The sequence below is a fragment of the Nonomuraea basaltis genome (assembly GCF_005893125.1).
In the GTDB taxonomy this organism is placed as follows: domain Bacteria; phylum Actinomycetota; class Actinomycetes; order Streptosporangiales; family Streptosporangiaceae; genus Nonomuraea; species Nonomuraea basaltis.
In genome coordinates, this window is the sequence record NZ_VCJS01000080.1 from 1 (window position 1) to 51861 (window position 51861).

The window sequence follows — 51861 nt, forward strand, 5'->3', positions numbered from 1 at the left end:
CTCCCCCACCGAAGCGCCCGCCGCCGTCTGAGTGGATATGCCAGGGTGTGTGGTGGAAAGTCCGCCACTCCCCCGGCCTAGAAGGGGTGTGTTTTGTTAAGAAAAGTCCGCCCCTCTCGGAAGGCGCTGCGCCGGACGTACCAAGGGCTGGTGCTGGTCAGCGTGCTCGCCCTCGCGCCCATGACGTGGGCCTGGCTCAGCAGCTCCGCGCACCGGGTGACGGCCGACGGCGACGGCTGGCCGGCACACGTGCCGGAGACGCAGGCCGCGCTGGTGCTCGGCGCGGGCCTGTACGGCAGCCAGCCCACGCAGATGCTGGCCCGCCGGCTCGACATCGCCGCCGAGCTCTACCGCGCCGGCAAGGTGCGGGCCCTGCTGCTGTCGGGTGACAACAGCCGCAAGGACTACGACGAGCCCACCGCCATGCGCGACTACCTGCGGGCCAGGGGCGTGCCGGACGCGGTGATGGTGCTGGACTACGCCGGGTTCGACACGTGGGACTCGTGCGTGCGGGCGCGCAAGGTGTTCGGCGCACGGCAGGTGACGGTGGTCACGCAGGAGTTCCACATGCCGAGGGCCGTCACGCTGTGCCGGACGGCGGGGCTGGAGGCGTTCGGGGTGGGTGACGACTCGGCCCGGCAATGGGCCTCCATCACGTACGTGTACGCCGCCCGCGAGCTGTTCGCCACCGCCAAGGCGTTCGCCGACGCCAAGATCCTGCACTCCGACCCGGTCTACCCGGGGCCGCGCGAGGTGTCGCTCACCCGCATCCTGGGTCAGCCGGGCGCGCCGGGGGCATAGCCGGGCGGCGGCGTGCCCCTGGCGACCGACTCGGCGTGCACCGAGGGCATCGGGAAGTCGGCGCGGGCGGTGCTCATGCACTCCAGCAGGGCCCGCTGCTCCTCGTGGAAGGTCTGCTCGTCGACCATGTGGCGGGCGGCCCGCTCGTGCAGCAGCCCCAGCTCGGTGGCGGCGAGCTGGTAGTCGCGCATCGCGCGCAGCCCGCGCTTGCCGCCGTGGGCCTTGGCCCACTGCCTGGCCTGGCGGCGCCTGGCGAACGCCGTCAGCATGTAGACGTCCGCCTCGTTGACGAGCTTGGTCGGCGCGTACGGCGGCAGGTAACGCTGGATGAGCGCGACGATGCGCCTCCGGTCCCTGAACACCACGCCGATCAGCACGACCAGCACGACCAGCAGCGTCAGGTAGGCCACCACGAGCCCGGCGAAGCCGCCGTAGGAGGCCAGGCCGTTCCACAGGCCGTGCAGGATCATCGCGCCCGACCAGCCGGCCAGGATGTAGAACACCCGCTCCGTGCCCTGGCGCTGGGCGGCATAGGCCACGCCGACGCCGATCATCGAGCTGAACAGCGGATGCGCCAGCGGCGACAGGATGCCGCGCAGCACCACCGTGACCGCCAGCCCCTTGAGGCCCGAGTTGGAGAGCGCGGAGAGGTAGTAGCTGACGTTCTCGCTCATGGCGAAGCCGAGGCCGACCATGCTGGCGTAGATGATGCCGTCGGTCGGCCCGTCGAGCTCGGCCCTGCGGAACCTGAGCAGGCCCAGCAGCACCAGGCCCTTCATCGTCTCCTCGACCACGGGGGCGCCGAACGTGGCCGCGATGTTGCGGGCGCTGTCCTCCGACAGCTTGACCGCGTCCATGATGTAGTGCAGGTTGAGCGAGTTGACCACGCCCGCGACCAGCACCGCGATGCCCGCGCCCCACGCGAAGGCGAAGATCAGGTTGCTGCGCGGCTCCGGCTCCATCCGGTCCAGCGCCAGCACCGCGGCCAGCAGCAGCGGCACCGGTGCCAGGGCCATCGTGAGCGCGATGAAGAACTGCACCGGCGCGCCGTTGAACACGTCGAAGGAGAAGGAGACCAGGGCGCAGATGCCGGTGACGACCAGCCCGATGATCAACGCGAACGATGGGCGGTCCTTCAGCACCCAGCGTGGATCACGGGTCGCCATAGGGTGACTTTAACGGATCAGAGTGCCGGGGACCGTGGGGGTCGGCGCAGTGCCGCTCGAGGCCAGGGATGCCGTGATCGACCTGGAGCGTGGTGTGGCCGATCGCGAAGCGGTCGTGCAGCAGGTCGGCGAGGCGAGTGCGCACGGCGTGGCAGTCGGAGCCCTTCGCCACGATCACGTGGGCCGACGGTGTGGGATAGCCACTCGTCACCGTCCGGACATGGAGATCGTGCGCTTCCTCCATGTCCGATTCCGCGGCCAGGACCCGTCCGATCAAGGCGCTCGCGCTGATCAGCATGTGGGCGGCGACGGAGATCAGGCCAGCAGCGGGTCGATGGCGACGGCCAGGAAGAGCAGCGCCAGATAGGCGTTGGACCAGTGGAAGAAGCGCATGGGCCGCAGGTCGACGCCGGTCTTGCCGGCGTTGAGCCGGGCCAGCAGGCGGTGCACCTCCCACAGGCACATCACGCCGAGCACCGCGGCCACGACCGGGTAGAACAGCGTGGTGCCGGCCACCGGCCACAGCGCCAGCGAGCACAGCACGGTCGCCCACGTGTAGGCGATGGACTCCAGGATGACCCGCCGCTCGGTGGCCACGACCGGCAGCATCGGCACCTTGGCCGCCGCGTAGTCCTCCTTGTAGCGCATGGCCAGCGTCCAGGTGTGCGGCGGCGTCCAGAAGAACACCACCCCGAACAGCACCAGCGGCGCCCAGTCGAGCCGCTCGGTGATGCCCGCCCAGCCGATCATCACCGGCATGCAGCCCGCGATGCCGCCCCACACGATGTTCTGGGCGGTGCGCCGCTTGAGGATCATCGAGTAGACCAGCACGTAGAACAGGATCGCCGCGGTGGACAGCACCGCCGCCAGCCAGCTGGTGGTGGCCCACAGGCCGATCGTGGACAGGACGCCGAGCACGATGCCGAAGACGAGCGCGCCCCGCGGCGACACCTGGTGCCTGGCCAGCGGCCGGCGGCGGGTGCGGCGCATCATCTGGTCGATGTCGCGATCCACGTAGCAGTTGAGCGCGTTGGCGCTGCCCGCCGATAGGGTGCCGAACACCATGACCGAGATGGACGTCCACAGCGGCGGCAGGCCACCCGCCGCGAGGAACATCACCGGCAGCGTCGTGATCAGCAGCAGCTCGATGATCCGTGGCTTGGTGAGCGCGATGTAGGCCTTCACGATCATGCCGATCGAGCGCGGCGCCTCCACCTGCGGTGATGGGGCCGTCGCGTGCCTGTTGGTCAGCACCGTCAAGGCGCTTCCAGCCTGTGCGGAGTCAACGCGTAACCTCTGTTAAGAGCGGATCCATGGGTGGGCGCCGTGCACGCCCCTGCGAACAAACAAACTGTAGTCGCAGGGTCGGACGGTCCGGCCAATGGGGGGCTTGCGCCATACATGGACACGCGAGGGTGGAATGGGAATCGATCGCCAGCTCCACTCGGTTAGGGTCCCGTGTGGGCGGGATAGCCAACCGGTATGACCAATGACAACTAGATTCCGGAGATCGAGCACTTGAGCACCGAACTCGTGCCAGCCCTCGAATGGACCGACCTGGACAAGCAGGCGGTCGATGTCGTTCGAGCACTGGCGATGGACGCAGTGGAGAAGGCGGGCTCGGGTCACCCCGGCACCGCCATGAGCCTGGCCCCCGCCGCATACCTGCTGTTCCAGCGCGTGATGCGTCATGATCCCACCGACCCGAACTGGCTCGGGCGGGACCGCTTCGTGCTGTCGTGCGGCCACACCAGCCTGACGCTCTACATCCAGCTCTACCTGTCCGGCTACGGCCTGACGCTCGACGACCTCAGGCGGCTGCGCCAGTGGGACAGCCTCACCCCCGGCCACCCCGAGCACGGCCACACGGCGGGCGTCGAGACCACGACCGGCCCGCTCGGCCAGGGCCTGGGCAACGCGGTCGGCATGGCGATGGCCGCCCGCCGCGAGCGCGGCCTGTTCGACCCCGACGCCGAGCCCGGCTCCTCGCCGTTCGACCACAACGTCTGGTGCTTCGTCAGCGACGGCGACATCGAGGAGGGCATCAGCCACGAGGCCAGCGCCCTCGCCGGCCACCAGAAGCTGGGCAACCTCATCGTCCTGTGGGACGACAACCACATCTCCATCGAGGACGACACGCTGATCGCCAAGTCCGAGGACGTGGTCAAGCGCTACGAGGCCTACGGCTGGCACACCGAGAGCGTCGACTGGACCGCCGGCGACAACTACACCGAGGACGTCCAGGCCCTCTACGACGCGCTGCAGGCGGCCAAGGCCGAGACCGACCGGCCGACGTTCATCCGGCTGCGCACGATCATCGGCTGGCCGGCACCCAACAAGCGGAACACCGGCAAGATCCATGGCGCGGCCCTGGGCGAGGCGGAGATCGCCGCCACCAAGGAGCTGCTGGGCATGGACCCGGCCACGAGCTTCCACGTGACCGACGAGGTGCTCGCCCACGCCCGTGATGTGGCCCAGCGCGGCCGGGCCACGCACGCCGAGTGGGAGAAGGGCTACGCCGAATGGCGCCTGGCCAACCCCGAGCGCGCCGGCGAACTGGACCGCATCTCCCACCGGGTGCTGCCCAACGGCTGGTACAAGGCGCTGCCGTCGTTCGAGCTGGGCGCGTCGATCGCCACCCGTAAGGCCTCGGGCGAGGTGCTCAACGCGCTGGCGCCGGTGCTGCCGGAGCTGTGGGGCGGCTCGGCCGACCTGGCCGAGTCCAACAACACCACGATGAAGGGCGAGCCGTCCTTCATCCCGGAGGAATACCAGACCAAGGAGTTCCCCGGTAACCGGTACGGCCGCACGCTGCACTTCGGCATCCGCGAGCACGCCATGGGCGCCATTCTCAACGGCATCGCGCTGCACGGCGGCACCCGCCCCTACGGCGGCACGTTCCTGGTCTTCTCCGACTACATGCGCCCGTCGGTGCGCCTGGCCGCGCTGATGAAGCTGCCGGTCACGTACGTGTGGACGCACGACTCCATCGGCCTCGGCGAGGACGGCCCGACCCACCAGCCGATCGAGCACCTGTGGGCGCTGCGCGCGATCCCCGGCCTCGACGTGGTCCGCCCGGCCGACGCCAACGAGACGGCCTACGCGTGGAAGACCGTCATGGAGCACAAGGACCGGCCCGCCGCGCTCTGCCTGACCAGGCAGAACCTGCCGGTCTACGAGGGCACCAGCGCCGACGGCGTGGAGCGCGGCGGTTACGTGCTGCGCGAGGCGTCGAACGGCCAGCCCAGGGTCATCCTCATCGCCACCGGCAGCGAGGTGCAGGTCGCGGTGGAAGGCCGGGAGTTGCTGGAGGCGCAGGGCATCCCCACGCGAGTGGTGTCGATGCCGTGTGTCGAGTGGTTCAACGGGCAGGAAATCGCATATAGGCAGACCGTTCTGCCCTCGGCGATCAGGGCTCGGGTCGCGGTCGAGGCGGGCATCGCGCTCGGCTGGCACCAGTTCGTCGGCGAATGCGGCGAAGTGGTGAGCCTCGAACACTTCGGTGCGTCGGCTCCGTACAGAACTTTGTACGAGCAGTTCGGGCTGACGGCGGAGCGGGTGGCGGCGGCAGCCAAGGCGAGCCTGGCCAAGCTGGGTCAGGACAAGGGCGAGACGACGGGAAACTGAAGACAAGATGAGCGAGATCCTCAACAAACTGTCGGGCCAGGGCGTGGCCATCTGGCTCGACGACATCAGCCGTGAGCGCCTGCGCAGCGGCAACCTGGAGCAGCTGATCCGCGAGAAGAACGTCGTCGGGGTGACTTCCAACCCGACGATCTTCGCCGGCGCGCTCAGCAAGGGCGACGCCTACGACGTGCAGCTGCACGACCTGGCCGTACGCGGCGTCACCGTCGACGAGGCGGTACGCGCCATCACCACCTACGACATCCGCTGGGCCGCCGACGTGCTGCGCCCGGTCTACGACGCCACCGGCGGCGTGGACGGCCGCGTGTCGCTGGAGGTGGACCCGCGCCTGGCCCACGAGAGCGACAAGACCGTGGCCGAGGCCCGCGCCCTGTGGTGGATGGTGGACCGGCCCAACCTGTTCATCAAGATCCCGGCGACCCTGGCCGGCCTGCCGGCGATCACGCAGGCCATCTCCGAGGGGATCAGCGTCAACGTCACGCTGATCTTCTCGCTGGAGCGCTATCGCGCGGTCATGGACGCCTGGCTGGCCGGCCTGGAGGCCGCGCAGGCCAAGGGGCTCAACCTGGCCACGATCGAGTCGGTGGCCTCGTTCTTCGTCAGCCGGGTCGACAGCGAGATCGACAAGCAGCTGGACAAGCTGGGCAAGCCGGAGCTGAAGGGCAAGGCGGGCGTGGCCAACGCGCGCCTGGCGTACGCGGCGTTCGAGGAGGTCATGAGCTCCGAGCGGTGGCAGAGCCTGCGGGCCGCCGGTGCCCGCCCGCAGCGCCCGCTGTGGGCCTCGACCGGCGTGAAGAACCCTGAATACGCCGACACCCTCTACGTCGACCAGCTCGTCGCCCCCGGCACGGTCAACACGATGCCGGAGAAGACGCTCGACGCGACCGCCGACCACGCCAACATCACCGGCGACACCGTACGGCCGTTCTACGAGGACGCCTGGAACGTCATGGCGGCGCTCAAGGAAGCCGGCGTCGACTACGACGACGTGGTGAAGCTGCTGGAGGACGAGGGCGTGCAGAAGTTCGAGGCGTCCTGGAACGAGCTGCTCGAGAGCGTCACCAAGAACCTGGTTCCGTGATGGAGGTGTCCTACCGCGACGGGGGGGTGGCGTCGGCCGCCTCCTCCGTCGCGGGGCGCCTCGTCGCCGACGGCGTGCCCGCGCGGCTCGCCGCCGGCGACCCCACGCTGTGGGGTGGCGAAGGGAGCGGAGCTCCCGAGCTAACAGGAGGCGTCGCCGAGGCGCAGGCGGCCGGGCGGCCGTTCCGCGTCTCTCGCGAGCTGCTGCCCGAGCTGGGCGAGCTCGCCGAGCATGCCCGCAGGGCGGGCTTGACGAACGTGGTGCTGGCCGGCATCGGCGGCTCGGCGCTGGCCGCGGAGGCGATCTGCGACACCGCCGACGTGCCGCTCACCGTGCTCGACACGACGGACCCCGGGCAGGTGCGCCGCGCGCTGGCTGACCCGCTCGAAGCCACGATCGTGGTCGTGGCCGGCAGGGGTGGCGCGGCCGACGAGTCCGACTGCCACCTGCGGATCTACGAGGAGCTGTTCGCGCAGGCGGGCATCGCGCCCGCGGACCGCATCGTGGTCGTGACCGACGGCGGCTCGCCGCTGGAGCGGCGGGCCGTCGACGGCGGCTACCGCCTGGTGCCGGCGGCGCCCGGCCCGGGCGGCCACTCGGCGCTGTCGGCGTTCGGGCTGGTGCCCAGCGCGCTGGCGGGCGCCGACGTGGAGCGCCTGCTCGACGAGGCCGAAGAGGTGCTGCCTCTGCTGTCCGGAGACCAGGGCAACCCCGGGCTCGAGCTCGGAGCGGCGCTCGGCGGCGCGGCGCTGAGCGGGCGCGACAAGCTGCTGCTCGAGGACCAGCTCTCGGCCATCGCGGGGCTGCCCGACTGGATCGAGCAGCTCCTCGCGGAGTCCACCGGCAAGCAGGGCAGGGGGATCCTGCCTGTCGTGGGCGCCGATCCCCACCACTCCGCGGACGAGCTGATCGTCGCGATCGAGTCCGACGACGGGGACGTGCGCGTGGACGGGCCGCTGGGCGCGCAGTTCCTGGTCTGGGAGTACGCCGCCGCCGTCGCCGGGCTGCTCCTGGAGATCGACCCGTTCGACCGGCCCGACGTGGCCGAGTCGAAGGACAACGCGGTCGCCCTGCTGGCCCTTCCCGACCTGCCGGCCGGTGCGCCCGCGCTGGTGGACGGCCCGGTCGAGGTGTACGGCTCGGCGCGGGCCAAGGACCTGCCCGGGGTGTTCGCCGAGCTGCTGCACGCGATACCGGGCGACGGATACCTGTCGGTGATGGCCTACCTGGACCGGCTGGCGGCGTTCGACGCGCCGGTGCCCGACGGGGCGGACTTCGAGCAGATGACCGACGCCTGGATGATGGCCGACCCGGCCACGCTGCGGGCGCTGCTGGCGCTGCGTACCGACCGGCCGGTGACGTTCGGGTGGGGACCGCGGTTGCTGCACTCGACCGGCCAATACCACAAGGGCGGGCCGCAGAACGGGGTGTTCCTGCAGATCACCGGCGCGGTGACCGAGGACCTCGCGGTTCCCGGCCGGCCCTACTCGCTGGGCAGGCTCCAGCTCGCTCAGGCCCTCGGCGACCTTGAGTCGCTGGAAACCCGCGGACGGCCCGCCGTACGCCTGCATTTGACCGACCGCGCGGCAGGGGTCGCGCACCTGCTCGCAGCCGCACAGGAGGTTTGAGATGACAGACTCGGCAGCACCCGCGGAGGCCGCCACTGTGGCGGCGGCCGTCGCGGGCACCGCAACCACGATGGAAGTGGCCGCCGCCAACCCGCTGCGCGATCCGCGCGACAAGCGGCTGCCCCGGGTGGCAGGTCCCTGCGTGATGGTGTTGTTCGGCGTGACCGGAGACCTGGCCAAGCGCAAGCTGCTGCCGGCGATCTACGACTTGGGGAACCGGGGGCTGCTGCCGCCGGGCTTCTCGCTGGTCGGCTTCGCCCGGCGGGATTGGAAGGACCAGGATTTCGCCCAATTGACGCACGACGCCGTCAAGGCGCACGCCAGGACGCCGTTCCGCGAGGAGGTCTGGAAGCAGCTCCTCGAGGGCATCCATTTCGTGCCCGGCGAGTTCTCCGATGACGGGGCGTTCGACGCGCTCGCCATGGCCCTGGCCGAGATCGACCAGACCCGCGGCACGGGCGGAAACTACGCGTTCTACCTGTCGGTGCCGCCGAAGTTCTTCCCCCTGGTGGTGGAGCAGCTCAAGCGGACCGGGCTGGCCGACGCGCCGGGGGGGTCGTGGCGGCGGGTGGTCATCGAGAAGCCGTTCGGGCACAACCTGCAGTCGGCGCACGAGCTCAACGAGATCACCACCTCGGCCTTCCCGGAGAGCTCGATCTTCCGGATCGACCACTACCTGGGCAAGGAGACCGTCCAGAACATCATGGCGCTGAGGTTCGCCAACAACCTCTACGAGCCGATCTGGAACCGCAGCTTCGTCGACCACGTGCAGATCACGATGGCCGAGGACATCGGCATCGGCGGGCGCGCGGGCTACTACGACGGCATCGGCGCGGCTCGCGACGTGATCCAGAACCACCTGCTCCAGCTCCTCGCGCTGGTCGCGATGGAGGACCCGACCTCCTTCGAGGCCCAGGCGCTGCGGCGGGAGAAGGAGAAGGTGCTCAAGGCCGTGCAGCTGCCGGCCAACCTGGGGCTCAACACGGCCCGCGGGCAATACTCGGCGGGCTGGCAGGGCGGCGAGAAGGTCGTCGGCTACCTGCAGGAGGAGGGCATCTCGCAGGCGTCCACCACCGAGACGTACGCCGCCATCAAGCTGGAGATCGCCAACCGGCGGTGGGCGGGCGTGCCGTTCTACCTGCGCACCGGCAAGCGCCTGGGCCGGCGGGTGACGGAGGTCGCGGTGGTCTTCCAGCGGGCGCCGCACCTGCCGTTCAGCAAGGACGACACCGAGATCCTCGGCCAGAACGCGCTGGTCATCAGGGTGCAGCCGGACGAGGGCATCACGGTGCGGTTCGGCTCGAAGGTGCCGGGGACGGCGATGGAGGTGCGCGACGTCTCCATGGACTTCGCGTACGGCGAGTCGTTCCTGGAGTCGTCGCCCGAGGCGTACGAGCGGCTGCTGCTCGACGTGATGATCGGCGACCCGCCGCTCTTCCCGCACCAGCGGGAGGTGGAGCTGTCGTGGAAGATCCTCGACCCGATCGAGGAGTTCTGGGCCACGCAGGGCCAGCCCGAGGCGTATGAGTCCGGCTCGTGGGGGCCGGAGTCGGCGGACGCGATGATGGCCCGCGACGGGCGCGTGTGGAGGAGACTCTAGTGACCGAGCGCAGCGAGGGAACAATCCAGCGCGCGACCACTGTGGTCGCGAGACCGGCGAAGGAGGGCTCGTGACTACCTTCATGCTGTCGGACACGACGGCGGGCAAGATCTCGGCGCAGTTCACGCACCTGCGCCACCAGATGGGCGCGCCCGCCATCGGCATGGTGCTGACGCTCGTGGTCGTCTGCGAGGAGCGTCACCAGTACGACGCGCTCCGCGCGGCCACCGAGGCGGCCCGCGAGCACCCGTCGCGCATCATCGTGGTGATCAACCGTGAGGTCGAGGAGCCCATCAGGCTCGACGCCGAGCTGCGCATCGGCGAGTCCACGCCGGGCGAGGTGGTGGTGCTGCGCCTGTACGGCGAGCTGACCGAGCACGCCGACTCGGTGGTCAGCCCGCTGCTGCTGCCCGACACGCCGGTCGTGGCGTGGTGGCCGGGGTCGGCCCCCGATGTGCCGTCCAAGGACGCGATCGGGGCGCTGGCGCAGCGGCGCATCACCGACGCCAGGGGCTTCGACGACGGCGGCGTCACGTCGCTGCTGACCAGGGCCAGGGGGTACGCCACCGGCGACACCGACCTGTCATGGGCCAGGCTGACGCCGTGGCGCAGCCTGCTGGCCGCCGCGTTCGACCAGCCGGTGGGCGAGGTGCTCGAGGGGACCGTGGAGGCCACGCACGGCAATCCCAGCGCGCCGCTGCTGGCCGCCTGGATGTCGGAGCGGCTCGGGGCGCACATCAAGATCGTCGACTCGGCCGGTCCGGGAATCACCGCCGTGCGCCTGCTGCTGAGCGCGGGCGAGCTCTCCGTGACCAGGACCGACGCCCGGCTGGCCACGCTGTCGCGGCCCGGCCAGCCGGACAGGAACGTGGCCCTGGCCCGGCGGCACACCTCGGAGCTGATGTCCGAGGAGCTGCGCAGGCTCGACAGCGACGAGATCTACGAGGCCGCTGTCAAGCGGTTCGCCCGCACGCACAAGGGATGACCCGAGATAGCCGTGGCTGAGAAAGTAGTAGCTGTGAGCGTCCCCAGCATCGTCGTCCACCGCAACGCCGACGTCCTGGCCAAGGCGGTGGCGGCGCGGATCATCACGCGGCTGGTCGACCTTCAGTCGGCCAAGGGGTCGGCGTCGATCGTGCTGACCGGCGGCTCGGTCGGCGTCGCCACGCTGGCGGCCATCGCCGCGACGCCCGCCCGCGACGCCGTCGACTGGCGGCGCCTGGACGTCTGGTGGGGCGACGAGCGCTTCCTGCCCGCCGGCGACAAGGAACGCAACGAGACCGGGGCCCGCGACGCCCTGCTCGACCACGTGGACGTGGCCCCGGAGCGGGTGCACGTCATGCGCGGCCCCGACTCGGGCATGACGGCCGAGGAGTCGGCCGAGTCCTACGCCGCCGAGCTGCGCGCCGCCGCCCGGCCCGAGGACCACGGCCCGGTGCCGAGCTTCGACGTCATGCTGCTCGGCATGGGCCCGGACGCCCACGTGGCGTCGCTGTTCCCGGGCATGCCGGCGCTGTACGACACACGTCCGGTGGTGGCGGTGCACGGCTCCCCGAAGCCGCCGCCGACCCGGATCTCGCTCACGCTGCCGGCCATCCAGGCGGCGCGCGAGGTGTGGGTGGTGGCGGCCGGCGAGGAGAAGTCAGGCGCCGTCCGCCTCTCCCTGTCGGGCTCGGGTCCCGTGCAGGTCCCCGCAGCGGGCGCCCGGGGCCGCGGGCGGACGCTGTTCCTGCTGGACCGGGCCGCGGCCGGCAAAATCCCGCCGGAGCTGGGGCGGCTGTCGTCACCGTGACGTCGTGCCGGGCGGCGGGCCGCCGGGCTCGCATGCGCGTTCCGGTTCACGGTGCCACGCCGCCATTTCGGCGTCATGCCGTCGGACGAAGACGGGATTCCTGTCAGCCGCCCATGACGAGGGCGTCGATCTCCTCGGCCAGGGTCCGCTTGCGGTCCCTGGCCATGTAGGACGCCTGGACGCCGTTCCTGGCGAGCTGGGCCAGCTCTTTCCTCCCGAACCCGAACACGGTCGCGGCCACCCGGTACTCGTCCGCCAGCGTGGTGGCGAACATGGGCGGGTCGTCGCTGTTGAGCGTCACGTACAGGCCCTCCTCCAGCATCCGGGGCAGCGGGTGGTCCTCGATGCGGGAGATCTGACCCGTGCACACGTTGGAGGTGGGGCAGACGTCCAGGGGGAGCTGCGTCTCGCGGAGGTGGGCGACCAGGCGGGGGTCGGCGAGGCAGTTGATGCCGTGGCCGATGCGCTCGGCCCCGTAGCCCTCGATGACCTCCCAGATCGTCTCCGGGCCGCTCATCTCGCCGCCGTGCGGGACGCTGTGCAGGCCGGCGGCGCGGGCGGCGGAGAACGCCGAGCGGTAGGCGTCGCGGAATTTCACGCGTTCCTGCTCGATCCCGCCGATGCCGAAACCTACCAGCGCGGCGGGAGGTTCCTGGAGGGCGTGCTCGACGGTCACCCTGGCGGCCTCCTCGCCGAACTCGCCGGGGATGTCGAAGATGTAGGCCATCTCCACCCCGTGGTCGGTCAGCGAGCGGCGGGCGGCCAGGTCGAGGGCCTCGGTGACCGCGCGCATGGGCAGGCCGACGATGTGGTGCGCGTACGGTGTGACCTGCAGCTCCACGTAGCGGGCGCCCTGGGGGGCGAGGTCGCGGGCCAGGCCGAGGACGAGGGTCGCCACGTCCTCCGGCTCGCGTACCAGCTGGTTGACGGCCCGGTAGACCTGGGCGAAGTGCGGGAAGTCGCGGAAGGTGTAGAACCGGCGCAGCTCCTCCTCGGTCGAGGGGACGTCGCTGCCGGGGTGGCGGCGCGCCAGTTCCAGCACGGTGGGGACCGAGGCCGAGCCGATCAGGTGGACGTGGAGCTCGACCTTGGGCAGCGCGTCGATGAAGGTGTCGATGGTCATGGCGACGACCCTAAGCGCGACATTTACGCATTTAACAGCCTTTCGGCCTAAACCTCACATAAGAATGTGAGGTTATGCGATTGGGTTACCCTAGATCGCGTGACCAACGCCGAAGCGTACGACCGTGGCTTCGCCCAGCTGAGCTCCCACACCGTCGGCCCCCTGCTCGAGCGGGCACACGCCGCCCGCCTGCTCGACGTCGGCTGCGGCACCGGTGTGGTGACGGCGGCGGCGCTCGCCCTGGGCGCCGAGGTCACCGCCGTGGACGCCGATCCCGGCATGCTGGAGCTGGCCGCGCGCCGCCACCCGTACGCGACGATCAGGCAGGCCGCGCTCCCCGACCTCCCGTTCGAGGACGAGGAGTTCGACGCCGTGGCGGGGAACTTCGTCATCAACCACGTGCCCGACACCGGCGAGTCGCTCAAGGAGCTGCACCGCGTGCTGCGCCCGGGCGGGATGATCGCCCTGACGTGGTGGAAGGCCGACGAGATGACCGCCACGAACGTCTTCGCCGACGCCATCCAGGCGGCCGGGATCTCGTACGAGCCGCCGCCCCGCCCGTTCACCGCCAACGACACGCCGCCCAGGTTCACCGCGTTGCTGCGGAAGGCGGGCTTCACCAGAGCCGCCGTGGACACCGTACGGTGGCGGCACCAGGTGGATCTGGACGCGTGGTGGACGGACATCGTGCAGGCGGGCGGTCCGCGGTTCGCGGTGATCGCCACTCAGGCGCCGGTGACCGTCGAGCGGATCAGGGCCAACTACAAGCGGCTGGCGGAGCCGTACGCGCGGGAGGGCTTTCCCGTGTGCGCCTACCTGGCCCACGCCACCCGCTGAGCCCTCTCAGGCCGCCGACCAGGCGTTCACCAGCGGCGTCAGGACCCCGTCGACGGACTCCGTGATGAACGCCTCGTCGAACGGCGGCCCGGTGAAGATCATGCGGTGCCACACCAGCGCCTCCGCCACCGCGAACAGCCGCGCAGGATCGACGGCCGCGCCCAGCTCGCCCCGCCGCACCGCCCGGTCGAGCAGCGCCTTCACCTCGCCCAGGTTCCGCGCCGGCATGTGCGCCCGCAGCGTGCGCGCCAGCTCCTGGTTGGACACCAGCGTCGAGGACAGCCCGATGACCAGCGTGTGCTTGCGCTCCACCGCCTCGCACAGGCTGCGGAAGATGGCGGCCAGATCGCCTCGCAGCGAGCCGGTGTCCTTCCCCGCCGGCGCCTCCATGTCGAACCGCCGGCAGATGACGTCCACCACCAGCTCGGGCTTGCCCGCCCAGCGCCGGTAGATGGTGGCCTTGCTGGCCCTGGCCCGCTTGGCGATCCGGTCGACCGACATGCGGTCGTAGCCGAGCTCCGACAGCAGCTCCATCGTGGCGTCGAGGATGGCCCTTTCACGCTCGGGGTCGAGTGGAGCCACGTACACGTCCTTCTAGCTGTAGGCGATCTCTTGGAATCGTACGCCCGTCAGCTCGGTGGACACGTCCCACAGCCGCCTGGCCACCTCTTCCGACCTGGCCGTTTCCGACGGCGTGAGGATCTTGAGCTTGGGGCCGACGAACTCGCCGCCGTGGATGCCGGGCGAGGTGGCGGCGTACAGCGAGGGCATCGCGCCGGTCGCGGCGGACTTCATGAACACGCCCATGAGGAACTGGAACGGCCCCAGCTTGACGATGTTCGTGGCGGTGGTCCCCGGGTGGGAGGCGACCGAGATCAGGCTCGCGCCGGCCTTCTGGGCGCGCCGCTGGAGCTCCAGCGTGAACAGCAGGTTGGCCAGCTTGGACCGTCCGTACGCGCTGAACCGGCCGTATCCGCGTTCCAGGTCCAGGTTCTCGAAATCGATCTTGCCCATGGCGTGCGCGTCGCTGGAGACGGTCACCACGCGCGCGCCGGGGGCGGCGAGCAGGCGCGGCAGCAGCAGGCCCGTGAGCGCGAAGTGCCCCAGATGGTTGGTGCCGAACTGCATCTCGAAGCCGTCCTTGGTCTCCTGCCTGGGGATCAGGCCGATGCCCGCGTTGTTGACCAGCAGGTCGACCTTGTCCACCCCCGAGGCGAACTCCCTGACGGAGGCCAGGTCGGCCAGGTCGAGATGACCGTACTCGACCTGCGCGCCGGGCACCTCACCCAGAATCCGCTGGACCGCGGCACCGCCCTTCTCGGCCGACCGGGCGGCCACGACGACGCGGGCGCCGTGCCTGGCCAGCTCGAGCGCGGTGGGCAGGCCGATGCCGCTGTTGGCGCCGGTCACGATGGCGGTCTTGCCGGACAGGTCGGGCATGGAGGCAGGGGTCCACGAAGTCATCGCCACTCCAGGTGTACGGAACCGTTTCGTACACTCTAGCCACAGGTAAGCGGATTCCGCACTCACCGGTCCAGCCGCTGCCGTGCGCGCCGCTCCTCCCGCCGCGCGACCTCCAGCCGGTTCCGGGCGTCGTCGAGCTTCCCGCGCGCCTTGGCCAGCTTCTTCTCCAGCGCCGCGACCCTCTCCGCGCGCTCGTCGTACGCCGTCTCGGCCGCGTCCAGCGCCTCGCGCCACTCCCGGTGCGCGGCCTCGGCCTCCTGGCGCTCCTTGGCCCGCCGGGCCTCGGCCTCCTCGCGTTCCCTGACCTTGGCGGCCTCGTCCTCGGGCGTGGGTTTCTTCCGCCTGGCGGCGGGCCGGTCGCGCAGGGTGGGGGCGGGTGCGAAGCCGCTGTAGCTGAGGGGCTTGACCAGGTGACCGCGGCGCACCTGCGCAGCCGCCTCCGCGTCGACGACGGCCGCGTCCAGGGTCTGGTCGACCTCGGTGCCCGCCGCCGGCGACAGGTCGCCCGCCTGCCTGATGAGCCTGCCCACCCTGCCGGTGACCTCACCTCGGCGCTGGGTCAGCTCGGCCAGCGCGTCGGCGTCCTGCTCCTGCCAGGCCGCCCGCAGCCGCTCCCCCACGTCGAGCAGCTCGGCCAGCTCCTCCGGGTGCTCACGGGCGACCTTGTTCACGGCCCAGGCCGACACCGTGGGCTTGCGGAGCTTCGCGATGTCGCGCGAGAGCCGGACGTCGCCCGCGTCCTTGGCCGCCCGCGCCTCGGCCTCGCGGGCGGGGGTGAACTCCGGCGGCGGGAGCGCGTAGAGACGGTCTGCCACCTCGTCAAGATCCACACAGGACAAATACCCCACATGGCCGGGTTTCTAGCGCATAGTGGAGGCAGCCCCAGCCGAACGGAGGCCCCCGGTGTTCGAACGCTTCACCGACCGCGCGCGCAGGGTCGTCGTCCTCGCCCAGGAGGAGGCGCGGATGATGAACCACAGCCACATCGGCACGGAGCACATCCTGCTCGGGCTCATCCACGAGGGCGAGGGGCTGGCCGCCCTGGTGCTGGACAGCTGCGGTGTGGAGCTCGGCCACGTACGCGCCTTCGTCGAGCGCGAGGCGCACAACGACACCAAACCCCCGAGCGGGCACATCCCGTTCACCCAGCGGGCCAAGAAGGTCCTGGAGCTGTCACTGCGCGAGGCGCTCCAGATGCGCCACAACTACATCGGCACCGAGCACATCCTGCTGGGGCTGATCAGGGAGGGCGAGGGGCTCGCCGCACAGGCGCTCGCGGACGCGGGCGCGGACCTGTCCGACGTACGCCAGCGCCTGCTCGACCGCGTGGGCCGCGGCTCCAAGGAGCGCCCGGCGGAGATGTTCTTCCCCGGCACGCACTCGCTGAGCGAGCGGCTGGCGCAGATCCAGGAGAGCCTGGAGCGCATCGAACGCCACCTGGGCATCCAGCCGCCCGAGGAGGAGAAGCCGGAGTCCGGCGAGCGGCGCGACGAGGAAGGCTGAGTGCCCAGCTAGGCCGAGGCCATGGCGCCGACGGGCAGCCGGGCCTCCACCACGCCGGGGTCCTCGGTGTAGCCGAGCGTGGCGCCCAGGGAGACCAGCAGCCGGCGCATCCTGGCGTTGTCGGACAACATGGTGGCTCTGACCTCGGCGTACCCGAGATCGCGCGCCGACCGCACGAGCATCCTGGCCATCGCCGTGCCGAGGCCGCGCCCCTGCCAGCGGTCCTCGACCAGGAAGGACATCTCGGCGATGCCGGGGTCGGGGGTGAACATCAGGTTGGCCATCGCCACGACCTGCCCGTCATGCCCCGCGACCAGCGAGTATCCCCTGCTCTTGTCGATCAGCCGGTCGAACATGCGCGCCGGCAGCGCGGGCATCGAGGTGAAGTAGCGGAACCTGCGCGACTCGGGCGAGCACCTGTCGTGCAGGTCGCGTACGGCCTCGCGGTAGATCGAGGTGAGCGGGCGGACCGTGACGTCCGCCCCGTCGGCGAGCTTGACCGCGCGCTCGGCGGCGCTCTGCTCGCCCGCCGGCTGGGCGAGCCGGGCGAAGGAGGCCGCCCTGGCCGCCTCGGTCAGCGTGAAGGGCAGGTCGGCGCGGCGCAGGCGGACCGCGCGCCGGGCGGCCACGGGCACGACGAGCAGGGTCGGGTCGGGTAGATCACTCACCGCTTCACCATAGATCCACCGCGCGTCGTCCGCGCGCAGCAGCTCGGCGAGCAGCTCGGGCAACCGCCACGGCATCGAGCGCAGCCTGGAGGCCAGCAGCAGCGCTCTGGTGGGCTCGTCGGTCAGCTCGTGGGCGGTGGCGGGCACGACCTGGACCCGGCGGCCGCCGGCCGCCTCCAGAGCCTCGCGCACGGTCTCGGGGCTGGCGGGGATGTCGGCGACGAACTCGTCGACGGTTCCGTCGGTGTCGGACTGAACGCTCAGCCCGAGGATGTTGCCGCCCCTGTCTGCCAGGGCCGAGGCGAGGGAGGCCAGCCGCCCGGGCCGCTCGTCCACCGTGGTGCGGATGCGCAAGAATCCCATGCATCCGAGCATGCCCGACGGCTGTTACGCCGCCGCTAACGACGTGTTTCGGAGCTTGCATTGCGGAATGAACCTATATATCCGGATAGTGCCACGTCGGAGGTTGATGTTCGGGTTCCTCCCGCAACGCTTGCGGCCGTTGAGGATCGATCACGAATTTCGTCGTGAGATGCGACATGGTGTCCGGATATAGCAGGATACGGGGGCATGAGCGTGCGTGTTCCCTTGTCGTCCGAGTTCGTGAACGGCGACGTGTCCTTCTGGTACCGGTCCACCGGTGTGCCCGCCCCCGGCCCCAGGCTCGACGGCGACGTGGATGCGGATGTGGCGGTGGTCGGCGCGGGCTACACGGGCCTGTGGACCGCGTACTACCTCAAGCGCGCCCGCCCGTCCCTGCGCGTCGTCCTGCTGGAGCAGGAGTTCGCCGGATTCGGCGCCTCCGGCCGCAACGGCGGCTGGCTGACCGGCGACCTGGCCGGCTCGCACGAGCGGTACGGCGAGGGCGCGCGGCGGCTGCAGCGGGAGATGTACGCCTCCATCGACGAGGTCATCGCGGTCTGCGAGAAGGAGGCCATCGACTGCGACCTCGTCAAGGGCGGCGTCGTGAACGTGGCCCGCACCCCGGCCCAGGCCGACCGGCTGCGCGAGGCGGTGTCGTCGGCCCGCGCGTGGGGCATCGGCGAGGCCGACCTGCGCCTGACGGACCCGGCGGAGCACGTACGGGTGGCCGGGACGCTGGCCGCCTCCTGGAGCCCGCACTGCGCCCGCATCCAGCCCGCCAAGCTGGCGCAGGGCCTGGCCAGGGCCGTACGCGACCTCGGCGTGCCCATCTACGAGCGCACCCCGGTCACGGAGATCGCCCCGCACCGCGCGGTCACCCCCTACGGCACCGTGACGGCCGGCCACGTGATCCGCGCGACGGAGGGCTTCACCGCCCGCCTGCCCGGCCTGCGCCGCCAGTGGCTCCCCATGAACAGCTCCATGATCGTCACCGAGCCCCTCCCGCCGTCGTTCTGGGACGAGGTCGGCTGGCGCGGCGCCGAGTTGCTCGGCGACATGGCGCACTACTACATGTACGCCCAGCGCACCGCCGACGACCGCATCGCCTTCGGCGGCCGCGGCCGGCCCTACCTGTACGGCTCCCGCGTCGACGCCCGCGGCCACACCCATGAGTGGACGGTCGAGGCCCTGTGGCGCCTGCTGACCGGCTTCTTCCCCGCCGCCCGCTCCTCCTCGATCGCCCACGCCTGGTCGGGCGTGCTCGGGGTGCCGCGCGACTGGTGCTCGACGGTCCATGTGGACCCCGCCACCGGCCTGGGCTGGGCGGGCGGCTACACGGGCCACGGCGTCACCACGACGAACCTGGCGGGCCGCACGCTGCGCGACCTGGTCCTCGGTGAGCAGACGGAGCTGACATCCCTGCCCTGGGTGGGGCGCGAGGTCCGCCCCTGGGAACCGGAGCCGCTGCGCTGGCTCGGCGTGCACGCGATGTACCGGTTGTACCGGGTGGCCGACCACCGCGAGCGCTCCAGGCCCCGCACCTCGGCCCTGGCCCGCTTCGCCGACCTCATCACCGGCCACTGACCCGGCCCGCCGTCCAGATCACCGCACCTCAACGGCCTCCCGCCCGCGCGCCGAGCCACCCATCGGCGGGAGGATTGACGTCGGCGCCCCGGCGTGAGCACCCACTGAGAGAGGGAGACCTTGATGAACGTCCTCTTCCGAGGAGGCCGCGTCTTCACCCCCGAAGGCGTCCTGGCGGCGTCCGTGCTGGTGAGCGATGGCATGATCGCCGCCATGGGCCCGGAGGGTGAGCTGGCCCGTCAGTCGCCGTCCCACGACACGGTGGATCTGGACGGCGGCCTGCTGGCCCCCGGTTTCATCGACGCCCACATCCACCCGGTCCAGGCGGGACTAGAGCGGGCGAAGTGCGATTTGTCGGAAGTGTTCGGCCTTGACGCCTACTTGGCGAAGATCGCCGACTATGCCACGCAAAATCCTGATAAAGAGTGGATCGATGGCGGCGGCTGGGACATGTCGGCGTTCCCCGGTGGTCTCCCGCACCGCGACCGGCTCGACTTCCTCGACCGCCCGGTCTACCTGATCCAGCGCGACCACCACGCCGCCTGGGTCAACACCCGGGCCCTGGAACTGGCCGGAATCACGCGGGACACCCCTGACCCGGCCGACGGCCGCATCGAGCGCGACAGGGACGGCACTCCCACAGGCGTCCTGCACGAGGGCGCGATGGACCTCGTCGGCCTGCTCACCCCGCGCCCGTCCGCCAAGGACCTGGACGACGCGCTGGCGGACGCCGAGCGGCACCTGTTCTCACTGGGCATCACCGGCTGGCAGGACGCCATCGTGGGCCCGTACGCGGGCTCCGCGGACCAGCTCCCCACCTACCTGTCCGCGGCCCGCGAGGGACGACTGAGGGCGCGCGTAGCAGGCGCCCTGTGGTGGGACAGGACACGCGGCCTGGACCAGCTCGGCGACCTGGTCGAGCGCCGGGCCTCGGCCGAGGGCCTCGACCGGTTCAGTGCCACGTCGGTCAAGATCATGCAGGACGGCATCACGGAGAACTTCACGGCCGCGACGCTGCAGCCGTACTGCCTGTGCGGCGGCACGGGCCTGTCGTACGTGGACCCGTACAAGCTCAAGGAGTACGTCGCCGAGCTGGACCGGCTCGGCTTCCAGGTGCACTTCCACGCCATCGGCGAGCGGGCCGTGCGCGAGGCCCTGGACAGCTTCGAGGGCACGAACCCGGCCAACCGGCACCACATCGCCCACCTGCAGATCATCGAGCCCTCGGACGTGCCGCGCTTCGCCGCCCTGGGCGTCACGGCCAACCTGCAGCCGCTGTGGGCCACGCACCACGCGCAGATGGACGAGCTGACGCTGCCGTACCTGGGCGAGCCCCGCTCGTCGTGGCAGTATCCGTTCAAGGACCTGCTCGACCACGGCACGCGGTTCTGCGCGGGCAGCGACTGGCCGGTGTCGGACGCCGACCCGCTGCAGGGCATGCACGTGGCGGTGAACCGCACCGAGCCGGGCGGCTCGGTCCACGCCGGCTACCCGACCGCGCAGACGCCGTTCCTGCCCGGCCAGCGCATCGACCTGGCCACGGCCATGACCGCGTACACGGCCGGCTCCGCCTGGGTCAACCGCTCCCCCGCGGGTGTGATCGAGCCGGGCCGCCCGGCCGACCTGGTGGTCCTTGACCGCGACCCGTTCGAGCTCCCGCCCGGGGACATCTGGACGACGCGGGTGCGCATGACGTTCGTGGACGGCGAGCCGGTCCACGACCGACCCTGACAACGGCGAAAGGGGCCCCGGAACACGCCCGGGGCCCCTTTCGCGTGACTCGACTACCAGGGGGACTTGTTGGCGCGCAGGCGCTCCAGTGCCTCCTCGAGGATCGCCTTGCCGTCCTTGTCGCTCCTGCGCTCTTTCACGTAAGCGAGGTGCGTCTTGTACGGCTCGTTCTTCGGCGGGGCAGGCGGGGCCTCCTCGTCCTGTCCAGCTGGGAGGCCACAACGTGGGCAGTCCCACGTCTCGGGGACCGCCGCGTCACTGGCGAAACTGGGGCGCGTCTCGTGCATGTTGGCGCACCAGAACGAGACCCGCACTCTCGGAGCTGCCTCGCCGCGCTCGGCCTCCCCCATCGGGCCGGCGCCGACTCGGCTGCCACGGATCGCGTTGCCACTACCCACGGATGAACTCCTCGCTCGATCGCCCCGCGCAGGAACACGGGGGGAGAATCACTGTCACGCGTTGACTTCTATTTTTCTCAGGGCCTCATGAGCAGGCCGAGAGCGATGATGCAGACGAACCAGACCGTGCCCGTGATCACGGTCAGCCGGTCAAGGTTGCGCTCCACCACCGAGGAACCGCCGAAGTTCGACGAGAACCCGCCGCCGAACATGTCGGACAGGCCCCCGCCCTTGCCCTTGTGGAGCAGGACGAGCAGGATCATGAGAAGGCTCGCCAGGATGAGGGCGATGGAGATTCCGAGTTCCACGGTATGCCTGTTCCTTCAATGCTCTGTTACGCGTGACGATTCAAACTTGCCTCTTGAGGGTACGACCTGCTGTCAAGTCGCACCCCCAGAACGACTCAGTTAGCCAGGCATCTCGGAGAATCGGCAGATCTTCGTGAACTCCCCGGCGTCGATGCTGGCACCGCCCACGAGCGCGCCGTCGACATCCGGTTGTGCCATGATCCCTGCGATATTGCCTGACTTGACCGAGCCTCCGTAAAGGATACGGATTCCCGAGGCCACTTCGGAGTCATAGAGCTCAGCGAGTCTGACTCGCAATGCTCCGCAGACCTCCTGGGCGTCCGCGGGGGTGGCCACCTCGCCGGTGCCGATCGCCCACACCGGCTCGTAGGCCACCACTATCGATTTTGCCTGCTCCGCCGAGATCTTGCGCAGCGCTCCGTCAAGTTGGCCGAGACTGTGCGCGATGTGACCGCCTTCTTGGCGCACCGGCAGCCCCTCCCCCACGCACAGGATCGGGGTCAGCGAGTGCCGGTAGGCGGCCTGGACCTTGGCGTTGACCAGGTCGTCGTCCTCGCCGTGGTATTGCCGCCGCTCGGAGTGGCCGATCGTGACGTACGTGCAGCCGAGCTTGGCCAGCATGACGCCCGACACCTCACCGGTGTAGGCGCCGCCGTCGTACTGGGACAGGTCCTGGGCGCCGTACACGATCCTGAGCTTGTCGCCGTCGACCAGCGTCTGCACGCTGCGCAGGTCGGTGAACGGCGGCAGGACGGCGACCTCGACCTTGTCGAAGTCCTTGTCGTTGAGGCCGAAGGCCAGCTTCTGGACCAGCGCGATGGCCTCAAGGTGGTTGAGGTTCATCTTCCAGTTGCCGGCGATGAGGGGCTTACGCGTGCTCAATTCACTCCTCCAACGCGGCGAGTCCGGGAAGGGTCTTCCCCTCAAGATATTCGAGGCTGGCTCCGCCACCGGTGGAAATGTGGGAGAAACCGTCCTCAGGAAGCTCCAGCTTCCGTACGGCGGCCGCCGAGTCGCCGCCACCGACCACGGTGAAGGCGCCGGAGGCGATCAGCGCCTCGGCCACCGCCCTGGTGCCGCCGGAGAACGCGTCGAACTCGAACACGCCCATGGGCCCGTTCCAGAAGACGGTCCTGGCGTCGGCCAGGTTGGCGGCGAACAGCTCGCGGGTCCTGGGCCCGATGTCGAGCCCCTCCCGGTCGGCGGGGATCGCGGTGGCCTCGACCACCTCGTGCTCCGCGTCGGCGGCGAAGGTGACCGCGGCCAGCACGTCGACGGGCAGGACGAGCTCGACGCCCCGCGCGGCTGCCTGCTCGATGAAGCCGCGCACCTGGTCGAGCTGGTCCTCCTGGAGCAGCGAATTGCCGACCTCGTGGCCCTGGGCCTTGAGGAAGGTGTAGGCCATGCCGCCGCCGATCAGCAGCCTGTCGACCTTGGTCAGCAGGTTGGCGATGACGCCCAGCTTGTCGGAGACCTTGGCCCCGCCCAGCACCACCACGTAGGGGCGCTCGGGGTCCTCGGTCAGCGTCTTCAGCACCTCGACCTCGGCCACGACCAGCCCGCCGGCCGCGTGCGGCAGCAGCTTGGGCACGTCGTAGACGCTGGCGTGCTTGCGGTGCACGGCGCCGAAGCCGTCGCCCACGTAGAGCTCGGCCAGCCCGGCCAGCTTCTCGGCGAACGCGCCGCGCGCGGCGTCGTCCTTGGAGTCCTCGCCCGGCTCGAAGCGCAGGTTTTCCAGCAGCGCGACCTGGCCGTCCTGGAGCGATTCAACGGCGCTGCGCGCGCTTTCGCCCACCACGTCGGCGGCGAAGGCCACGTCCTGGTCGAGCAGCTCGCCGAGCCGCACGGCCACCGGCTTGAGCGAATATTCCGGGTTGACCTGGCCCTTGGGCCTGCCCAGATGGGCGCAGACCACGACCTTGGCGCCCTTGCCGGTCAGCGCCTTGATCGTCGGCACCGACGCGCGGATGCGGCCGTCGTCGGTGATCCTCTCTCCGTCGAGAGGGACGTTGAGGTCGGTGCGCACGAGCACGCGCCGCCCCTTGACGTCGAGATCGTCGAGCGTGCGCATGCTCATGCTCCTGTTCCCGCGGGGCACGCGCCCCTCCAGATCGGTCTTGGCATCAGAGGCCGCGGCCCACCAGCTCGATGAGGTCGGCGAGGCGGTTGGAGTAGCCCCACTCGTTGTCGTACCAGCCGACGACCTTGACCTGGTTGCCGATGACCTTGGTGAGCCCGGCGTCGAAGATGCAGGAGGCCGGGTCGGTGACGATGTCGGAGGAGACGATCGGGTCCTCGGTGTAGCTGATGATCCCCTTCAGGGGGCCCTCGGCGGCGGCCTTGACCGCGGCGTTGACCTCCTCGACCGTGACGTCGCGGCTGAGGTCGACCGTGAGGTCGGTGGCCGAGCCGGTGGGGATCGGCACGCGCATCGCGAAGCCGTCGAGCTTGCCCTTGAGCTCGGGCAGGACCAGGCCGATGGCCTTGGCGGCGCCGGTGGAGGTGGGCACCACGTTGAGGGCGGCGGCGCGGGCGCGGCGCAGGTCCTTGTGCGGGCCGTCCTGCAGGTTCTGGTCCTGGGTGTAGGCGTGGATGGTGGTCATCAGCCCCTTCTCGATGGTGAAGGAGTCGTGCAGGACCTTGGCCATCGGCGCCAGGCAGTTGGTGGTGCAGGAGGCGTTGGAGATGATCGTGTGCTTGGCCGGGTCGTAGGCGCCGTCGTTGACGCCCATGACGACGGTGAAGTCCTCGTTCTTCGCCGGGGCGGAGATGATGACCTTCTTCGCGCCGTTGTCGGCGTGCACCTTGGCCTTGGTGGCGTCGGTGAACAGGCCCGTCGACTCCAGGACCACGTCCACGCCGAGGTCTCCCCAGGGCAGCTTGCCCGGGTCGCGCTCCTCGAAGACCTTGATCGCCTTGCCGTCGACCGTGATCTCGTCGCTGGAGGCCTTCACCTCGTAGGGCAGGCGGCCCAGGATGCTGTCGTACTTCAGCAGGTGAGCGAGCGTCGCGTTGTCGGTCAGGTCGTTGACCGCGACGATCTCGATGTCCTTGCCGCTGGCTGCGACAGCGCGCCAGAAGTTGCGACCGATGCGGCCGAAGCCGTTGACGCCTACGCGGATGCTCACAGGAACCGAACTCCTCGAAGTGATGGCGGGCTGAAACCTCAATCACGAACCTTATCGGACCCAAATTGGTTTAGACCACTGCAGCCCCCGCCCACGTGAATAGCGGTTCGAGAGACACGTTTTGCGACGTTCGAGTAAAGTGCCCGACTCATCGGAGTAAGTTTCGTGATTCTCTGGGGGCTGAGATGTCACACAAGCGGTCCGGCCTGCTTCCCGGACTCCTCATAGGTCTCGTCGCCGCGCTGACCTGCGCGGCCGCTCTGGGGGCGGCCGTGCTGTTCCAGACCCGCCTGCCCGCCGCCGTCACGACGTTCGGCAACGGCCATCCCCTCTCCCTGGTCCTGTCCCTCGCGATCGCCCTGCTGATCGCCTTGGTGATCGGCGCGGTACGCCCGCGCAGCATCACCCTGATCCCCGTTGCGGCGCTGTACGCGGGCGGAGCCGTGGTCGCCGGCCAGATCGCGGGCTCGTCGATGATGATCGGCGCCACCCTGCGCACCCCGCCCGCCGAGCGCGGCCCGGCCGACCTGTCCGACATCACCATGGACAACTTCTCCGCGGGCCTCCCCCACGCGCCGTCGCTCTACCAGGACCCGCTGTCCGAGACCTGGCCGGCCTGGCTCTACATCGCGGTGGCCGCCCTGGCCGCACTGGCACTGGTCACCCGCCGCGTCCTCCGCATCCGCCGCACCCATCGCACCGAGGCGGCCCAGGAGGAAGAAACGCAGGAGCCGGAGTACCGGGCCCCATTCGAGCCCGCCCAGTCCCCGGACCAGCAACCGGCAGGCGACCTCTTCACACCCCGCAAACCCGCCCGCGACTAACGCCATCAGGGACGGCGCCGGCGACGACACCATCCACCCATCGCCCGCCCCCGGGGCCCGCGAACGAACGAGCCGTACCAGGCCGAGTCAGCCGCGGAGACCGGTCAAGAATGCGCTCGTCACGGCGAGCACCCCGTGAGCCTTCACGACCGGCCATGACAGACGGAAACCCACGTCGGCGCGTGCGGTGCACCCCGCTTGCCGTAAAGGAAAAATGGGTTCATTCAAGAGCAGCCACAGACCCCTACGGGGCGAGCATGTCTACGGTGAGGTTGGCTTCGGTGTTGGGGATGCCCAGGTCGGAGGCACGTTTGTCGGCCATGGCCAGCAACCGCCGGATCCGCCCCGCGATCGCGTCCTTGGTCAGCGGCGGGTCGGCGATCTGCCCGAGCTCCTCCAGGGACGCCTGTTTGTGCTCCACCCGCAGCCGCCCGGCCACCACCAGGTGGTCAGGCGCCTCCTCCCCGAGGATCTCCAGCGCCCGCTGCACCCGCGCCCCGGCCGCCACCGCGGCCCGCGCCGAGCGCCGCAGGTTGGCGTCGTCGAAGTTGGCAAGGCGGTTGGCGGTGGCCCGCACCTCGCGGCGCATCCGCCGCTCCTCCCAGGCCAGCACGCTGTCGTGCGCGCCCAGCCGGGTGAGCAGCGCGCTGATCGCGTCGCCGTCGCGCACCACCACGCGGTCCACGCCGCGCACCTCCCGCGCCTTTGCGTGGATCTTCAGCCGCCGCGCCGACCCCACCAGCGCCAGCGCCGCCTCCGGGCCCGGGCAGGTGACCTCGAGCGACATCGACCGCCCCGGCTCGGTGAGCGAGCCGTGTGCCAGGAACGCGCCGCGCCAGGCGGCCTCGGCGTCGCACGCGGCCCCCGCCACCACCTGGCGGGGCAGGCCGCGCACCGGGCGGCCGTGGTTGTCGATCAGTCCCGTCTGGCGGGCCAGCGCCTCACCGTCGCGGTAGACGCGCACCACGTAGCGGGAGCCCTTGCGCAGGCCGGCGGGCGCGAGCACGAGCACCTCCGCCTTGTGGCCGAACACCTCGCCGATATCCTTGATCAGGCGCCGTGCGGTGGCGTTGGTGTCGAGCTCTGCCTCTATCACGATCCGACCGCCCACCAGGTGCAGGCCGCTGGCAAACCGCAGCAGCGTGGAAACCTCCGCCTTGCGGCAGCACGGCTTCAGCACCGGCAGGCGGCTCAGTTCGTCTTTCACCACACCTGTCATCGCCATAAGCGTTAGTCCTCTCCCCCATTCAGACCGGCTCTCGTCAGTCTCTCGCACCTTCGCGCCACGCCGACCAGGATCAACGCTTCTGGAGGAAAATCTCGTCCAGGACGGAGGCAAGACGTCGTGGGTCGTGCCTCGGCGAGCCGTCGGCGGCGGCCACGTCCGCCATGACGAGCCGCGCACCGAGCGCGGCGGCGGCCTTCTCCAGCGCGCCGGGGTCGTCGACCACTCCGGTGTCGGCGAGCACGACGTCGATGGACAGGTCGGGCGCGTGCTGCGAGAGGACCTCCAGGTGCTGCTGGGGGGAGAAGTCGTCGGTCTCGCCCACCTGGGGAGCCAGGTTGAGCGTGACGAGCCGTTTGGCCGTGGTCTCGTGCAGAGACCTAGCCAGCTCGGGCACCTTGAGGTGCGGCAGCACGCTGGTGAACCACGACCCGGGCCCGAACACCACCCAGTCGGCCTCCAGCACCGCCGTGACCGCCTCGGGCCGCGCGGGCGGGTCCTCCGGCACGAGCGAGATCGCCTGGACGCGGCCGGGCGTCACGGCGCACGCCACCTGCCCGCGTACGGTCGAGATGACGCCGTCGAGCTCCACCTCGGCCACGATGTCCAGCGGCACCGACGCCATCGGCAGCACCCGGCCGTGCGCGCCGAGCAGCCGCCCGACCCAGTCGAGCCCGGCCACGGGGTCGCCGAGCAGCTCCCACAGCGCCACGATCAGCAGGTTGCCGACGGCGTGCCCGTGCAGCTCGCCCTCGCTGCGGAAGCGGTGCTGCACGACCTCGCTCCAGGTGCTGCCCCACTCGTCGTCGCCGCACAGCGCGGCCAGCGCCATCCGCAGGTCGCCGGGCGGCAGCACGCCGAGTTCGCGGCGCAGCCGGCCGCTGGAGCCGCCGTCGTCGGCGACGGTCACGACCGCGGTCAGCCTGTCGGTGACCATCCGTAAGGCGGACAGGGACGCGAACAGCCCGTGCCCGCCACCCAGCGCCACCACGCGCGGTCCCAGACCCGCATGCGGATACGGCACCCCGTCCCATCCCACCTCACCAGAATGGAACCCGCCACCACGCGCATCCCTGTCCACGCGCCCTGCCGAAGACCCGTCCCCGTCCGCGCGCCCTACCGGGGCCGGTCCGTCGTCCGCCGCTGCCTCGAAGCCGTCATCGGTCACTCCCGCCCCACATCCCGGTGACTCACCTGGACCTCCATCCCGCGGTCGCGCAGGCGGGCGGCGACCTGCTCGGCCATGGCCACGCTGCGGTGCTTGCCACCCGTGCAACCCACCGCCAGCGTGGCATAGCTCTTGCCCTCGCGCCCGTATCCGGCGGCGACCACCCGCAGGACCTCTTCGTACGCGTCGAGGAACTCCTTGGCCCCCGGCTGGCCCAGCACGTAGTCGCGGACCGGGGCCTCCAGCCCGTTCATCGGCCGCAGGTCGGGCACCCAGTGCGGGTTGGGCAGGAACCGGCAGTCCACGACGAGGTCGGCGTCGACCGGCAGGCCGTATTTGAAGCCGAAGGACACCACGTTGAGCCGCAGCCCCGGCCGGTCCTCGCCACCGAAGTACGCGACGATCTTGTTGCGCAGGTCGTGGACGTTGTGCGAGGAGGTGTCGATCACGAGGTCGGCGTTGGCCCGCACCTCGCGCAGGATGCCCCGCTCGCGGGTGATCCCGTCGACCAGCCGCCCCTCACCCTGCAGCGGGTGGGGCCTGCGGACGTTCTCGAACCTGCGCACCAGCTCCTCGTCGCTGGCTTCCAGGAACACGACGCGCACCCGCACCCCGCGCCCTTCGAGCTCCTCGATGGCCGCGTTGAGGTCAGTGGTGAAGGCCAGGCTGCGCACGTCGACGACGGCCGCCACCTTGTCGGCGGCCAGCTTGACCTTGCCCGCCTCCTCGGCCATCGCGAACAGCAGTCCCGGCGGCAGGTTGTCGATGACGAACCAGCCCAGATCCTCGAGCGCTTTGGCCGCGGTGCTGCGTCCCGCCCCGGACATGCCGGTCACGAGGACGAACGCCCGGTCGGTGCTCATCGCCTCACTCCGTCCGTCAGCCAGGTCACCGGCACTGCCCCACGGGTGCCCATGTCAACGCCCTCCCCGGCCGGCACCGTCCGCCGGCCCAGCAGCCCGGGCGCTCACCGCATGGCGGCCGTCTCTCCCGCCCGGCTCTGTCATCGCGGCACGCCATCCACCATATCGGAACGCGTGAACCCGGCTCGGCCATCCCGCACCGGGGCATCGTGACGAGATCAAGGTGACTCTCCCTTCAGCGTCGACACGATGACCTCGGCGATGGACGGGCCGATGCCGGGAACCTCGCAGATCTCGGCGGGGGTGGCCTCGCGCAGCCTCTTCACGGAGCCGAAGTGCTTGAGCAACGCCTGCCGGCGGGCCGGGCCGAGGCCGGGCACGGCGTCGAGCGCGCTCTCCTTCACCGTCTTCGACCTCTTGGAACGATGGTAGGTGATGGCGAACCTGTGTGCTTCGTCCCGCACGCGTTGCAGCAGGTAGAGACCCTCGCTCGAACGGGGCATGATCACCGGCTGGTCGTCGCCGGGCAGCCACACCTCCTCCAGCCGCTTGGCGAGCCCGCACACGGCCACGTCGTCGATGCCCAGCTCGTCGAGCGCCCGCTGCGCGGCCGCCGCCTGAGGCCCCGCGCCGTCGACCACGACGAGGTTGGGCGGGTAGGCGAACTTGCGCGGCTTGCCCGTCTCGGGGTCGATGGGGCCGTGACCGTCCTCGCTGTCGGGGGCCAGCTCGCCGGTGGCGGAGCGTTCCTCCAGGTAGCGGCGGAACCGCCGGGTGATCACCTCGTGGATCGAGGCGACGTCGCCCTCCTTGGTCTTGACGGCGAAGCGGCGGTATTCGCTCTTGCGCGCCAGGCCGTCCTCGAACACCACCATCGACGCCACGACGTTCTCGCCCTGGAGGTGGGAGACGTCGTAGCACTCGATGCGCAGCGGCGCCTGGTCGAGCTCGAGCGCATCGACGATCTCCTGCAGGGCCTTGCTGCGGGTGGTCAGGTCGCTGGCGCGGCGGATCTTGTGCTGCACCAGCGATTCCTTGGCGTTGCGCTCGACGGTCTCCATCAGCGACTTCTTGTCGCCACGCTGCGGCACGCGCACGTCGACGCGGGCCCGGCGCTGCTCGCCCAGCAGCTCGGCGACGGCGTCGCTGTCGGGTGGCAGGACGGGCACGAGCACCTCGCGGGGCATCGAGTCGGGGCTCGCCTCGGCGTACATCTGCAGCAGGAACTGCTCGACCAGCTCGCCCGGCGTGGTCTCCTCGACCTTGTCGACCACCCACCCGCGCTGGCCGCGGATGCGGCCGCCGCGCACGTAGAAGACCTGTACGGCGGCCTCGAGGGGGTCCTCGGCCAGCGCGATCACGTCGGCGTCGGTGCCCTCGCCGAGCACGACCGCCTGCTTCTCCAGCGCCCGCTGAAGGGCCTGGACGTCGTCCCTGAGCCGGGCGGCGCGCTCGTATTCCTGCTCGGAGGCGGCGTCGCGCATCTCCTTCTCCAGCCGCTTGATGAAGCGGCCGGTGTTGCCCGCCATGAAGTCGCAGAAATCCTCGGCCAGGTCGCGGTGCTCCTCCGGGGTGACCCGGCCGACGCACGGCGCCGAGCACTTGTCGATGTAGCCGAGCAGGCACGGCCGGCCGATCTGCCCTGCTCGCTTGAACACCCCCGCGCTGCACGTGCGCACCGGGAAGACCCGCAGCAGCAGGTCGACCGTCTCGCGGATGGCCCACGCGTGCGAGTAGGGCCCGAAATAGCGCGTGCCCTTGCGCTTGGCCCCGCGCATGACCTGCACCCGCGGGAACTCGTCGCCCATGGTGACCGCGAGGTAGGGGTAGGACTTGTCGTCGCGGTATTTCACGTTGAAGCGCGGGTCGTACTCCTTGATCCAGGAGTATTCGAGCTGCAGCGCCTCGACCTCGGTGCCGACGACGGTCCAGTCGACGTCGGCCGCCGTGGTCAGCATCGACTGCGTGCGCGGGTGCAACGCGGAGAAGTCCGCGAAGTACGAGTTGAGCCGCTGGCGCAGGCTCTTGGCCTTGCCCACGTAGATCACCCGGCCGTGCGCGTCCCTGAACCGGTAGACCCCCGGGGAATCGGGGATCGAACCTGGCTTGGGCCGGAAACTCAAAGGGCTGCCCGCTGATCTCGCCACGTTCAAAAGCCTAGTAGCCCTCACCGACAAGGTTGCCCCGCCGGCGGGCGCCCGCCGTACCGTCATCCCGGCACGACGGGCTCGCCACGGCTGTGCTACGCGAGCGCGATCTGATCGCCGTCGACCGTGATCTGCTGTTCGGGCAGCGGCTTCTTGGCCGGCCCGGCCGTCACGGCCCCGTCGGCGATGTTGAACTTGCTGTTGTGGCACGGGCAGACGATCGCCCCGTCCGCGACGCTGCCGACCGTGCACCCACTGTGCGTGCAGACTGCGCTGAACGCCTTGAACTCGCCCGCCGCGGGCTGCGTGACCACGATCTTCTGCTCCTTGAAGATCGCGCCACCGCCCACGGGGATGTCGGCGGTCTTGGCCAGCGCGCCACCGGCAGGCGGCGCGCTGGACTGAGCCGCGCTGGATTGCGGTGCACTGGATTCGGTGGTGCCGGCGGTCGTCGCGGTATCGGTCCCGCCGCTGCAGGCGGCGATCGCCAGCGTCAGGCCACCTGCGCCCACGCCCGCGATCACCGCCCGGCGGCTACGAAAGTCTTCTCCCATGCGGCTCACCCAAGCGCACCCAGGTGAGAAATTCATGAGACACCCCGGCTACGCCAGCCGAATCTTGTCCCCGTCCACCTGGATCTTCTTCTCCTCGAGCGGCTCGCCCGCGGGACCGTCGGTGACGGAGCCGTCCTCGATGCTGAACTTGCTGCCGTGGCACGGACAGTTGATCGTCTTGTTCTGCACAGTGGCCACCGTGCAACCCGCGTGGGTGCAGACCGCCGTGAACGCCTTGAAATCACCCGCCGTCGGCTGCGTGACCACGATCTTCTGAGCCTCGAAGACCTTTCCGCCGCCCTCCGGGATATCGGTGGTGTCGGCCAGCGCCTTGGCCTTCGCCGCCGACTTCTTCTTCGGTGCCGCGGACGACGCCTCCTCGGCCGGCTCCTCGGCCGGCTCCTCCGCCGGTGGCTCCGCGCTCGCTTCGGTCGTCGGCGAGCCGTAGCTCGCACACGCCGTCAGAACCGCCGCGAGCCCGGCGCCTCCGGCGCCGAGCACCATCGTTCGGCGCGTCGTATCCGTCATGGTGCGTCCTCCCAGGTTGGTTCTCTCTTCAGGTACGTCCAGCGCCCTCGCGCCGGTTCAGACTGCCCGAGCCCAATCCCGGTGACTACGCACAAATACCTGTTCAGACGATCACGATGCCGTCGCCTTCTGCCTTGACCTGAAATGCGGCCAGCGGGGCGGTGGCGGGGCCCTTGGTGGCGTTCCCGCTGTCGGCGGCGAACTCACTGCCGTGGCAGGCGCACCTGATGACGTTGTCCTTGGGGGTGCTCACCGCGCAGCCCTTGTGGGTGCAGATCGCGCTGAACGCCTTGTAGACGCCCTGCGCAGGCTGCGTCACGACGATCTTCAGGTCCTCGATCACCTTGCCGCCGCCCACGGGCACGTCGGCCGTCTTGGCGATGACCTTGCCCTTGAGGCTGGGCTGGGTTTGGGCGTCTCCCGTGCCGCACCCGGCGAGCGCCAGCCCGCACGCCGCGACCCCCGCCGCGCCCAGCATCTCGCGCCGCCCGAGGCCGTTTTCAGGCATGGCTGCGCCCCGCTCGGTAACCGTCATGTCTCCCCCGCTGACCCTCCGCGTCGCCGACCCCTGCAGGTCAGTTCGATACCCGAGCTCAACTTTATTGGCGCGGTGCCTCGGTCCGGTCAGCGGGTGGCAGGCGGCCGGGCCGGACAACCGGACCCGCACCGCCACGCTGCGGGCAGACGACCCGCACCCCACCCACCAGAGCGCGGACAGACGGAAGGACCCGCACCGCCGGGATGACGGGCGGGCCTCCTCAGAAGGTGAGTATCTTGCGCAGGAACCGCCCCGTGTGGCTCTCCTCCTCGAGCGCGACCTCCTCGGGCGTGCCACTGGCGACCAGGGTCCCGCCGCGCGACCCGCCCTCGGGCCCCATGTCGATGATCCAGTCGGCCGTCTTGATCACGTCGAGGTTGTGCTCGATGACGATCACGGTGTTGCCGCTGTCGACCAGCCGCCCGAGCACCCCCAGCAGTCTGCGGATGTCCTCGAAGTGCAGACCGGTGGTCGGCTCGTCCAGCACGTAGATCGTCCGCCCGGTCTGCCGCCGCTGCAGCTCGGAGGCGAGCTTGACGCGCTGCGCCTCACCGCCGGACAGCGTGGTGGCCGGCTGCCCGAGCCGGACGTAGCCCAGCCCCACGTCGTTGAGCGTCTGCAGGTGCCGCTTGATCGCCGGGATCGCCTCGAAGAAGCCCAGGGCCTCCTCGATCGGCATGTCGAGAACCTCGGCGATCGTCTTGCCCTTGTAGTGGACCTCCAGCGTCTCCCGGTTGTAGCGGGCTCCGTGGCAGACCTCGCAGGGGACGTAGACGTCCGGCAGGAAGTTCATCTCGATCTTGATGGTGCCGTCGCCCGCACACGCCTCGCAGCGCCCGCCCTTGACGTTGAAGCTGAAGCGCCCGGGCTGGTAGCCGCGCACCTTCGCCTCCGTCGTGGCCGCGAACAGCTTGCGCATGTGGTCGAACACCCCGGTGTACGTGGCCGGGTTGGAGCGCGGCGTCCGCCCGATCGGCGACTGGTCGACGTGGACGACCTTGTCCACCTGGTCCATGCCGTTGATCCGGGAGTGCCGCCCCGGCACCGTGCGCGCCCCGTTGAGCTCCTTGGCCAGTGCGCTGTAGAGGATGTCGTTGACCAGCGTCGACTTCCCGGACCCCGACACGCCGGTCACGGCCGTGAACACGCCGAGCGGGAACTCGATGTCCACGCCCTGGAGGTTGTGCTCACGCGCCCCCTTGACCGTGATCTGCCGCTTCTTGTCGCGCTTGCGGCGCTTGGCGGGGATGGGGATGCTCCTGCGCCCGGACAGGTATTGCCCGGTCAGCGACTCCTCGCTGGCGAGCAGCTCCTGCACCGTGCCGGACACGACGACCTGGCCGCCGTGCTCGCCGGCGCCTGGACCGATGTCGACCACCCAGTCGGCGGCCGCGATCGTGTCCTCGTCGTGCTCGACCACGATCAGCGTGTTGCCCATGTCGCGCAGCCTGATCAGTGTGTCGAGCAGGCGCATGTTGTCGCGCTGGTGGAGCCCGATGGACGGCTCGTCCAGCACGTACAGGACGCCGACCAGGCCGGAGCCGATCTGCGTGGCCAGCCTGATGCGCTGCGCCTCGCCGCCCGCGAGGGTGGCGGCGGCGCGGTCCATGGTCAGGTAGTCGAGGCCGACGTCCAGCAGGAAGCCCAGGCGGGCGTTGATCTCTTTGACGACCCGCTCGGCGATGTGCATGTCGCGGTCGGACAGCTTGAGCGCGGCCAGGAACTTCGCGCACTCGCCGATCGACATGGACGACACGTCGGCGATCGACCTGTCGGCGACCGTCACCGCCAGGGTCACCGGCTTGAGCCTGGCCCCCTTGCAGGCCGGGCACGGGATCTCGCGCATGTAGCCCTCGAACCGCTCGCGGCTCGAGTCGCTCTCCGCCTCGGCGTGCCTGCGCTGCACCCACGGGATGACGCCGTCGTAGGTGGTGTAGTAGGAGCGCTGCCTGCCGTAGCGGTTGCTGTAGCGGACGTGCACCTGCTCGTCGTGGCCGTACAGCAGCGCCTTCTGCGCCTTCTTCGGCAGCTTCTCCCACGCCGTGTCGAGCGTGAACCCGACCGTGTGGCCCAGCGCCTCGATCAGCCTGACGAAGTATTCGCTGGTGTGGCCGCCCGACCAGGGGTGCAGTGCGCCGTCGCCGAGCGTCCGCTCCGGGTCGGGCACAACGAGGTCGGGGTCGACCTCCATCTTGGTGCCGAGTCCGGTGCACTCGGGGCAGGCGCCGAACGGCGAGTTGAACGAGAACGAGCGCGGCTCCAGCTCCTCGAACGACAGGTCGTCGTAGGGGCAGTAAAGGTGCTCGGAGTAGAACCGCTCGCGGTTGGGGTCGTCCTCGGGCAGGTCGACGAACTCGAGGGTGATCGTGCCACCGGACAGCTGCAAGGCCGTCTCGACCGAGTCGGTGAGCCGGCGCCGTGCCGTCTCCTTGACCGACAGGCGGTCGACGATGACCTCGATGTCGTGCTTCTCGTATTTCTTCAGCGTCGGCGGCTCCTCCAGGCGCACGACGGTGCCGTCCACCCGCGCCCTGGCGAAGCCCTTGGTCTGCAGCTCGCGGAACAGCTCGCCGTATTCGCCCTTGCGGCCGCGTACGACCGGGGCGAGCACCTGGAACCTGGTGCCCTCCTCCAGGTCCATCACCCGGTCGACGATCTGCTCCGGCATCTGCCTGGCGATCGGGCGCGAGCACACCGGGCAGTGCGGCTTGCCGATGCGCGCCCAGAGCAGTCTCAGGTAGTCGTAGACCTCGGTGATCGTGCCGACGGTCGAGCGGGGGTTCTTGCTGGTGGCCTTCTGGTCGATCGACACCGCCGGCGACAGGCCCTCGATGAAGTCGACGTCGGGCTTGTCCATCTGGCCCAGGAACTGGCGAGCGTACGCCGACAGGGATTCGACATAGCGCCGCTGCCCCTCAGCGAAGATCGTGTCGAAGGCCAGGCTCGACTTACCCGAGCCGGACAGGCCGGTGAAGACGATCAGCGCGTCTCGCGGCAGGTCGAGCGAGACGTCCTTGAGGTTGTGTTCTCGTGCACCACGCACGATCAGGCGGTCTGCCACGGCGATCCCGGAAGTCGAAAGGCGGATAGGTCCACGGGGGATGGTAGACGGGGGCTCCGACAATTTCGGCGGCCCGCTCTGCGGCCTCCGAAAATTCGTCCCTCACAGGTTACGGCCATCCACCACCTCGGCAGGAAGCCTTCCGCATTCAACGATTTGACCTGGGGCTTTATGCCCGACACCACCTCAGACACCCTAAGTGATGAAAAATCTGGACATGACGGTTCTACCCGCGCTGCAGGCCGAGCTGTCCTCGGCCACCGACCAGCTGCTGGCCACGGCCGCGTCCTTCTCCGACGCCGACATCGCCGCCCCGTCCCTCCTGCCCGGCTGGACCAGAGGCCATGTGCCGGCCCACCTCGCCAAGAACGCCGGTTCCCACGTCAACCTTCTGACCTGGGCGAGGACCGGCGTCCGAACCCCGCAGTACGCCTCCTTCGAGACCAGGACCGCCGGGATCGAGGCCACGGCCGCCCAGCCGGCCGCGCGGCACCTGGCCGACCTGGAGGAGGGGGCCGCCCGCCTGGCCGCCGCCGTCCGCGACCTCCCTGAGGAGGCCTGGACGGCACAGGTGGTGCTCCGCGACCGCCCGGAGGCCGGTGGCGAGATCATCGGCAGCCTGCCCGGCCTCGGGTCCGGCCCCGCCGTCGAGGGCACACCGGCTGACATGCTGGCATGGCTCACCGGCAGGTCGGGCGGAGAGGGCGTTAGTCTGGTGCCCGTGGGGCAGTCGTTCATGCCAGGACCGGGCGGCACAGGCCTTCCAGAGCCGCCGCCGTGGCTGATGATGCCCGCCCCCGCTGATCTGCCCGCGACGCCCCCAGAGGACTATCCGTCAAGCGCTCCCGGCTCTGAAGGGCCGGGCTTGCCGTGGAGCCGCACTTTTGCGCCGTGGCCGAGGGGTGGGCCGGCTTGACCAGACCCAGCCGCCACGAAGGGGGATCTTCCACCACCGCCACATCCGCCTCCTGCGAAGAGCGGACGGCTACGCCTACACCCGAAAGGAGGAGGGCGTATGCTCCCCCGCCTGAAGGTGGGGTCTCCACGCCCGACATCAGATGACCTATACAGGTGACGTCCAGGTCGGCGGCCCCGCCGACGTGCGTGAGCTGCCCGCGCTGACGATCTGCAAGCTCGCCGTCGGCCCGTACGACAACAACGCCTATCTGCTGCGCTGCACGGAGACCGGCGACAGCCTGCTCATCGACGCGGCGGCGGACGCCGACCGCCTGCTCGCCCTGATGGGCGACCAGCCGATCAGCTCGATCGTCACCACCCACCAGCACGGCGACCACTGGCAGGCGCTGGAGCAGGTGACCAAGGTCACGGGCGCCCAGGTGATCGCCCACCCGCTGGACGCGCCCGCCCTCCCGCTGCCGGTGAACCGCACGGTCGAGCACGGCGACACGATCACCGTCGGCGCGGTCACCCTGGAGGTCATCCACCTGCGCGGCCACACGCCGGGCTCCATCGCGCTCCTGTACGACGGGGGCGAGGCGGGCACGCACCTGTTCACCGGCGACTCCCTGTTCCCCGGCGGCGTCGGCAACACCTGGAAGGACCCGGAGCGCTTCACCCAGCTCTACAACGACGTGGTGGAGCGCGTCTTCAACCGCCTCCCGGACGAGACCTGGGTCTACCCGGGCCACGGCAAGGACACCACGCTCGGCGCCGAACGCCCCGCGCTCCCGGAGTGGAAGGCCCGCGGCTGGTAGCGCCCCGCATCACCGTCCCGCCGCACCCGTCCGCAGATGCCGTCCCTGGCCCTGCGTCGACGCGCCCGCGGTGCCGCGAGCGTCCGCCCGTGCCGCCGCCCTCGCCAGGAAGGCGTGCCGACGTCCGCCTGCACCTCCGCGACGAGTCCGGCCCCTCAGGCCACCGCACGCCCGGCAGCCCCGCGACGGGCGACGCGGGGGCGCCGGGCTCTGGGCGGCGGAAACCACACAGCAGGCAGCCAGAGTCGCCGAGCATCACATCCCCGACGGCCGGCGAGACAACCCGGTCACTGGCGGGCGGCGAGGACCCGGACGATGCGCTCGGCGGCGAGGGCGGGATCGTCGGCGAGCCCGACGAGCTCGCCCCACGACCACCGATAGAACCACCCCTCGGAGAGCGGCACGCAGTCCACGATCTCGACCAGCATGACGGCGTCGGGGTCGCTGATCCGCAACGTGGGCGGGTACGCGCGAAGCGTCGCCGTCATCCCGCGCTGCTCCAGCTCCGTGGCTAGTTTGCCGAGATAGTACGTGCGCGTGTGCTCCCGCGGCGTAGCCGACATGGCTCCATCAAAGCCGAAGTAAGACGAAAAATCCCGTCAGTTGCCGATGCGCGAGGCTTCCTTGCGCTGCTCTCGCTTGTAGAACAGCATCCGCAGCGGAATCGCCGCCACGAGCGCGATCTGCATGGTGGCGCCGATCTTGATCGGCAGGTCGCCGCCCTCAGGCCAGGCGACCCAGACGGTGAGGAACGCCACGTTCACCATGATCCATCCGAGGACGACCGCCGCGAGCTGCCCCTTCGGCTTGGGGTACTCGATCCGGCTGACCATCAGCCACGCCACGCCGAGCACGGCGAACAGGGTCCAGATGCTCGGCTGGAACAGCAGCACGATGGAGATCACGGTCATGGCGCCCATCGGGATGGGCAGCCCCATGAAGTCGCCGCTCTTGGTCTTGACGCAGGCGAACCTCGCCAATCGCACAACCCCGGCGACGAGTACGGACGCCGCGGCGACCAGCACGGCGGCGAACGGCACCTGGTCGGTGAACCCGCCCCAGATCACGACCATGAACGCGGGAGCGAACCCGAAGCTGATCACATCGGCCAGGTTGTCGAGCTCGGCGCCCATCGCAGAGGCGCGGAAGCGCCGCGCGACGAGGCCGTCGAACAGGTCGCAGGTCGCCCCGATGAGCAGGAGCACGACAGCGGTGGCGAAGTAGCTCGGATCGGGCGTGAAGCGGCCGCCCGCGCTCTGAAGCTGCTGGATCGCGGAGTACGCCAGGACGCACACCGCGAGGAACCCGCAGATCGCGTTGCCCAGCGAGAGGGAGTCGGCGGCCGAGAGGCGGAATGCCTTGCCGACGGGACCTCGAGGCTCTTCCTCATCCGCCTGCCAACTGCCGGCGTCAGCCGCGGTCAATTCTGGTCACCCCCGCAACCGTCTTCTCTCCCACGGACACCGTGGGAGAGATCCCTTCGGGAAGGTAGATGTCGACCCGCGAACCGAACCTGATGAGCCCGATCCGCTCGGTCTGCGTGACCTTGGCGCCCGCGCTCAAGTACGGCACGATCCTGCGCGCCACCGCGCCCGCGATCTGCACCATCTCGATGTCGCCGAGCGCGGTGGCGAAATGCCACACCACGCGCTCGTTCTGGTCGCTGTCCTTGTTGAACGCCGGCAGGAACCCACCTGCCACATGCTGCACGGAGGTGACATTTCCCGCAAGGGGGGCCCGATTGACGTGGACGTTCAGCGGGCTCATGAAGATCGCGACCCTGGTGCGGCCGTCTGGCCATGGGTCGATGCTCTGCACCACACCGTCGGCGGGCGACAGAATGCGTCCCGCTCCTGGGGTGCGGTCGGGGTCGCGGAAGAACCAGAGCATGCCCCCGGTGAGCGCGCTCAGCGGCGCCGCCGCGAGCGCCCATCGGCGGTCCTTGCGCGTCAGCAGCGCAGTGGCGGCCGCTGCGGCCGCCGTCGGGAAGAGCCACGGGGAGACCCCGCGTGCGAGCCTGACGCGGCTCGACTTAGCAGAATCGTCTGACACGTACAACCTTTGGTGGTGACTGGACTGGGCGCTTTGCCGTGGTGTTACAGAACTAGCAACTATTACACGGCGCAACTACACAAGCAAAGCGCCTCGAAGCCCATTTCGCTAGACCTGCTCAGGATGCGTTTCCTCGCCCTTGCGCGCGTCGATGCGGGCTTTGACCAGGCTGGCCACGGTGGTGATGACCATGGTGACGCCGATGACCGAGAGCGAGACCCAAATGGGAATTTCGGGCGCCCAGGAGACACCGCTGGCGTGCAACGCCTCCATTACCAGCTTAACCCCGATGAACCCGAGAATGAACGCCAAACCGTAGCTGATGTAGACGAGCCGCTGCAGCAGGCCGCCCAGCAGGAAGTACAGCTGACGCAGTCCCATCAGGGCGAACGCGTTGGCGGTGAAGACGATGAAGGGATCCTTGGTGAGCCCGAAGATCGCGGGAATCGAGTCGAGCGCGAACAGCAGGTCGGTGGAGCCGATGGCGACCATGACGATGAGCATCGGCGTGACCATGCGCCTGCCGTCGATCTTGACGGTGACCTTGGACCCGACGTACCCCTCGGTGGTGGGGAAGGCCCTGCGCACCCACCTCAGCAGGACGTTCTCGTTGAACTCCTCTTCATCGCCCTTGAGATGCTGGCGGACGATGTTGACCGCGGTGTAGACGAGGAAGGCGCCGAACACATAGAAAAGCCAGCTGAACCGCTCGAGCGCCGCGGCGCCGAGCGCGATGAAGATGCCGCGCATGACCAGGGCGAGCACGATGCCGACGAGCAGCACCTTGTGCTGGTACGCCCGTGGCACGGCGAACCTGCTCATGATGATGAAGAAGACGAAGAGATTGTCGACACTCAGGCTGTATTCGGTGATGTAGCCGGCGAAGAACTCCCCGGCCTTGTCACCCCCGAACGTGGTCCACAGGACCACCCCGAACGCCGCGGCCAGGGCGACGTAGAACGTCACCCAGTAGCCGGCCTGCCGCATGGAGAACTCACGAGCTTCCCCACGGTCGACGATCCACAAATCGATGGCCAGTACAACAAGAAGACCGCCGATCACGGCGATCCAGGCCCACGTGGGTACCATCACTTCTCAAAACCTCCGGCATTGCAGGACTCAGTGCCGGAGGTCTCTCCCGCCCGCCATATCTGCGGACCGGCAGCCCCGGGGGCCCCGTGGAGCGGGGCTGCACCGTGATGACGAGGCTGTCGCGAAGGGATACTCCCCTCCCTAACCCAGGCAGTATACGAGAACGCCTTAACCCCGCCTAATCATCCATTGGATCTTGATCGCCCGTAAACCTCCAGCACGCTCTCCACGGCGGCGTCGCCATCGGGCATCTCCCGCCCCCGCCGCGCGGCCGCCTCCGCGAGCCTTTCCGCAGCTCGCGGCCCCTCCAGCAACGTCCGCACGGCCGCCCGCAGCCCCTGGACGTCCCCGTAGGGAACAAGGATCCCCGCTTCCCCCACGATTTCCGGAATTCCCCCCACCGCCGTGGCAATCACCGGTTTCCCGGCCATGAGCGCCTCCCTGATGCTGAGCGGCTGCCCCTCCCACCTGGCGACGGTGAGCACGGCGGTGGCGGCACCGAGCAGGTCGGGAACGTCCTCCCGATTTCCCAGCAACCTCACAGGTAGCGCCTCGCGCTCGATCCTCCGCTCCAGCTCCGCACGCAAGGGCCCTTCACCAGCGACCACGAACAATGGCCAGGTCCCCTTGTCCCCACCAACGCCGGCGGCCTCGCTGCCCCCGAGCGCGGCATCGCCCTGCCGCCATGGCCCGGCGGCGACGTCGAGGAGCGTTTCGAGTCCCTTCTGCTGGGCGAGCCGCGCGATCGTGAGCAGGATGGGCCGCTCCCCGGCCCCCAGCTCGTCCCTCACCTCCTGAGGCGTGCGCTTGGCGGGCTGTAGCGGAGGCGCGGGCACCACGGCGAGGCGCACGTCCCGAGCCCCGAGCCCGGCCATCCGCTCACCGAGGTCGGGCGACACCACCAGCACATGATCGGCCCGCCAGGCCACGATCCGCTCGAGCACCCGATAGACGAGCCCTACGAACCCGCCCGCCGTCAGCGCATTGTGCAGCGTGACGACCAGCACGCGCTCGCCCCCAGCAGGCCCGCTCCGTGGGAGCGCCCACCTGCCGCCCCGCCCCCGCGATGCGGCGGGCGCCTTCTTGCCGGCCCGCCCCCGCAATGCGGCGGGCGCCCTTTTGCCGGCCCGCTCCCCCAGTGCGGCGAGCACCCTCCACGGGCCCCGTGCCCCGAGCGCGGCCAAGGCCCCGGCCCTCAGCCCATGGGCATGCACGACGTCGGCGTCCCGCGTGAGCCGCCTGATCGCCAGCACCGCACGCAGGTCATTGCCGGGATGCGGCCGATCCGAGACGGCCACCTCCACGAACCGCGCGCCCACCCCGGCGAACGAGAACTGCTCCTCGACGCTGCGCGGCCCCAGGACGACCACCCGGTGCCCCCGCCGCACCAGTCCTTCGGCCAGCATCCGGACGTGCCGCCCCGTGCCGCCGGACGTGGTGCCCAGCACGAATGCCACCCGCACAACCCGCTCCTTCCTCAACCGGCCCATCCCCCGACCGGCCCGTCACTCAACCGTCTCGTCCCTCAACCGGCCGATACGATCTCCACCGGACCGGTCCCTCAACCGGCCGACGTGACCCCACCGGCCGGCGACCGGTCTCAGCCCGTCCCGCGCCGTCTGAGCATCCCGGCCACCGCCTCGGCGTCCGCCCGATCCACCACCGCCACGACGACCGCCCCCACCGCCAATGCCACGACGGCGGCCAGCACGGTGGCCCAGACGTTCGGCCACAGCCCCTGAGCCCCGATCCATCCCACCACAGCAGCCCCCGCCGCATACCCCAGCAGCCCTCCGGCGACCGAAGCACCCCCGGCCCTGACCAGCCCGGCCACGGCCCCGCTCCCCCGGGCCCGGACCACGGAGACGAGCAGCAGCGCCCCGCCCGCGCTCATGCCCACGCTCATCCCCAGCGCCATCCCGCCGATCTTCCACTCCTGGGGCAGCACCAGCGCGAGAACGGTCTGCGCGACCATCACGACCACCCACCCGGCCACGGTCCCTGCCGCGACCGCGCGGCCGCGACCGGCCGCGTACAGCACCCTGCTCAGGTGCGCGATGAGCCCGTAGCCGATCAGCCCGGGCGCGAACAACGCGATCGCCCGCGCGAGCTGGGGCGGGGAGATGTCGGTCTTGCTCCCGAGGAACACCACGGCACCCGGCTCCGAGGCGGCGGCCAGCACTCCGGCGGCCAGCCCGGACACGAGCACCACGGCCCGCGTGGTGCGCGCCGCGAGCGCCGAGAAGGCCGCCGCGTCGTCCGCCTGCGCGGACAGCCGGGGAAAGGCACTGGTGGCGATGGGTACGGCCAGCACGGCGTACGGCACCAGGTAGATCGCCCACGCGTAGTTGTAGACCGCGATGGCCGCGTTGCCGATCGCGTTGTTGGACAGCACCAGCACCACGATCATGGCGGCCTGCTGGGCGAGAAGCGCGGCGACGCCGGCCAGCGCGAGCCTGCGCACCTGCACGGCCACCCCGCCGGGAAAGCGCAGGGTCGGCCGCCACCGCAGCCCCAGCCGCGCCGTGGGCCCGATCACGGCCAGCACCAGGGACAGCACCCCCAGGCTGGTGCCCACGGACAACGCCAGCTCGGCGGGCCCGAGCTCCGGGGCGGGATCGCTGGTCCCGCCGCTGAGCGGCACGAACAGCAGATAGGCCACGATGACCACGATGCTGGAGACCAGCGGCGCGACCGCGGGCCCGGCGAACCGCTTGTGCGCCTGCAGCACGCCGTAGAGCACCACGGCGACGCCGTACAGGGGGATCTGGGGGGCGAAGACGACCAGCATGCGGGTGGCGACCGCGGTCACCGCGCCGACGTCGCAATCGCCGAGGGCGGAGCCGAAGAACAGCCCGATGACCGGCCCGGCGAACAACGCGGTGAGCACGCCGAGCGGGACCAGCACGACGACCACCCACGTCAGCATCGCCGAGCCGATCCAGCTCACGTGCGCGCCGGAATGCTCGTCCTCCGCGGCCGAGGCCCACCTGGCCAGCACCGGGACGACCATCCCCGCCAGCGCCCCGCCGACGACCACCTCGAACACGATGTTGGGGATCTGGTTGGCCGTCATGTAAGCCGTGGCCAGGCAGTTGGTCCCGACCGTCTGCGCGAAGGCGTACTGCTTGGCGAAGCCGGCGATGCGGGCCAGCACGGTGATCGCCCCGATGAGCATGGCTCCACCGGCGACGCCCCGCGCCGTCACGACACCCACCCGGCCTCCCCGATCACACCCCGGACGATCACACCCCGCGCGACCAGGCCACCGGCAACGGGCCACCGGATCACGAGGCCCCGCGCGGTCACGCCAGGCGCCCGATCACGTGGACATCATCCTGGCAGGCCGCACCGGCAATCGCGTCCGCCGGGTCACACGGGGTCGGCGGGACGGCGGCCGAGCATGTCGAGGCGGTTGAGTACGGGGTTGCCTGCGATGACCTTGGTGAAGCTGACCTTCTCCGAGGCGGCCGTCAGCGCCGCGACGGTGCCCAGCAGGGCGTACCGGCCGGGCCTGCCGAGCTTGGTGACCGCGACCAGCCCGAGCAGGGCGCCCAGAGAGTTGGCGCCCGCGTCGCCGAGCATGGCCCGCTCGCCCAGGTCCGCGGGCAGCAGCGCCGCGGCGGCCCCGAGCGGGACGGCCGCCAGCGCCGCGGCGGCGGGCGAGTCGTGGAAGAGCGCGGCGGCGAGCAGCGGCCCGCCGGTCAGCAGCCCGACCTTGATGGCGCGGCCGGGGCGCAGGTCGAAGAGGTTGGCGAGGTTCGCGGCGCCGGCGATGGCGGCGCCGTTGACCAGCGTGTCGACGGGCCCTTCTGAGACGAGGGCGGCCGCGCCGAGCCCGGTGGCGCCGATGCCGAGGATCTTGACTGCGCCGCTGGTGACCTCGCCGCGGGCGAGCGCGGTCAGGTGACCCTTGAAGCCTTTGGAGGACGTGGTGCCGTACAGGTCGTCGTAGGCGCCGAGCGTGCCGCTGCCGACGCCCGCGACGAGGGCGGCCAGGCGCAGGCGGCCGGGCAGGCCGGGCGTGAGCGCGGCCGCCGCGCCGGAGCCGGCCACGAACGCGGGACCTTCGAGCAGGGTGATGGCCTCGCCCCGGTGGTTCTTGCGCGTCCAGCGGCCGCTCAGGTCGGCCGGCCGGTTGCGGGTGAACGCGGCGTAGGCGGCGCGGGCGGCCGCGGCGCCGATCGCGGCGCCGGCGAGGGCATAGAGCAGGCCACGGGCCATGTCAGCTCCCTGACTGGGTGGGGGACGGAGAGGCGGACGTCACCGGAGGCTGGGGCGCCGAGGCTCCCTTGCCGATGCCGTACTGGCCGGCACGCCCGCTCAGCTGCTCCCGGAGAGAGTAGACGATCACGACGCGGCCAACGGGCATATCGGCGGTATCGACGGTGGAGACGCGCCTGGCGATGTCGCTCTCGTCGCGCAGGGCGCTGATCACGTCGCCGGACACGGCGGTGGGGGCGGCCTCGCCCGCGAGCACCGTGCCCTGGCCTGCGCCGTCGAGGCCGTTGGCCACCGAGACCAGCGCGCCGGCCAGGGCCTCGGCGCTGTCGCCCTCGTAGGGCTTCTCGGGAGCGAACATGACGGCGAGCGTGGCCCGCTTGGCGATGTCGCCGTCGATGCTGAGCAGCCCGCCGGTCTCGAAGGCGCCGATCACCTCGGTGGTGGCGGAGTTGGGGGTGTTCGCCTGGGCGGGGTCGTTGGTGACGAGGGCCGCGGCGAGCAGCATGGCGGCCCTGTCCCAGGCGGTGGCCGTGGTCGGGAAGACCATGTTGGCCGGCTTGAACTGGTTGACCAGGCCGTCGAGCACGCCCGTGCCCGTGGGGTCGAGGAACTTCTCCGTCAGCGTGAGCCGCCCGGTGATGTCCGCGCCGGCCTGCTCGAGCACCTGCTGCGTGGCCTCGCGGACGGCGGTGCTGGAGCCGGGCGACTCGATCAGCAGCACCCGCTGCCCTGCCAGGTCGCCGGCCACCATCTCCAGCGTCGAGGCGGTGATGAACGCGTCGTTGCCGGCCTGTCTGCCGCGCAGGGTGTCGAGGTCGGCCCGCAGCCCGTTGTTGGCGCTGGTCAGCTCGTCGCTGGTCCTCTTGGCCAGGTCGATCGCGGGGTCCTGGAGCAGCGTGGTGCCCAGCACGATGCCCACCGCCAGCGCCAGGAAGATCGCGACGATGGAGACGAGGTGATAGCGGAAATCGATCACGAGAAGAGTCCGACCAACCAGAAGATGAAAGCGTTCCAGGCGTCTTGCAGGCCGTTCAGCCAGGTGCGGCCGATCGGCGCGAAGGACAGCGCGACCCCCATCGTGATCAGCGCGGTGATCACGAGGAGCAGCAGCTGTGAGGTGGCGATCCGGCTGCGGTAGAGCCTGCTCACGCCCTTGGCGTCGATGAGCTTGCTGCCGATGATCAGCCGGGTGAGGAAGGTGCTGGCCATGCCGGAGCGTCCCTTGTCGAGGAACTCCTCCAGCGTGCCGTGGGTGCCGACGGCGACGATCAGCTCGGCGCCCTTGTCGTCGGCCAGGATCATCGCGATGTCCTCACTGGTGCCGGTGGCGGGGAAGATCACCGCTTCGCGGCCGAGCTGGTGGATGCGCTCCAGGCCGGGGGCGCGGCCGTCGCGGTAGGCGTGGACGACGAGCTCGGCGCCGCAGGTCAGCACCTTGGTGGAGACCGAGTCGAAGTCGCCCACGATCACGTCGGGCAGGTAGCCCGCCTCCAGCAGCGCGTCGGCCCCGCCGTCGACGCCGACGAGCACGGGCCGGTATTCGCGGATATAGGGGCGGAGGGTGGCGATGTCTTCCTTGTAGTGGTATCCACGCACCACGATGAGGACGTGCCTGCCCTCCATGGGGGTGCGGATCTCGGGTACGCCGACCCCCTCGATGAGCAGCCTGCCCTCGCCGCGGACATACTCCATCGTGTTGACGGCGAAGGCCTCGATCTGCACGGCCATCCCGGCGCGCGCCTCGGCCATGGCGGCCTCGACGGCCTCGGGGGTCTGCGGCTCGCCCTTGCCGACCACGTCCTCGTCGAGGTAGACGACGCCGTCGCAGACCCGGATGACGTCGCCGTCCTTGACCCGCTCGAACAGCTCCTGGTTGGCGTTGTCGATGAACGGCACGCCGGCCTCGATCAGGATCTGTGGCCCCAGATTGGGATAGCGGCCACTGATGCCGGACGCGACGTTGATCACGGCCGCGGCACCACATGCGACGAGCGCCTCCGCGCTGACCCGGTCAACGTCTACGTGGTCGATAATCGCAATTTCCCCGGACTGGAGGCGTTTCGTGAGCCTCTTGGTACGCCGGTCGATTCTCGCCACTGCCGTTGTGCCGGGAAGGTCACCGACCTTCCTGCTGCGGAGGCCCGGCATTCTGCTCCCCGGAACCTTCATCATGACCATCCTGCCAGAGCGAAACAGCGCGGAGGCCACGCATTGCGCGGCGCGTCCGCTTTGTCACTCAGGATCACCTGTCTGCTGCCGCGAGCCCGAGCAGTTCTTCGGCATGCGCCCGGCCCAGCTCGGAGTCCTCCAGACCTGCCAGCATGCGGGACAGCTCGCGTACCCGGCCCTTCTGGTCGAGCGCGGTGACGCCGCTGCGCACGACGCTGCCGTCGCTCGCCTTCTCGACCACCAGATGCTGGTCCGCGAACGCGGCCACCTGTGGCAGATGTGTGACGACGATCACCTGGGCGGTGCGGGCGAGCCTGGCCAGCCGGCGCCCGATCTCCACCGCCGCCTTGCCGCCGACCCCCGCGTCGACCTCGTCGAACACGAATGTCGGCACCGGATCCGCCCCGGCGAACACCACCTCGATCGCGAGCATCACCCGGCTCAGCTCGCCGCCGGAGGCGCCCTTGTTGAGCGGCAGCGGCGGCGCGGCGGGGTGCGCGGCCATCCGCAGCTCCACCTCGTCGACCCCCTCGGGTCCGAACTCCGCGCTCTGGCCGAGCTGGACGATGACCTTGGCGTGCGGCATGGCCAGCGCCGTCAGCTCCTCGGTCACGGCCTGCCCGAACCGCTCGGCGGCGGCCTGGCGCACCCTCGTCAGCTCGGCAGCCAGGTCGGTGAGCTTCTCGGTCAGCTCGTCGTGCTCGCGGGTCAGCTCGTCGATGCGCTCGTCGTCGCCTTCGAGCTCGGCCAGGCGGGCCGCCGCCTGCTGCGCCCACGCCAGGACCCCGGCGCTGTCCTCACCGTATTTGCGGATCAGCCCGGTCAGCACCGACCGTCGCTCCTGCACGGCCGCCAGCCGCGCGGGATCGGCCTCGATGGACTCCGCGTACGCCGCCAGGTCGGTGGCCACGTCGGAGATCAGGTAACCCGCCTCGGCCAGCCGGTCGCCCACGCCGGCGAGCTGGGCGTCGAAGTCGCGCACCGTCTCCACGGCCGCGCGCGCCTCGCCGAGCAGGGAGATCACGTCGTGAGGGCTGCCGGCCGCCTCCATCGGGTCGCCGAGCAGCGCTGTGTGGGCGGTGGTCGCGGCGCTGCGCAGGGCGTCGGCGTGCGAGAGCCGCTCCTCCTCGCCACGCAGCTCGGCGTCCTCGCCCGGCTTCGGGTCGACCTTCTCGATCTCCTCCAGACCGAAGCGCAGCCTGTCGGCCTCCTGCGTCCGCTCCCTGGCCCTGGTGGTCAGCTCCTCCAGCTGCGCGCCGACCTGCTTGTGCCGTTTGTACGCCTGTGTGTAGGCCCGCAGCGGCTTGACGAGCTCGTGGCCGGCGTAGCGGTCGAGCGCCGCCCGCTGCCTGGCGGGCTGGAGCAGCCGCTGCTGGTCCATCTGCCCGTGCACCGCCACCAGGTCGTCGGCCAGGTAGGTCAGGGTGCCGACGGGCACCGTGCGCCCGCCGAGCCAGGCCCTGGACCTGCCCTCGGCCGACACCGTGCGGGAGATGATCAGCTCGCCGTCCTCGACCACGCCGCCGATGTCCTCGACCTGCTGGGAGACGCGCCCGCCCGGCTCGATGACCAGCGTGCCCTCCACGGTCGCCCGGTCGGCGCCCGGGCGGATGCGCGAGGGGTCGGCCCTGCCGCCGAACAGCAGCCCGAGCCCGGTGACGACCATCGTCTTACCCGCGCCGGTCTCGCCGGTGACCACGTTGAAACCCGGGGAAAGCTCAAGGACGGCCTCGTCGATGACGCCGAGCCCCTGGATGCGGACCTCCTCGACCCTTGGTCGCACTGCCCACTCCCGTTCACTGCCGTGTCTGATGGTCACGCGGATCGTCTCCGAACACCTGCACGCGCAGACGCCGCCGCCTGCGGCGGACCGCCGGCCGCGGCCCACCATGCCCACGTGATCCTACGCGCTCTCCCTCCCATTCATTCAGGGTCGCACCCTTCCGCGCCATCCCTGAACAGGAAGCTCGAACTTGGCGACCAGCCTGTCGGTGAACGGCGCGCCGGTGCTCTCCACGCCGTGCAACCGCGCCAGGCGTACGGGCTCGGCACCCCTGCGCACCTCCACCCGCGAGCCCGACGGAAGCTCGAAACGACGCCGCCCGTCGCACCACAGGACGCCGCCCGGGGTGTCGGGCAGGATCTCGACGGCCAGCGTGGAGCGCGGTGAGACCACCAGCGGCTTGGCGAACAGCGCGTGCGCGCTGATGGGAACCATGAGCAGCGCCTCCACCTCCGGCCACACCACCGGCCCGCCCGCCGAGAAGGCATAGGCCGTCGAGCCCGTCGGAGTGGCGCAGATCACGCCGTCGCAGCCCCAGCGCGACAGCGGCCGGCCGTCGATCTCGGCGACCAGTTCCAGCATGCGCTCCTGCTTCTCGACGGTGGCCTCGTTGAGCGCCCAGGTGTCGGCCAGCACCCGGCCGTTCAGCCGGACGAGAACATCGATCGTCATGCGCTCCTCGACGTCGTAGCGGCCCGCGACGACGTTGTCGACCGCCGCGGCCAGGTCGGCCACCTCGGCCTCGGCCAGGAACCCGACATGCCCGAGGTTGACGCCCAGCAGCGGCGTGCCGGCGGGCCTGGCCAGCTCGGCCCCGCGCAGCAGCGAACCGTCGCCGCCGAGCACCATCATGACCTCGGCGTCCTTGGCCGCGCCCGGGTCGCCGGTCACCACCTCCGCCCCGGCGCAGGCGATCTCTCCGGCCTCGGTGTCGAGCACCCTGACGGTGATGCCGGCGTCGACCAGCCGGCTGATGACCAGGCGGGCGCTCTCGACAGCGGCCTCCCGCCCGGTGTGTACGGCGACCAGGACGGTCCGTTTCATTGCGGCCCTTCCGCGACGGCACGCTGGATCTCGGCTTCGAGGTCGGCGACCGGGGGCTCGCCTTCTCCCTTGCCCAGCCAGAGCAGATATTCCACATTTCCGGACGGTCCAGGCAACGGGCTGGCGGTCACCCCGCGTACGGTCAGCCCCAGGCCCTGCGCCTTGGCTGCGGCCTCGTGGACCGAGCGTGCCCGCAGCCCGGGATCGCGTACGACGCCGCCCGCGCCGACGAGGTCCTTGCCCACCTCGAACTGCGGCTTGACCAGCATCACGAAATCGGCTCGCGGCGCGGCGACGGCGGCCAGGGCGGGCAGCACGAGCCTCAGCGAGATGAACGACAGGTCGCCCACGATCAGTGTGGGCGGCTCGCCGACCATGTCGGGGGTCAGGTCGCGGACGTTGACCCGCTCCATCACCGTCACCCGCTCGTCGGTGCGCAGTGACCAGGCCAGCTGGCCGTAGCCGACGTCGACGGCGAGCACGTGGGCGGCGCCGCGGCGCAGCAGCACGTCGGTGAACCCGCCCGTGGAGGCCCCCGCGTCGAGGCAGCGGCGGCCCTCGACGGTCAGGTTTCCGAACGTGTCGAGCGCGCCGAGCAATTTGTGCGCTCCACGCGAAACGTAGTCGGGGCCGTCCTCGGGGACGGCCACGACGATGGCGGAGGCGGTGTCGACCTGGGTGGCGGGCTTGCGGGCGGTCTGCCCGCCGACGGTGACCCGGCCCGCGTCGATGAGCTGGGCCGCCTGCTCGCGCGACCTCGCCAGGCCCCGGCGCACCAGCTCGCTGTCCAGGCGGATCCTCCGGCTCACCGGTCACCCGGAGCCGGCTCGTCCACGGCGGCCAGCGTGGCCTCGAGCTCGGAAAACGATTCGTCGAAGATCGCCACGTGGGCGCCGACCGGCAGCTCGCCCAAGCGGCCGAGCCTGGCCACGACGGCGTCGACCCGCTCGTCGCCGGTCCCCTCCGGCAGCTCACTCATGATTCGACCGTAACGCCTCCCGCGAGCGCCCGGGACCTTGGCAGGCGTGTTACGCGTTGAAGGTCATACGGGGGTGCTACTGATGTGGAACGCTACGGTCCGCAAGGGGAAGAAAGGATACGCATCATGGCAAGCGTCGAGGAGTGCCGGGCGGCACTGGCCAAGCTCGTCGCCCAGTTCGACGAGATCGACGAGGAGGACCGTGCCAAGCATGTGGTGGAACGCACGGTCAGCTGCCGGGTGTCCGACCTCGACGTGATCTTCTACGGCCGGCTGCACCACGGGGGACTGGACCCGTTCACGGAGCAGCCGCCGCCGGACGGCAAGCCCGCCGACGTCAAACTCACGATCGCGAGCGACGATCTGATCGCGCTGGTCGACGGGGAGCTGGACCTGGCGCGTGCGCTGCTCGGGGGCCGGGTGAAGATCGACGCGAGCTTCGGCGACCTGCTGCGCCTGCGGAGACTGATCTAGGGAGGCTGTTGACCGCCCCTAACTGCCTATTTATTTAATGCCATCGTTAACTATCAGGCGATGGGTGAACAAATGGCGGCATGCAGAAGCGCCTGCACCTGGCCTGCGGGCTGCTCCACCGGCCCGGGCCGCTGACACCCGACGAGCCGACGCTCGGCCTGGTCGTCCAGTCGCGTCACCCACATGTGGGATCACATCCCTCGCTCTGCGACGAGGGGATGACCGTGTTGCCGGCGACCAACTACATGGACGAGGCGGACCGCCTCTGCGACCACCTGACGATCATCGACCACGGCCGCGAGGTGGTCGGCGGGACGCCCGCGGAGCCGAAGATGGCGCTCGGGGCGCCCTCGCTGGACGAGGTGTTCCCTCCGGCACACCGGGCACGCGCTGCGGGAGGAGCTGGGGTGATGGTATGGGAGGAACGCTGATGTGGTCGCAGGAGGCCTGGGCGCGCTGGTGCCGGCGTCGGCCCTGCTCCTGGCCGAGGGCGTCTGGCAGTTCGCGAGACAGACCAGCGAACGGGTCGCCTGACGCGGGCGCGCACTCCTACCCGATACGGTCCAGGACGGGCTTGACCGCGTCCTCCTCGACCCGCCCC

General features: G+C 70.4%; 50 protein-coding genes. 16 read left to right on the forward strand and 34 right to left on the reverse strand.

What is annotated here, in order from left to right; genetic code table 11:
- The first annotated feature begins 93 nt into the window (after positions 1–93).
- Positions 94–801 (forward strand): SanA/YdcF family protein, encoded by a 708-nt coding sequence (locus EJK15_RS32500; RefSeq protein ID WP_138714304.1) that lies wholly within the window; start codon positions 94–96, stop codon positions 799–801.
- Here the strand turns inward: EJK15_RS32500 and EJK15_RS32505 are convergent.
- From EJK15_RS32505 to EJK15_RS32515, 3 genes are read right to left on the reverse strand one after another with little or no spacing between them, the layout of a single operon-like run.
- The gene (locus EJK15_RS32505) at positions 777–1967 is read right to left on the reverse strand and encodes a PrsW family intramembrane metalloprotease (RefSeq protein ID WP_138714305.1); all 1191 of its coding nucleotides are present in this window, start codon (positions 1965–1967) and stop codon (positions 777–779) included. The genes EJK15_RS32500 and EJK15_RS32505 overlap by 25 nt on opposite strands.
- On the reverse strand, positions 1954–2265 hold the full coding sequence (locus EJK15_RS73090) for a cation transporter dimerization domain-containing protein (protein ID WP_206061227.1): 312 nt from the start codon (positions 2263–2265) through the stop codon (positions 1954–1956). The genes EJK15_RS32505 and EJK15_RS73090 overlap by 14 nt, the downstream gene beginning before the upstream one ends.
- Positions 2266–2282: 17 nt before the next feature.
- Positions 2283–3227, reverse strand: a complete 945-nt coding sequence (locus EJK15_RS32515) for a heme o synthase (protein ID WP_138714306.1) — start codon at positions 3225–3227, stop codon at positions 2283–2285.
- Positions 3228–3563: 336 nt separating this feature from the next.
- Here EJK15_RS32515 and tkt point away from each other — a divergent pair, with 336 nt between their 5' ends.
- From tkt to pgl, 6 genes are all read left to right on the forward strand, one after another.
- Positions 3564–5594, forward strand: coding sequence for a transketolase (gene tkt / locus EJK15_RS32520; protein WP_240777369.1), 2031 nt, complete (start codon positions 3564–3566; stop codon positions 5592–5594).
- 7 nt (positions 5595–5601) lie between these two features.
- Positions 5602–6693, forward strand: coding sequence for a transaldolase (gene tal / locus EJK15_RS32525; RefSeq protein ID WP_138714308.1), 1092 nt, complete (start codon positions 5602–5604; stop codon positions 6691–6693).
- A complete protein-coding gene (locus EJK15_RS32530; RefSeq protein WP_138714342.1) occupies positions 6693–8321 on the forward strand; it encodes a glucose-6-phosphate isomerase in 1629 nt (542 codons plus the stop codon). Before tal ends, EJK15_RS32530 begins: the two co-directional genes overlap by 1 nt.
- 70 nt (positions 8322–8391) lie before the next feature.
- Positions 8392–9921, forward strand: coding sequence for a glucose-6-phosphate dehydrogenase (zwf, locus tag EJK15_RS32535; RefSeq protein WP_138714343.1), 1530 nt, complete (start codon positions 8392–8394; stop codon positions 9919–9921).
- Positions 9922–9991: 70 nt separating this feature from the next.
- Positions 9992–10906 carry a glucose-6-phosphate dehydrogenase assembly protein OpcA gene (locus tag EJK15_RS32540; protein WP_138714309.1) on the forward strand — a complete coding sequence of 305 codons (915 nt, stop codon included), beginning with the start codon at positions 9992–9994 and terminating at the stop codon, positions 10904–10906.
- Positions 10907–10939: 33 nt separating this feature from the next.
- Complete coding sequence (pgl, locus tag EJK15_RS32545; protein WP_138714310.1) at positions 10940–11713, forward strand: 6-phosphogluconolactonase; 774 nt, start codon at positions 10940–10942, stop codon at positions 11711–11713.
- A 103-nt stretch (positions 11714–11816) separates the two neighbouring features.
- Here the strand turns inward: pgl and add are convergent, their stop codons facing one another.
- Positions 11817–12836 (reverse strand): adenosine deaminase, encoded by a 1020-nt coding sequence (gene add, locus EJK15_RS32550; RefSeq protein ID WP_138714311.1) that lies wholly within the window; start codon positions 12834–12836, stop codon positions 11817–11819.
- 99 nt (positions 12837–12935) lie between these two features.
- On the opposite strand from add, the gene EJK15_RS32555 reads away from it, so the two are divergent.
- Positions 12936–13673 carry a class I SAM-dependent methyltransferase gene (locus EJK15_RS32555; RefSeq protein ID WP_171074658.1) on the forward strand — a complete coding sequence of 246 codons (738 nt, stop codon included), beginning with the start codon at positions 12936–12938 and terminating at the stop codon, positions 13671–13673.
- Positions 13674–13679: 6 nt separating this feature from the next.
- Here the strand turns inward: EJK15_RS32555 and EJK15_RS32560 are convergent, their stop codons facing one another.
- The 3 genes from EJK15_RS32560 to EJK15_RS32570 all read right to left on the reverse strand — a co-directional run bounded on the left by EJK15_RS32560 (position 13680) and on the right by EJK15_RS32570 (position 15952).
- Positions 13680–14255 carry a TetR/AcrR family transcriptional regulator gene (locus EJK15_RS32560; protein ID WP_138714313.1) on the reverse strand — a complete coding sequence of 192 codons (576 nt, stop codon included), beginning with the start codon at positions 14253–14255 and terminating at the stop codon, positions 13680–13682.
- Positions 14256–14267: 12 nt separating this feature from the next.
- Positions 14268–15137: an oxidoreductase gene (locus EJK15_RS32565; protein ID WP_138714314.1), complete on the reverse strand. Its 870-nt coding sequence runs from the start codon at positions 15135–15137 to the stop codon at positions 14268–14270.
- A 62-nt stretch (positions 15138–15199) separates the two neighbouring features.
- Complete coding sequence (locus EJK15_RS32570; protein WP_138714315.1) at positions 15200–15952, reverse strand: hypothetical protein; 753 nt, start codon at positions 15950–15952, stop codon at positions 15200–15202.
- A gap of 88 nt (positions 15953–16040) precedes the next feature.
- Here EJK15_RS32570 and EJK15_RS32575 point away from each other — a divergent pair, with 88 nt between their 5' ends.
- Positions 16041–16640 carry a Clp protease N-terminal domain-containing protein gene (locus tag EJK15_RS32575; protein ID WP_138714316.1) on the forward strand — a complete coding sequence of 200 codons (600 nt, stop codon included), beginning with the start codon at positions 16041–16043 and terminating at the stop codon, positions 16638–16640.
- Between the two features lie 8 nt (positions 16641–16648).
- Here EJK15_RS32575 and EJK15_RS32580 read toward each other — a convergent pair whose 3' ends face one another.
- Positions 16649–17671 carry a GNAT family N-acetyltransferase gene (locus EJK15_RS32580; protein WP_138714317.1) on the reverse strand — a complete coding sequence of 341 codons (1023 nt, stop codon included), beginning with the start codon at positions 17669–17671 and terminating at the stop codon, positions 16649–16651.
- Positions 17672–17878: 207 nt separating this feature from the next.
- On the opposite strand from EJK15_RS32580, the gene EJK15_RS32585 reads away from it, so the two are divergent.
- Positions 17879–19255, forward strand: a complete 1377-nt coding sequence (locus tag EJK15_RS32585) for an NAD(P)/FAD-dependent oxidoreductase (protein WP_138714318.1) — start codon at positions 17879–17881, stop codon at positions 19253–19255.
- 123 nt (positions 19256–19378) lie between these two features.
- A complete protein-coding gene (locus tag EJK15_RS32590) occupies positions 19379–20986 on the forward strand; it encodes an amidohydrolase (RefSeq protein WP_138714319.1) in 1608 nt (535 codons plus the stop codon).
- A 53-nt stretch (positions 20987–21039) separates the two neighbouring features.
- Here the strand turns inward: EJK15_RS32590 and EJK15_RS32595 are convergent, their stop codons facing one another.
- The 5 genes from EJK15_RS32595 to gap all read right to left on the reverse strand — a co-directional run bounded on the left by EJK15_RS32595 (position 21040) and on the right by gap (position 24820).
- On the reverse strand, positions 21040–21384 hold the full coding sequence (locus tag EJK15_RS32595) for an RNA polymerase-binding protein RbpA (RefSeq protein ID WP_138714320.1): 345 nt from the start codon (positions 21382–21384) through the stop codon (positions 21040–21042).
- Positions 21385–21461: 77 nt separating this feature from the next.
- Positions 21462–21692, reverse strand: coding sequence for a preprotein translocase subunit SecG (gene secG, locus EJK15_RS32600; RefSeq protein WP_138714321.1), 231 nt, complete (start codon positions 21690–21692; stop codon positions 21462–21464).
- Positions 21693–21791: 99 nt separating this feature from the next.
- On the reverse strand, positions 21792–22574 hold the full coding sequence (gene tpiA / locus EJK15_RS32605; protein WP_138714322.1) for a triose-phosphate isomerase: 783 nt from the start codon (positions 22572–22574) through the stop codon (positions 21792–21794).
- Position 22575: 1 nt separating this feature from the next.
- The gene (locus EJK15_RS32610) at positions 22576–23763 is read right to left on the reverse strand and encodes a phosphoglycerate kinase (protein WP_171074659.1); all 1188 of its coding nucleotides are present in this window, start codon (positions 23761–23763) and stop codon (positions 22576–22578) included.
- A gap of 52 nt (positions 23764–23815) precedes the next feature.
- Positions 23816–24820, reverse strand: a complete 1005-nt coding sequence (gene gap / locus EJK15_RS32615) for a type I glyceraldehyde-3-phosphate dehydrogenase (RefSeq protein WP_138714324.1) — start codon at positions 24818–24820, stop codon at positions 23816–23818.
- 185 nt (positions 24821–25005) lie between these two features.
- Here gap and EJK15_RS32620 point away from each other — a divergent pair, with 185 nt between their 5' ends.
- Complete coding sequence (locus EJK15_RS32620) at positions 25006–25644, forward strand: hypothetical protein (RefSeq protein WP_138714325.1); 639 nt, start codon at positions 25006–25008, stop codon at positions 25642–25644.
- A 244-nt stretch (positions 25645–25888) separates the two neighbouring features.
- On the opposite strand, the gene whiA is transcribed toward EJK15_RS32620, so the two are convergent.
- From whiA to uvrA, 8 genes are all read right to left on the reverse strand, one after another.
- Positions 25889–26869 carry a DNA-binding protein WhiA gene (gene whiA, locus EJK15_RS32625; RefSeq protein WP_138714326.1) on the reverse strand — a complete coding sequence of 327 codons (981 nt, stop codon included), beginning with the start codon at positions 26867–26869 and terminating at the stop codon, positions 25889–25891.
- Between the two features lie 73 nt (positions 26870–26942).
- Positions 26943–27908 (reverse strand): gluconeogenesis factor YvcK family protein, encoded by a 966-nt coding sequence (locus tag EJK15_RS32630; RefSeq protein ID WP_206061228.1) that lies wholly within the window; start codon positions 27906–27908, stop codon positions 26943–26945.
- 125 nt (positions 27909–28033) lie between these two features.
- Positions 28034–28900 carry an RNase adapter RapZ gene (rapZ, locus tag EJK15_RS32635; protein WP_138714327.1) on the reverse strand — a complete coding sequence of 289 codons (867 nt, stop codon included), beginning with the start codon at positions 28898–28900 and terminating at the stop codon, positions 28034–28036.
- 218 nt (positions 28901–29118) lie between these two features.
- Positions 29119–31113, reverse strand: coding sequence for an excinuclease ABC subunit UvrC (gene uvrC, locus EJK15_RS32640; RefSeq protein WP_240777364.1), 1995 nt, complete (start codon positions 31111–31113; stop codon positions 29119–29121).
- Between the two features lie 29 nt (positions 31114–31142).
- Positions 31143–31571: a Rieske (2Fe-2S) protein gene (locus EJK15_RS32645; protein WP_240777365.1), complete on the reverse strand. Its 429-nt coding sequence runs from the start codon at positions 31569–31571 to the stop codon at positions 31143–31145.
- Between the two features lie 78 nt (positions 31572–31649).
- Positions 31650–32129, reverse strand: coding sequence for a Rieske (2Fe-2S) protein (locus tag EJK15_RS32650; protein WP_240777366.1), 480 nt, complete (start codon positions 32127–32129; stop codon positions 31650–31652).
- Between the two features lie 103 nt (positions 32130–32232).
- On the reverse strand, positions 32233–32637 hold the full coding sequence (locus tag EJK15_RS32655) for a Rieske (2Fe-2S) protein (protein WP_240777367.1): 405 nt from the start codon (positions 32635–32637) through the stop codon (positions 32233–32235).
- Between the two features lie 250 nt (positions 32638–32887).
- Positions 32888–35728 (reverse strand): excinuclease ABC subunit UvrA, encoded by a 2841-nt coding sequence (gene uvrA / locus EJK15_RS32660; protein ID WP_138714328.1) that lies wholly within the window; start codon positions 35726–35728, stop codon positions 32888–32890.
- Between the two features lie 217 nt (positions 35729–35945).
- Between uvrA and EJK15_RS32665 the strand changes: the two genes are divergently transcribed.
- Positions 35946–36644: a maleylpyruvate isomerase N-terminal domain-containing protein gene (locus EJK15_RS32665; RefSeq protein WP_138714329.1), complete on the forward strand. Its 699-nt coding sequence runs from the start codon at positions 35946–35948 to the stop codon at positions 36642–36644.
- Positions 36645–36786: 142 nt separating this feature from the next.
- Positions 36787–37443: an MBL fold metallo-hydrolase gene (locus EJK15_RS32670; protein ID WP_138714330.1), complete on the forward strand. Its 657-nt coding sequence runs from the start codon at positions 36787–36789 to the stop codon at positions 37441–37443.
- Between the two features lie 287 nt (positions 37444–37730).
- On the opposite strand, the gene EJK15_RS32675 is transcribed toward EJK15_RS32670, so the two are convergent.
- From EJK15_RS32675 to EJK15_RS71050, 13 genes are all read right to left on the reverse strand, one after another.
- Positions 37731–38006, reverse strand: coding sequence for a hypothetical protein (locus EJK15_RS32675; RefSeq protein ID WP_138714331.1), 276 nt, complete (start codon positions 38004–38006; stop codon positions 37731–37733).
- 36 nt (positions 38007–38042) lie between these two features.
- Positions 38043–38867 (reverse strand): CDP-diacylglycerol--serine O-phosphatidyltransferase, encoded by an 825-nt coding sequence (gene pssA / locus EJK15_RS32680; RefSeq protein ID WP_138714332.1) that lies wholly within the window; start codon positions 38865–38867, stop codon positions 38043–38045.
- Positions 38854–39495 (reverse strand): phosphatidylserine decarboxylase, encoded by a 642-nt coding sequence (locus EJK15_RS32685; RefSeq protein ID WP_138714333.1) that lies wholly within the window; start codon positions 39493–39495, stop codon positions 38854–38856. The genes pssA and EJK15_RS32685 overlap by 14 nt, the downstream gene beginning before the upstream one ends.
- Before the next feature lie 108 nt (positions 39496–39603).
- Complete coding sequence (locus tag EJK15_RS32690) at positions 39604–40587, reverse strand: TerC family protein (RefSeq protein WP_206061230.1); 984 nt, start codon at positions 40585–40587, stop codon at positions 39604–39606.
- A gap of 182 nt (positions 40588–40769) precedes the next feature.
- Positions 40770–42050, reverse strand: a complete 1281-nt coding sequence (locus tag EJK15_RS32695; protein ID WP_240777368.1) for a glycosyltransferase family 4 protein — start codon at positions 42048–42050, stop codon at positions 40770–40772.
- A gap of 137 nt (positions 42051–42187) precedes the next feature.
- Positions 42188–43804, reverse strand: coding sequence for a murein biosynthesis integral membrane protein MurJ (gene murJ / locus EJK15_RS32700; protein WP_138714335.1), 1617 nt, complete (start codon positions 43802–43804; stop codon positions 42188–42190).
- Between the two features lie 155 nt (positions 43805–43959).
- A complete protein-coding gene (locus EJK15_RS32705) occupies positions 43960–44811 on the reverse strand; it encodes a hypothetical protein (RefSeq protein WP_138714336.1) in 852 nt (283 codons plus the stop codon).
- Between the two features lies 1 nt (position 44812).
- Positions 44813–45787 carry a copper transporter gene (locus EJK15_RS32710; protein ID WP_138714337.1) on the reverse strand — a complete coding sequence of 325 codons (975 nt, stop codon included), beginning with the start codon at positions 45785–45787 and terminating at the stop codon, positions 44813–44815.
- On the reverse strand, positions 45784–46980 hold the full coding sequence (gene steA, locus EJK15_RS32715; protein ID WP_138714350.1) for a putative cytokinetic ring protein SteA: 1197 nt from the start codon (positions 46978–46980) through the stop codon (positions 45784–45786). The genes EJK15_RS32710 and steA overlap by 4 nt, the downstream gene beginning before the upstream one ends.
- A 73-nt stretch (positions 46981–47053) precedes the next feature.
- Entirely contained in the window at positions 47054–48763 is a 1710-nt protein-coding gene (gene recN, locus EJK15_RS32720) for a DNA repair protein RecN (protein ID WP_138714351.1), read from the reverse strand.
- Between the two features lie 144 nt (positions 48764–48907).
- Positions 48908–49807, reverse strand: a complete 900-nt coding sequence (locus EJK15_RS32725; protein ID WP_138714338.1) for an NAD kinase — start codon at positions 49805–49807, stop codon at positions 48908–48910.
- Complete coding sequence (locus tag EJK15_RS32730; RefSeq protein WP_138714339.1) at positions 49804–50616, reverse strand: TlyA family RNA methyltransferase; 813 nt, start codon at positions 50614–50616, stop codon at positions 49804–49806. Before EJK15_RS32730 ends, EJK15_RS32725 begins: the two co-directional genes overlap by 4 nt.
- Complete coding sequence (locus EJK15_RS71050) at positions 50613–50786, reverse strand: hypothetical protein (RefSeq protein WP_171074660.1); 174 nt, start codon at positions 50784–50786, stop codon at positions 50613–50615. The genes EJK15_RS32730 and EJK15_RS71050 overlap by 4 nt, the downstream gene beginning before the upstream one ends.
- 126 nt (positions 50787–50912) lie before the next feature.
- On the opposite strand from EJK15_RS71050, the gene EJK15_RS32735 reads away from it, so the two are divergent.
- The gene (locus tag EJK15_RS32735; protein ID WP_138714340.1) at positions 50913–51260 is read left to right on the forward strand and encodes an SCP2 sterol-binding domain-containing protein; all 348 of its coding nucleotides are present in this window, start codon (positions 50913–50915) and stop codon (positions 51258–51260) included.
- A gap of 80 nt (positions 51261–51340) precedes the next feature.
- Positions 51341–51691: a P-loop NTPase family protein gene (locus EJK15_RS32740; protein WP_138714341.1), complete on the forward strand. Its 351-nt coding sequence runs from the start codon at positions 51341–51343 to the stop codon at positions 51689–51691.
- Positions 51692–51861: the final 170 nt, after the last annotated feature.

Bases quoted from the DNA above. Each gene is read 5' to 3' on its own strand.
- whiA (WP_138714326.1), bottom strand. From the start codon at position 26,869: ATGGCGATGACAGGTGTGGTGAAAGACGAACTGAGCCGCCTGCCGGTG.
- EJK15_RS32740 (WP_138714341.1), top strand. From the start codon at position 51,341: ATGCAGAAGCGCCTGCACCTGGCCTGCGGGCTGCTCCACCGGCCCGGG.
- uvrC (WP_240777364.1), bottom strand. From the start codon at position 31,113: ATGACGGTACGGCGGGCGCCCGCCGGCGGGGCAACCTTGTCGGTGAGG.
- EJK15_RS32670 (WP_138714330.1), top strand. From the start codon at position 36,787: ATGACCTATACAGGTGACGTCCAGGTCGGCGGCCCCGCCGACGTGCGT.
- EJK15_RS32705 (WP_138714336.1), bottom strand. From the start codon at position 44,811: ATGGCCCGTGGCCTGCTCTATGCCCTCGCCGGCGCCGCGATCGGCGCC.
- EJK15_RS32610 (WP_171074659.1), bottom strand. From the start codon at position 23,763: ATGCGCACGCTCGACGATCTCGACGTCAAGGGGCGGCGCGTGCTCGTG.
- EJK15_RS32585 (WP_138714318.1), top strand. From the start codon at position 17,879: ATGAGCGTGCGTGTTCCCTTGTCGTCCGAGTTCGTGAACGGCGACGTG.
- EJK15_RS71050 (WP_171074660.1), bottom strand. From the start codon at position 50,786: ATGAGTGAGCTGCCGGAGGGGACCGGCGACGAGCGGGTCGACGCCGTC.
- tkt (WP_240777369.1), top strand. From the start codon at position 3,564: ATGGACGCAGTGGAGAAGGCGGGCTCGGGTCACCCCGGCACCGCCATG.
- EJK15_RS32590 (WP_138714319.1), top strand. From the start codon at position 19,379: ATGAACGTCCTCTTCCGAGGAGGCCGCGTCTTCACCCCCGAAGGCGTC.
- EJK15_RS73090 (WP_206061227.1), bottom strand. From the start codon at position 2,265: ATGCTGATCAGCGCGAGCGCCTTGATCGGACGGGTCCTGGCCGCGGAA.
- EJK15_RS32650 (WP_240777366.1), bottom strand. From the start codon at position 32,129: ATGACGGATACGACGCGCCGAACGATGGTGCTCGGCGCCGGAGGCGCC.
- EJK15_RS32530 (WP_138714342.1), top strand. From the start codon at position 6,693: ATGGAGGTGTCCTACCGCGACGGGGGGGTGGCGTCGGCCGCCTCCTCC.
- EJK15_RS32580 (WP_138714317.1), bottom strand. From the start codon at position 17,671: ATGGGATTCTTGCGCATCCGCACCACGGTGGACGAGCGGCCCGGGCGG.
- EJK15_RS32735 (WP_138714340.1), top strand. From the start codon at position 50,913: ATGGCAAGCGTCGAGGAGTGCCGGGCGGCACTGGCCAAGCTCGTCGCC.
- EJK15_RS32505 (WP_138714305.1), bottom strand. From the start codon at position 1,967: ATGGCGACCCGTGATCCACGCTGGGTGCTGAAGGACCGCCCATCGTTC.
- zwf (WP_138714343.1), top strand. From the start codon at position 8,392: ATGGAAGTGGCCGCCGCCAACCCGCTGCGCGATCCGCGCGACAAGCGG.
- EJK15_RS32665 (WP_138714329.1), top strand. From the start codon at position 35,946: ATGACGGTTCTACCCGCGCTGCAGGCCGAGCTGTCCTCGGCCACCGAC.
- EJK15_RS32675 (WP_138714331.1), bottom strand. From the start codon at position 38,006: ATGTCGGCTACGCCGCGGGAGCACACGCGCACGTACTATCTCGGCAAA.
- EJK15_RS32620 (WP_138714325.1), top strand. From the start codon at position 25,006: ATGTCACACAAGCGGTCCGGCCTGCTTCCCGGACTCCTCATAGGTCTC.
- tal (WP_138714308.1), top strand. From the start codon at position 5,602: ATGAGCGAGATCCTCAACAAACTGTCGGGCCAGGGCGTGGCCATCTGG.
- steA (WP_138714350.1), bottom strand. From the start codon at position 46,980: ATGAAGGTTCCGGGGAGCAGAATGCCGGGCCTCCGCAGCAGGAAGGTC.
- EJK15_RS32565 (WP_138714314.1), bottom strand. From the start codon at position 15,137: ATGACTTCGTGGACCCCTGCCTCCATGCCCGACCTGTCCGGCAAGACC.
- EJK15_RS32725 (WP_138714338.1), bottom strand. From the start codon at position 49,807: ATGAAACGGACCGTCCTGGTCGCCGTACACACCGGGCGGGAGGCCGCT.
- add (WP_138714311.1), bottom strand. From the start codon at position 12,836: ATGACCATCGACACCTTCATCGACGCGCTGCCCAAGGTCGAGCTCCAC.
- EJK15_RS32655 (WP_240777367.1), bottom strand. From the start codon at position 32,637: ATGCCTGAAAACGGCCTCGGGCGGCGCGAGATGCTGGGCGCGGCGGGG.
- rapZ (WP_138714327.1), bottom strand. From the start codon at position 28,900: ATGAGCACCGACCGGGCGTTCGTCCTCGTGACCGGCATGTCCGGGGCG.